This is a genomic window from Ruegeria sp. YTSA108 (genome assembly GCF_059610185.1).
On record NZ_JBXWND010000013.1, the window covers coordinates 1 to 56,214 of the forward strand.

The window sequence follows — 56,214 nt, forward strand, 5'->3', positions numbered from 1 at the left end:
GTCTCTCCAGTGTGTCACAAGCGCCTCAGCAGCGCCGGTGAAGGGGGTTCTAAGCATTACAAACATACACCGCAAGCGGAAAATTCCCGAAACTCTCGAAAATCTTCAAAACAATTATTTATTGAAATAAAACAAATGCTTACAAATAGAACCGCGCCCAAATACGGCGACCAACCGCCAAGATGCGTACGGAAAATTGTGTTTCGCACAGGCTTGCTGGCAGACTCAGGCCGAGTCGGGCGGAATCGCACCTCGGAATCGGCTCATCAGGGTCGAGATCGGTAGGCGCAAAGCAAGCAAAGCCAAAATCACGGACAAATAGATCAAGGGTTCGATCTGAAATCCTTTGGCCTGCATTACATAATGCACGCCCCCCAGAACTGCTGCCGGATAGACCAAACGCTGAAGCGCGCGCCAGCCCGGGCCAAGCTGCCGTACTGAAAAGTTGTTCGACGTCACGGCCAGTGGCAGCGTCAGAACAAATGCCGCCATACCCACAGTTATATAGGGGCGCTTCAGGATGTCCGCCCAGATCTGCCCGGGGGCCTGCACATCCAATACCAGCCAAACCAAAAGATGCAGACTGATATATATAAATGTCAAAACGCCCAGCGCCCGCCTGAACTTGATCAGGTTCACGCCGACAAACCTGCGCAGGGGCGATATAGCCAGAACAACAATCAAAAACTGCAATGCCAGTTTGCCGTACTTATGCTCAAGAGCCTCAATCGGGTCGGCACCCAAACCTCCGGTCAGCCCTTGATAGAACAGCCAGGGTGCCGGCAGGACCCCCAGCAAATAGACGGCCCAAACAGGGATCCGACGGAATATCTGGTTCAGCGCGCTCATACTCTCAATAATGCTTGGACAGATCCATGCCTTCGTAAAGCCCGGCGACCTCGTCCTCGTAGCCATTGAACATGAGCGTCGGGATGCGCTTGGCAAACAGCCCACCGCCGATTTGACGCTCCGAGGCCTGCGACCAGCGCGGGTGATCCACGTTGGGGTTCACGTTACTATAGAAACCATATTCGCGCGGACCGGCCATGTTCCAGCTTGTCGGCGGCTCAACATCTGACACCGTAATGCGCACGATCGACTTGATGGATTTGAACCCGTATTTCCACGGAACCACCAGACGCAACGGTGCGCCGTTCTGGTTCGGGATCGGCCGGCCATAAATACCAGTGGCCATCAGGGTCAGCGGGTGCATTGCTTCGTCCAGCCGCAGACCTTCACGGTACGGCCAGTCCAGAACCGGATACTGAACACCCGGCATTTCATCTGGACGATAAGCGGTTTCAAAGGCAACGTATTTGGCGCCTTCCTGAACACCGGCCATGTTCAGCAGGTCGGCCAGTTCAAACCCGTTCCAAGGGATCACCATCGACCATGCCTCGACACAGCGAAACCGGTATATCCGTTCTTCGACGGTCATTTCGGACAGGATGTCCTTGAAATTGTAATCGCCGGGCTTGTCCACCAGACCGTCAATCTTGATGCTCCACGGCTCAGTAACAAGAGTATAGGCGTATTTTGCAGGATCTTCTTTCCGAGTACCAAACTCGTAATAATTGTTATAACCGGTGATCTCTTCCCAGGTATTCGGCTCCAGCGCCTCTTGCGCGGCTGCCCCCTGCGCCAGCCCTGCCAATCCGACACCCGCAATCCCGGCCATCATCTGGCGCCGGTTCAGAAACGCCGCCCGGGGGGTGACGTCGACATGTGTCAATGTGTTGGTCCAGCGATGCGCCATCTAAGTCTCCGTCTTCATACATCCTCTGAGGTGAGGTAGTCCGCTGATAGCACAGAGCCAAGGAAACAGGCCTCACGATTGAGCGACCAGTTTGTAACGTATCAGGGGGGGGGTGAGGCTGTTGTCGCGGCACCACCTGTGGTCACCACCTTTACAACGCAGGCCTCAAAAATGCAGGCTGGGCCGCAGGTATTACCAACAAGGGAAAAGATGGACGACCCATCCAACGATTGAAATCCACCAGTGGGAGAAGAAGAATGTGTGACATCTGCGTTATGAATGCCGTCAAAGATCGAATGCTGTCGCGGCGGAGTTTCTTCAAAGCTGCGGCCGCCACGAGCGTTGCGGCTGCGACCACCGGAGCGATTGCACCAGCAGCGCTGGCCGCAGGTCATGGCGGGGTCGAGGACATGACCCATACGCTCAGCCCCGACTTTCCGACTTGGGGAGGCGAACCCGGCATTTCGGCCGAACAGGCGTTCAACTTCGCGGATCACGGCTTTAACCTGTTCAATCTGTCGATCAACGAACATACCGGCACGCATATAGATGCGCCCCTGCATTTCTCCGCAGATGGCATGTCGGTTGATGAGATCCCGGTGACCGATCTGGTCGCGCCGCTTTGTGTCGTCAATATCGCCGCCCGCGCGGCCGAAGACGCCGACACCCGCGTTACCCCGGACGATCTGAAGGCGTGGATTGCGGCCAACGGAGACATCCCCGACGGCGCTTGCGTAGCGATGCATTCCGGTTGGTCCGGCAAGACCGCCACGGACGGGTTCCGCAATTTCGACGGTGAGGCGCAGCACTATCCCGGGTTTCACGTCGAAGCGGCGCAGATGTTAATGGAAGACACCGGCGCGCGGTCGATTGCGGTGGATACCCTGTCGCTGGATCACGGCATGTCTGCTGATTTCGCCACCCACTATGCCTGGCTGCCCTCGGGCCGGTTTGGCATCGAATGCCTTGCGGGCCTGGATCGGGTTCCGGCCGCGGGGGCCACGCTGGTCATCGGCGCACCGAAACATGCTGGCGGCACCGGAGGTCCGGCACGGATATTCGCGTTGGTCTAAAGCCACGATGCACTAGTGATGCAGCATACCTTCAAAGCACGGACCGATGCCCAAACCCATTGCCGAAATCACGCATCGTTACGATACAGCCGCGCCCCGGTGGCGGGACAAGATGCGCGCGCTTGGGTACTATGATGGCTACCTAGAATTCCTGACCTCGGGATTGCCTGTCGCTGACGAAGCGACACATGTGGTCGATATTGGGGCTGGCACTGCGTCCTTCGCCGAGGCCTGGGTAGCGGTCCACGGAAAACCGGCCAGGTTAACCTTACTTGAACCCAGCGCGGGGATGATCAGGCAAGGCCAAAAGGCTCTGCGGGCGCGGGGGGTCGAACCAGAACTAGCCCAAGGGGTGCTAGGCAATGTCAATCTAGACCCGGTGGGCGTAGCTCTTGCGGCCCATGTGATTGAACATTGCGCAGATCCGTCCCAAGCCTTGCAAGACATTCACAGACTGCTGCGCCAGGGGGGTCGCCTGTTTTTGGTGGTATCAAAGCCACATTGGTGTAACGCCATCATCTGGTTGCAATGGCGACATAGAACGTTTCAGCGCGCGGAGATCTTAGAGCTGCTAGATGAAGCAGGTTTTGATTGCGAAACGGTCTATTCTTTCCCATCTGGCCCACCCTCTCGGACAAGCCGGGGGTTAGTCGCAAAAAAACGCGGGTAAATTCAAGAATGGACCCACCAGTCAAGCGGGTCCATTCAACAATCAGTTTAGGTTCAATGCACCACGGCATCATCCGGTCGTGGTCGCTCAGACGTGCCCAGCCGATCGCCTATGATCAGGCCCTCGGCCCCGGCGGTGACCGGAATAGACTCGCCATCCTTGATCTCACCCGCCAGCAGCGCCTCGGCCAGCGGGTTCTGCAAGGCGCGTTGGATCACGCGTTTCAGTGGGCGAGCACCGAAGACCGGGTCATAGCCCTCGTTGGCCAGCCATTCCTTAGCCCCGTCGTCCAGAACCAGCTCGATCTTCCGCGCGGCCAGGCGTTTTTGCAGGCGTGCCATTTGGATATCGACAATGCCATCCATATCACCCCGTTTCAGGCGGTCGAAGATGATCGTTTCGTCCAGACGGTTCAGGAATTCGGGCCGGAAATGCGCCCGGACCGCATCCATCACATCCCGCCGCGCTTGTGCACTGTCGGCACCGTCGGGCAACTGGCTGAGCGCCTGAGAGCCGAGGTTCGAGGTCAGGATGATCAGCGTCTGCTTGAAGTCCACGGTACGGCCCTGACCATCGGTCAGCACACCATCATCCAGTACCTGCAACAGCACGTTGAACACATCCGGATGCGCCTTTTCGACCTCATCGAACAGCACGACTTGATAGGGCCTGCGCCGCACGGCTTCGGTCAGCACACCGCCTTCGTCATAGCCGACATAGCCCGGAGGGGCGCCGATCAGACGGGCAACCGCGTGTTTCTCCATGAACTCGGACATGTCGATGCGCACCATCGCGTTGTCGTCGTCGAACAGGAAGTTCGCCACCGCCTTGGTCAGCTCGGTTTTTCCCACGCCGGTTGGTCCGAGGAACAGGAACGAACCCAGCGGACGGCCTTCGTCGTTCAAACCTGCACGAGCACGGCGCACGGCATTTGAGACAGCCGTGACCGCCGCATCCTGACCAATGACGCGGGAATGCAGATCGTCTTCCATCCGCAGCAGCTTTTCGCGCTCGCCCTCCAGCATTTTCGAGGTCGGGATACCGGTCCAGCGTTCGACCACCGAAGCGATCTGTTCCGGACGCACCGTTTCCTCGGCCATCATCTGGCTGCTTTCGGCGTTTTCGGCCTCGGTCAGCTTTTTCTCAAGCTCGGGGATGACGCCATAGGACAGCTCACCCGCCTTGGCGAGGTTGCCTTCGCGTTTGGCGATTTCCAGATCGGCCCGTGCCTTGTCGAGCTGTTCCTTCAGATCGCGCGCACCAGCCAGCTTGTCACGTTCGGCTTGCCACTGTGCAGTCATCTCGGCGGATTGCTCCTGCAGATCGGCCAGATCCTTTTGCAAGGTTTCCAGACGATCCTTCGATGCCGCATCATCTTCGAGCTTCAGCGCCTGCTCCTCGATCTGCATCTGCAGAATCTGACGATCCAGCTGATCGAGTTCTTCGGGCTTGCTGTCCACTTCCATCCGCAAGCGAGCCGACGCTTCATCGACAAGGTCGATAGCTTTATCGGGCAGGAAGCGATCAGTGATGTAGCGATGCGACAGGGTCGCTGCCGACACCAAAGCCGAGTCCGAGATACGCACACCATGGTGCAACTCGTACTTTTCCTTGATACCGCGCAGGATGCTGATCGTGTCCTCGACAGTCGGTTCCTGAACCACAACCGGCTGGAACCGGCGCGCCAAAGCCGCGTCTTTTTCCACGTATTTACGATACTCATCCAGCGTGGTGGCACCGATACAATGCAGCTCACCCCGGGCAAGCGCAGGCTTGATCAGGTTGGCAGCATCCATCGCGCCGTCGGATTTGCCCGCGCCAACCAGCGTGTGCATCTCATCAATGAACAAAATGATTTCACCGGCGGCTTCAGTCACTTCGGTCAAAACCGCCTTGAGGCGTTCTTCGAACTCACCACGGTATTTCGCACCTGCGATCAGCGCACCCATGTCGAGCGCGAGCAGCTTTTTATCCTTTAGCGATTCCGGCACATCCCCATTGATGATGCGCAGGGCCATACCTTCGGCAATCGCTGTTTTACCCACGCCGGGCTCGCCGATCAGAACGGGGTTGTTCTTGGTGCGGCGCGACAGAACCTGCATCGAGCGGCGGATTTCCTCATCCCGCCCGATAATCGGGTCGATCTTGCCCTCAGCCGCCGCTTCGGTCAGGTCACGCGCGTATTTCTTGAGCGCATCATAGCCCTCTTCTGCCGAGGCGGTGTCAGCGGTGCGCCCTTTGCGGATGTCATTGATGGCTTCGTTCAGTTTCTGCGCCGTCACCGCGCCATCTTCCAAAGCATCCTTGGCTTTGGATTTCACCATGCACAGCGCCATCAGAATACGTTCAACCGGCACGAAACTATCGCCTGCCTTGGTGGCGATCTTTTCAGCTTCATCCAGAACTTTGGCGGTCTGACCATCCAGATAAACCTGGCCCGCATCGCCGCTGACCTTGGGAATTTTGGCCATGGACGCATCCAGTGCGTTAACGACACGGCTGGGCGCTCCGCCTGCGCGGGTGATCAGATTGCTGGCCAGCCCCTGATCATCGTCCATCAAGGCTTTGAGTATATGTTCAGGGGTCAACCTCTGGTGCCCCTCGCGCATCGCAATCGTTTGCGCTGCCTGCACGAAACCTCGTGCCCGCTCGGTGAACTTGTTCAAGTCCATATTTTGCTCCTTCTCTAAGCGCCCGGTTTTGACGCGCCCGCCTGGCAGCGCGCGTCGGTCTGGGCCTCACATTCAATCTGGGAAATATCTTGCGCGGTTCAAGGGGTCTGCCAACAGAATCCAACCTACCGACGCGGCACAGAATAAACTGTATACCCCCCAGTTTTCGCCACAGAACGCGCACCGTACATATCGACAAGCGATTGCGCTGCATCGCTGCCCGTCGGGCAGGAAACCAGATCGGCGGCGTCATCCAGAAAATCCACGGTAAAGGCGGATTCCCCTGTAACCTGACAGTCATCATCCATCGAACGATAACCGCCAATCAGCCGGAGGTTGTCGTTTGTCGGAGACCTCAGGACTGTATCGGCAGCCTCTTTTTCCAGCGCCATGTCCTGACACCCGGCCAGCATCAGCCCCGCGCAGATTGCGATAGTGGGTTTCGTAAACTGTCTCATTCCGAATTCCGTCCCAGTTGCACAACGCGATAATAGCACAGTTGGAAACCTCTGCCGTGATCTGAATCACGCAAGGCGCGCATGGACAGAAGCGCACGAAACCGTTAGGACGCAGACGTTTGCCAAAAAGGAGCCCCCAATGTCCGATGACCGCCTGATTGTAGCCCTTGATGTCCCCAACGCCCTGGACGGTCTGGCCTTGGCCGAGAGGTTGGGGGACAGTGTCTCATTCTACAAGATCGGTCTGGGAATGCTGACAGGGGGCGGGCTAGCCCTGGCGAACGAGTTAAAGCAGGATCAGGGCAAGCGCATCTTTCTGGACATGAAACTGTTCGACATCGGTAATACGGTGGAAAATGCGGTGCGTGGTCTGGCACAGTTCGATTTGGATTTCCTGACCGTTCATGGTGACCCGCACGTGGTGCGGGCCGCCAAAGAGGGTGCGTCTGGCAAAGACCTCAAGATCCTGGCCGTAACCATCCTGACCTCGTTGAACCGGGATGATCTGGATGCCAGCCTGCTGAAGTCGGGCGATGTCCAGGACCTGGTTGTCGAACGCGCGGCCAAAGCGTTGGAGGCGGGTGCCGATGGCGTCATCGCCAGCCCGCAAGAGGCCGCGCTGATCCGTGCCCTGCCCCAAGCCGAAAACCGCTTGATCGTGACACCCGGTGTTCGGCCCGCCGGTGCCGCTCTGGGAGATCAGAAACGGGTCGCAACCCCGGCAAATGCCATCGGTGATGGTGCCGATCACATCGTCGTCGGGCGCCCAATCTATCAGGCGCAAGACCCTAAAGCCGCCGCAGAGGCGGTGCTTGCAGAGTTAAATTCCTTATCCCGACACTAGGGCAATCCGGCTAAATCAGGCTAAATTTTCGCAAGAACAACCCGCAAACAGTTGACCTCAGGTCACTTTTCACCCGATCCGCGCCAAATCGTCCCTGTGCCCCAAAACACACATGCAAAACACGAGTTTCCACTGTGTGAACTGGGTTCTATCGAAAAATTCGATTTTGAGAGAATCTAAGTAGGTGATACTCCCCGCGGACCATCTCTTCCTGAGGTCCGTCACCTCCCCCCGCCACTTTGCGGGGGGCCTTCTTTTGGCAGATCTGGTTCCTACCCTCACTGTGCGGGTTTTGCCCGTGGCATGCGAATGATATAGTCACCGAACCTTACGGACCGCATGGAAGACGGGAAAAGAAAATGCCCGGCCTCTGCCGAGATTGCTTGACAGAACTGACCAAGGAACGCCGCTGCCCGGTTTGCGGCAGCCCGCGCGTCAAAACGCATCCTGAATTGTTTGACCTGTCCATCGCACATATGGATTGCGATGCCTTCTACGCCTCTGTCGAAAAACGGGACAATCCGGAGCTGGCTGACAAACCCGTCATTATCGGGGGCGGCAAGCGCGGTGTTGTGTCTACGGCCTGTTATGTCGCCCGAATTCGCGGCGTCCGTTCGGCAATGCCGATGTTCAAGGCGTTGCAACTATGCCCCGACGCTGTCGTGATCAAACCGCGCATGTCGGTCTATGCCGAGGCTTCGCGCCAAATCAGGTCGATGATGGACGAGCTGACGCCGATTGTTGAACCGCTGTCCCTGGACGAAGCGTTCATGGACCTATCCGGCACGCAACGTCTGCACGGTGCGCCCCCCGCCGTCATGCTTGCACGATTGGTCAATCGGATGAAGGACGAGTTGGGGCTGACTGGGTCAATCGGGCTGTCACATAACAAGTTTCTGGCCAAGGTCGCATCCGATCTGGACAAGCCACGCGGTTTCTCGGTGATCGGCAAGGAAGAGACATCCGCGTTTCTGAACGACAAGCCAGTGCGCCTGATCTGGGGCATAGGCCCTGCGGCGCAGGAATCGCTGGACCGCGCAGGCATACGCCTGTTCTCGGACCTGTTGCGCTGGGACCAAGAGGATCTGACCGCGCGGTTTGGCTCCATGGGCTACCGGCTGTGGCATCTGGCCCGCGGTCAGGACAAGCGCCGGGTTTCGGCACATGAACCGATGAAGTCCATCAGCAACGAAACGACCTTTTTTGAGGATACGGCCAATGCCGACATTCTGGATGGGCACCTTTGGCGGATGGCGGAAAAAGTCTCGGATCGGGCCAAGGCCAAGGGGCTGGCCGGGCGGGTTGTGACGCTCAAACTGAAACGGGCCAATCACAAACTCATTACGCGACGCGTTTCTCTTCGCGATGCCACACAGATTGCCGATCGGATCTATCGCACAGCACGGGCGCTGTTCGATCAGGTTGGTGATCAGGGCCCCTATCGGCTGTTGGGGTGTGGCCTGTCGGATCTGTGCCCCGAGGATCAGGCGGATATTTCAGGGGATCTGCTGGATCCGGATGCCTCGCGCAGGTCGCAGGCCGAACGCGCCACGGATGAGATTCGCCGCCGTTTTGGGACGGATGCCATCGTCAAAGGACGTGCCCTGCGCTGAGGTTATTCGGCTGCGAGCTGCAGCGGCTCAGGTCCGATCCGCGCAATATCCATGATGATTTCGCCCAGGGTCTCTTTGAAGGCAGCGAAATTGTCATTCGGCTCGATCCTGCTTTCATCCATATACAGGGATCTGTCGATCTCGATCTGTACAGCATGCTGGTGGCGGCTGGGGCGTCCATAGGTCTGGGTCACATAGGCCCCGGCAAACGGCGTATTTCGGGCCACACTCAGACCCGCCGAGACGAAAGCGGCCTCTATCTGTTCGACGACCTCTGGCGCTGCAGAGGCACCGAACCGATCCCCCAGCACGATCTCGGGACGTCTGGAATTGACTGTTGACGCAAGGGCCACGGCTTCGTGCGGCATCGAATGACAGTCGATCAGAATCGCCTGCCCGAATTCCTGATGCGACTCTGCCAACAACGATTTGATCCGGGCATGATAGGGACGCCAACAGGTATCGATTCGCAGACGCGCCTCATCCATGGTCAGCTTACCGCGATAGATTTCTCGACCATTGGCGACCACACGCGGAATCACCCCCAGCCCGGACGCTACCCGCGGGTTATGGCCTTGGCGGCGCGCGCCCTGAATAAGGGCTGGATCCAGCTCTTCTGCGCTGCGGTTCAGATCGACATAGGCGCGTGGCATCATCGCCGAAATCAGTGGCGCACCATGGTCCGCCGCTGATGAAAACAACTGATCCACAAAAGCATCCTCGGAAGAACGAATCACATCTTGGCTGAGAATCGATCGCTTCATCAGCCCATTTGGATAGTTTCGACCGCTATGCGGAGAGGAAAAAACCACACAGGACGTGCGCTTGGCAGGCATATCCAGTAGGTAAGCAGCGTTTTGCATGGCGACTCCTTGTTCGCACCAAACATAGACCGGAAAATAGTTCTACCAAACCCCTTGAACCCTTTTGCGACTCCTTTTATAGACCCCGCTACCGGCGCGGGGTTCCGCGCCCCATTTCGTTATGGGGTTGGCCACGCGACGGTTTCATGGGCGGTTAGCTCAGCGGTAGAGCACTTCGTTGACATCGAAGGGGTCACAAGTTCGATCCTTGTACCGCCCACCATGAACTCACTGCTTCGGATTTCCGGGGCACCCGCAAACCCAGGCGCTGGCCACGTCCTTGATGAAGGCGCCGCAGATTGGAGACAGACCCATGAAGGTCAAGAACTCGCTCCGCTCGCTCAAGAACCGGCACCGTGATTGCCGGGTTGTGCGTCGCAAAGGCCGCGTCTACGTGATCAACAAGACGCAGCGTCGGTTCAAAGCTCGTCAGGGCTAAGAACTGCACATACTGAATTCAAAGAACCGCGCCTTCGGGTGCGGTTTTTTTTGTCCGGCATTTCAACCAGATGTAATGCGGACGGAACTGCAGGAATTCGCTCAGAAAGTTCGGTTCTGAGATTCAACGTTGTGATAGGACGATCTCGTGCTACGCTTTCCGTGATTTTATGACGGGAGGTCGGATTGGCCAACGATGATCTGGACAAGATATTCGGAACAACTCTGACCGACATGGTAGCCGATATAGGCCGCAGTGTGGCCCAGGCGGCCGAACAGCTTAGCGTTGATCAGCTGAAAGCGCTGAAGAACTACCCCCAGGAACTGCGCGATCTTGGCATCCCGCCGGTCTTTTATCACATGCAGGATGTCGATGTGGAACTGAAGGTCGTCATGGAGATGAGCAGTTCCACCGAAGAAGGCCAACGCAGCAGGATTGGCACCTTTATTTTTGGCCCGAAGCTGACTCAGACGGACACGCTCGATTCCAAAAGCGCGTCGACGATGCGAATGCGTTTCGCGCCCGGTCCCGTAGATGAGAGCAGATCTTTGGATGGCAATGATGGCAACTAAGAAAGTCAAAGCCCCCAAAAGAGCGCCCATAGATGTCCGCGTCACCGAGATGCCCGAGGCATTCACCACTCTGCTTCAGTCACTTGAAAACCGCATGACGGCAATGGAGGCGCGCGAAGTCGCGCTGCTCGAGACGATCAACGACCTGCAAGAACGGATCGACGATCTGGAAGAAGGCAGCGGCGGCATGTTGATGGGCGCGGGTAACCCGGTGATGAACCCGATGGCCGAGGGCCGCGCGGCAATGGGAGCGGACGATCCTGACACACAGGTCGTCAACGCGCAGGAATTCTCGCAAGCCCTGGGTGAACAGATCCTCGCCGGGTCTGATGGGAGCAGTGATTTCACCATCGACAACGTCAAAGTCGAAGCGGTTGTTGGGTTGGGTCAGGACGGCACCAAAGCCCAAATCGCGACGAATGCCCGAAAGCAGGCGATCAGCCAGAACGCATCCAAAGTCACTTTTTCCGTCAGGAGGCGGACCGCCACGCAAATTATTGAGAAAGACTGAATTAACAGAGGAGATTGGAAATGAGTATCGGGCAGGAACTGCTAAACGTCCCGTTTGCGGAAATGGTTCAAAAGCTTGCGCTTTCCGTTGCCGAGTCGCAGACCGAGTTGGATCGACATTCTACAGATGTCGCCAAATATATGGCCGATCAGAAGATCCAGCTTCCGGACCTGTCCAATCCCAATGGCCCCCCCAAAGAATTCAGTTTGGTTTCCATGGGCTTTCTACCCGCATTCTACGCGGTGCAAGAAGCCGAAATTGAGGTCAAAATGGCGATCTCAATGACTAAGCAAACCGAAAAAGCGGGCAGCGCTTCGGTCAAAGGTGGTTGGGGCCCTGTCGCAGCGCAGGTCAATGCCAGCTATTCCTCGCGCTATGCTTACAGCCAAGAAGGCGCAAGCAGGCTGACCATCAAACTGGCCCCGGCCGATCCTCCGGTCTTGCTGCAGAAATACATGGAAGCTGTCACACAGGTCATGCTGAAAAAAGAACCGGTGTTGACCGACGACCCAGACCCTGAGCCGGCCCCCGCACCTGTCCCGGACCCGTCTCCAACTGAACCTGAAAAAAGACAGAGAAAGCGCTAAGCAGCATCTCTCGATCTTTCAGTTTTTAAATCAACACGACTAGGCCAGCCATGACGGCGTAGCCAGGATGGGCTTTGCCGACCCTAAGGCCCCGCTGTGCTGCACCACTTGGTCGGAGCCAGCGACATGTTGGCAGTGATTTGACCAACTAATTTTGTCGGAATTTCTTGCATCCCACTGAGAATCGTTTAATTGACCATTTCAGTCGGGTTATTACCCGCGCCGATTTTCAATGTTGGGACACATGATGCTGAAATCCTCTACCTGCGTTGCCGCCGCCCTGACGGCCCTGATCGCGACCTCTGCCGCTGCCGAGGGCGAACTGAACCTTTATTCTTCGCGCCACTACGACACTGACGAACGCCTCTATTCCGATTTCGAAGAGGCCACCGGTATAACCATCAACCGCATCGAAGGCAAAGCGGACGAGTTGATTGCCCGGATGGAGGCCGAGGGCGCGAACTCACCCGCAGATATCTTGCTGACCGTTGATACCTCGCGTCTGGCGCGCGCCAAGAACGCAGGTATCCTGCAGCCGGTCGAAAGCGCGGTTCTGGAAGAACGTATTCCCACCAACCTGCAGGACGAAGACAACCAGTGGTACGGCTTTTCGCAGCGCGCGCGGATCATCTTCTTTGACAAGGCCGATGTGACCAACCCGCCCGCGTCTTATCTGGATCTGGCCAAGCCCGAATACAAAGGTCTGGTCTGCATCCGGTCGTCCAGCAACACCTATAACCAGACCCTGCTGGCCTCGATCATCACAAACCACGGCGCGGAAACCGCCAAGACCTGGGCCGAAGGCATGGTCGCGAACATGGCGCGTGAACCACAGGGCGGTGACACTGACCAGCTGCGCGGCATTGTTTCGGGTGAATGCGAGATCGCCGTTTCGAACTCCTACTACTTTGCCCGTGCAATGCGTAAAGACGTCAAAGGCCTGAGCGCTGAGATTGACATGATCGGCGTCCAGTTCCCAGCGCAAGAAGCAGAAGGCGCGCATATGAACCTGTCCGGTGCAGGCGTTGCCGCGAATGCTCCGAACAAGGACAACGCGATCAAGTTCCTGGAATACCTCGCCAGCGATCAGGCGCAGGTCTATTTCTCGAATGGCAATGACGAATTCCCGGCGGTCGAAGGCGTCGCCCTTGCGGATAACGTGGCAGCGCTGGGCGAGTTCAAAGCCGACGAGATCAACCTGTCCCAGGTCGCCAAAAACATCCCTGAGGCACAGAAGATCTTTAACGAGACCGGCTGGAAGTAATCTTTCATTCCATCGAGCAGAAGGGCGCAGTTTTCTGCGCCCTTTTTCTATTGTGAAGTTATGTTTTCTGGTCAATAATCTCATATACGGAAATGTTTCCCATATACGAGCTATGCCTGATACCCTATCCGACCGCCTTGCAAACCACCTGAATCATCTTCGCCAAACGCGGAGATGGTCGCTGGATCAGTTGGCGGAACACAGCGGTGTCAGCCGAGCCACCCTGTCGCGTATGGAAAAGGGGGATGTCAGCCCCACCGCGGAAACTCTGGGCCGGTTATGTGCCGCCTATGGGCTGCCGATGTCGCGTCTATTGATGATGGTCGAGGACAGTTTCGCCCCCCGCGTTCCCTTCGAAAATCAACCCGAATGGCGCGACCCCGAAACCGGCTTTACCCGCCGATCCGTCTCCCCTCCGGCCGCGGGCCTGAGCGGAGAGGTCATGGAAGGCCATCTGCCCCCAGGCGTTGTGATCACCTATGACACGCCGCCAAAACACGGGCAGGAGCATCACCTGATCATGCTGGACGGTGGCCTGACCCTGACCGTGGATGGAACCGCGCATCATCTGACGAGCGGGGATTGCCTGCGCTATCACCTGTCTGGCCCGACACGGTTCGAAACCCAAGCCGACCGAGGTGCTCGGTACCTGATGGTGCTGATATGATCTTACGACTGGCGGCCAATGATCTGAACCAAGCCCTAAACGATCTGACAGAGATACTGCACGCCTGCGTGCATGACGGGGCGAGTATCGGGTTCATTCAGCCATTTCCGTCGGGCGACGCGCAGCGCTATTGGCAGTCCCATGTCTGGCCAAACATCCAGACCGGCGCGGCCGAGATATTCGTCTATCGTAATGGCGAACGGATTGTCGGCACCGCACAGCTGGTGCCTGCCGCGATGCCCAACCAAGCGCATCGCGCCGACGTGTCCAAGCTGCTTGTTCATCCCCGCGCGCGACGGCGGGGCATTGGGCGGGCGCTTATGGCGACGGTTGAGGCGCGGGCACGCGAACTGGGGCGGTCCCTTTTGGTGCTGGACACGCGCAGCACGGACCCGTCGCTCCTCCTCTATCAAAGCCTTGGGTTTGAAATTGCCGGAGAAATTCCGAACTACTGCCGCAACCCGGAAAATGATCAGCTGGAACCAACTACTTTTATGTTCAAAACCCTGACCTGAGGGGCGCTCAGTCCACGGCGCTTACGGCTGTGTAAAGCCGCCGAAACCGTCCCAGCCGTTCAGATAACGCATGCATTTCTGCAGGCTCGAACCTGTCGGTGGTCGCCGGTTGCTCGGCCAGATCGGCAATGGTCAGAGCGCCGTCAGCACAGGCTGCCAGCCGGGCGGCACCATAGGCCGGGCCGGATTCCGCCCCCGCTGAACGCACGATGGGCTTTTCGGTCACAGCGGCGATCAGACCCAGCAGCAGGTCGGATTGGCTGCCCCCGCCTATGGCGGCAAGCTCGGGCAAATTGTCTATCGTGTCGCCGAAGCTCTGCGCCGCATCAGCGAAACAAAAGGCGATTGCCTCGACCACCGAACGGCAGATCTCGGCACGTGTGGTGGCATCCTCGAGGCCAAAGAATCCGGCACGGATATGCGGGTCCCCAAGGGGGCTGCGCTCACCTGTCAGATAGGGCAGGAAAATGGGCACGCGATCACCGCTGACGGTTTCAGCAAGCCCGACAACCTCGGCAGCCGAAAGCCCCAGCTGATCACCAATCCACGAAATGGGCCTTGCCCCGTTCAGCATCGCCGCCATTTGATACCAGCGGTCGGGCAATGTATGCGCAAACGCATGGACATAGCGTTCGGGGTTGGGCTTGTATTTACGATCCGCAACAAACAACTGACCGGATGTCCCCAACGAGATAAACCCACGTCCAGGTTCAGTTGCGCCCAATGACACCGCACCGGTTGCCGCATCCCCTCCCCCGGCCACGACAGGCACGCCGGAGTTCAATCCGGTCTCAGCTGCAGCCCGAACTGTTACCGTGCCAACGACATTGTGGCCGTCGAACATCTGCGGCAGCCAGTCAACAGCGACATCCGTGGCTTCCGCCATTCCGGTATGCCAGCGGCGTGAAGCCTGATCGAGCCACATTGTTCCTGCGGCATCGGAAGTATCGGTTGCCAGCTCTCCATGCAGACGCAGGCCGACATAATCCTTGGGCAGCAGGATATGGGAGAGTCGGGCATAATTGTGCGGTTCATGCCGTTTCAGCCAGGCAATCTTGGGCGCCGTAAAGCCGGGCAAGGGCAGGACGCCTACGATGTGACCAACCTGCGGCTGTGCCGCGCGAATGTCGTCGCATTCGCGGACCGCGCGGCTGTCATTCCACAGAATCGCCGGACGGATGGGGCATTGGTCGCGGTCCAACAGCACGGCCCCGTGCATCTGCCCCGACAATCCGACTGCTTTCACATCCGACAGGGAGATTTCGCCAGCAAGCAGGCCCAACGCATCGCGCGTCGCCTGCCACCAAATCTCCGGGTTCTGCTCGGACCAGCCGGGCTGTGGCGACGACGTCCCGATGCCGACTGACGAGGTCGCAAGAATTCGGCCGGCATCCGCGCAGACAAGTTTGACCGCTGACGTTCCGATGTCGATCCCAAGATACATTCACACCCCTTGCCTTGCATAATTCCGATATCACCGGCCAGGCTATTGATTTTTTTGCGCGCGCAAAGAATATGTAAAACTATGATAAGATCAAGGCGGACGAACAGACTGGCATGACGAAGATCAGGAACATGGAAGAGTTTGCGGCCCTCAGCGGCATCTCTCGGCCCACAGTATCGAAATATTTCCAGGACCCAGACAGTGTTCGGCCCACAACACGGCTCCGTATCGAAGAGGCGCTTGAGCGGTTCGACTATCGCCCCAACATCTATGCGGTGAACCAGAACCGGAAACTGACCAAGAATATCGGCATCGTGGTCCCCTATCTTGCCGATCCGTTTTTTGCCGAAATCGCACGCTATCTTGAACAAAGCTGTATTGCTGCGGGGTATCGCCCGTCCCTGTTTAGCTCGCATGGCGATCCCAAGCTGGAAAACGAAATTCTCGACGGCCTGAAATCCATGAAGCCCGCCGGAGTGCTGTTGGCACCTTTGGGGCGCACCTCGGATCGGACGGCGATCGAGAAATTCTGCGCCAATGTTCCAACAGTCCTGTTTGACAGCAATCTTGAAGGTTTGGGTGCAGCCTTTATTGGATCGGACAATTTCAGTTTTGTCTCGCAGACAGTCGAATACATGACCCGCACCGGCGAACCGCCTTCATTCTTCGAAATGCGCACCCCCGCCAACCCAAACGCCAACAAGCGACGGAAGGCCTATATCGAAGTGATGGAGCGCCTTGGGTTCGATCCTCATATCATCAAAGTCGACGGCAAGGGTTGGGCATTTGAGGAAATCGGTCACAGGGGGGCGCTGAAAGTTCTGTCAGATCGCGAGCTGAGGACGGACTCGGTCTTGTGCAGCAACGACCGTTTGGCCATCGGCTTTCTTGCTGCTTGCTATGAACAGGGGATTCGGGTCGGTCGCAAAGACGATTCTACGCTGCGCTTGGCCTCAAATGATGACCATCCCTTTGCAAAATTCACATGCCCATCCCTGACTACAGCAGCACATGATTATGACAACGTAGCCGGGCGCAGTGTGGAGACTTTGTTTGAACTCATTGAAAACGGGGGGAAATTTGACACTCGAACCGAGACTCTTTTCCCCGCAAGGTTGGTTTTAAGGGATTCCGCGTGACCTCATATTTTTAACGCGCGTAAAGTTTTTATTGACGGCGCGACAATTTTAAAACTACCTTCTCTGCACGACATCCAAGCTCAGGGAGGACAGGGATGTATCTCAAGAACGCACTTCGTGCGGCGACAGCAATGACTTTCGTCGCCACGGCAGCAGCCCAAGCGGATACCTTAACAATAGCGACCGTGAACAACGGCGACATGATCCGGATGCAGGGCTATACCGATAAATTCACCGAAGCGACCGGCATCGATGTCGAGTGGGTTACGTTGGAAGAGAACGTGCTGCGCCAGCGCGTGACAACGGATATCACCACCAAAGGTGGCCAATTCGACATCATGACCATCGGAATGTACGAGACGCCGATCTGGGGCGCGAACGGCTGGTTGGTTCCCCTAGACGGGCTGTCGGATGAATACGACGTAGGTGACATCCTGCCCGCCATGTCAGGCGGCCTTAGCCATGATGGAACGCTCTACGCGGCTCCGTTCTACGGCGAAAGCTCGATGATCATGTATCGCACTGACCTGATGGAAAAAGCGGGTATGGAAATGCCGGACGCTCCGACTTGGGAGTTCATCCGCGAAGCGGCTGCTGCGATGACCGATCGCGACGCTGATATCAACGGTATCTGCCTGCGCGGCAAGGCCGGTTGGGGCGAAGGCGGTGCTTTCATCACAGCGATGTCCAATTCCTTTGGTGCGCGCTGGTTTGATGAAGATTGGAAGCCGCAGTTCGATCAGCCTGAATGGGCTGACACGTTGAACTTCTACGTAGGTATGATGAACGAGTCCGGCCCCGCAGGTTACGCCACTAACGGATTTAACGAAAACCTGTCGTTGTTCCAGCAGGGCAAATGCGGCATGTGGATCGACGCAACGGTCGCGGCTTCTTTCGTGACCAACCCGACAGACTCGACAGTCGCGGATAGCGTCAGCTTTGCACTTGCACCCGACACGGGGCTTGGCAAGCGCTCGAATTGGTTGTGGGCGTGGGCTCTGGCAATTCCGGCTGGTACGGAACAGGCAGACTCGGCCAAACAGTTCATCGAGTGGGCAACATCCAAAGACTACATCGAACTCGTAGCCGAGAACGAAGGTTGGGCCAACGTGCCTCCGGGTGCACGTACGTCGCTGTACGAAAATCCGGACTATCAGGCGGTTCCGTTCGCCAAGATGACGTTGGACTCGATCCTGTCGGCTGATCCGAACAATCCGACTGTAAAGCCAGTGCCTTACGTTGGTATTCAGTTTGCAGCGATCCCGGAATTCGCAGGTATTGCCACGCAGGTGAGCCAGGAGTTCTCGGCAGTTTATGCCGGGCAGCAGACAGTAGAAGAAGCTCTTGCCAAAGCGCAAGCCTTCACTGCCGAAGAAATGGAAGCCGCAGGCTACTAAGGCCTCCTTCCCAGCGGGTGGACAGAGGTCTGTCCCCCGCTTCACCCTTCCACAACTCGCGTTTTTCTCGCAGGCTGAGCTATGCCTGAACAGAGAGGTTTTGCGTCATGGCTACTCAACATTCCCGATCAGTTGCACGCCTGATGATGGCACCTGCAGTGATCCTGCTTCTTGGCTGGATGCTCGTGCCTCTGACGATGACGCTCTATTTTTCCTTCAAGAAATACCTGCCCCTGCGCGGCGGTGATCTGGGATGGGTCGGCTTGGACAACTACGTCCGGTTCGTCTCCTCCAGTTCCTTCTGGCCCGCGGTTCAGGCCACGCTGATGATCGTCGGCGGCGTGCTTGCCATCACGGTTGTTCTGGGCATCCTTCTGGCAATGCTGCTGGATCAGCCGATGTGGGGCCAAGGCGTTGTCCGCATCCTAGTGATCGCACCGTTCTTTGTGATGCCGACCGTTTCCGCATTGGTCTGGAAAAACATGTTCATGGACCCGGTCAACGGGTTGCTAGCTCATCTGTGGCGCTTTTTCGGGGCTGAGCCAGTTTCCTGGCTATCCGAGGCGTCGATGACGTCAATCATCATGATCGTATCGTGGCAATGGCTGCCGTTTGCGACGCTGATCCTGCTGACCGCGATCCAGTCGCTGGACAGTGAACAGTTGGAGGCCGCGGAAATGGACGGCGCGCCGCCGCTCAAGCGCTTTTACCATATCATCCTGCCGCATCTAAGCCGCGCGATCACCATTGTGATCCTGATCCAGACGATTTTCCTGTTGTCGATCTTCGCCGAAATCTTCGTGACCACCGGCGGCGCCTTCGGCACCCGTACACTCACCTACCTGATCTTCCAGCGCGTGCTAGAGGGCCAGAACGTCGGCCTTGGATCAGCCGGAGGTGTCTATGCAATCATCCTTGCCAATATCGTTGCCATCTTCCTGATGCGCATCGTCGGCAAGAATCTGGACGCGTGAGGAGGTAACGATATGAGCCGCTCAGTTACACCCCGTCGCAAGTCGCTTAACACCGCCCTGGCATGGGCCGTTGGTCTGCTGATCTTTTTCCCGATCCTCTGGACCATCCTGACCAGCTTCAAAACCGAAGCACAGGCCATCGCCAGCCCGCCGCTGTTTCTGAACTTTGACTGGACGCTGGAAAACTATGCCATCGTTCAGGAACGCTCGGACTATATGCGGTTCCTGTGGAATTCGGTGATCATCGCGGGTGGTTCGACCATATTGGGCGTGATCATCGCGGTGCCCGCCGCCTGGGCGATGGCCTTTGTGCCATCAAAACGCACCAAGGACATCCTGCTGTGGATGCTGTCCACCAAGATGCTGCCTGCGGTCGGTGTTCTATACCCGATCTACCTGCTGTTCATCCGGCTTGGGCTTTTGGACAGTCGCGCAGGTCTGGTTGTGGTTCTGATGCTGATCAACCTGCCGATCATTGTATGGATGCTCTACACCTATTTCCGCGAAATCCCCGGCGAGATCCTGGAAGCCGCCCGCATGGACGGGGCAACGCTGAAGGAAGAAATCCTTTACGTGCTGACGCCGATGGCGGTGCCCGGTATCGCCTCGACCATCCTGTTGAACTTTATCCTCGCCTGGAACGAGGCGTTCTGGACCCTCAACCTGACCGCAGTTGACGCGGCACCGCTGACGGCCTTCATCGCCAGCTACTCCAGCCCCGAGGGCCTGTTCTTTGCCAAACTCAGCGCGGCATCGACCATGGCAATCGCACCAATCCTGATCCTTGGCTGGTTCAGCCAGAAACAACTTGTCCGCGGCCTGACCTTCGGCGCCGTGAAATAAGGAAAACTCCGCATGGGACGCATTCAACTCAAATCCGTGACCAAGAAATTTGGCGACGTTGAAGTCATTCCGCCGCTGGACCTGACCATTCAAGATGGCGAGTTCACTGTCTTCGTCGGCCCCTCGGGCTGTGGTAAATCCACCTTGTTGCGGCTGATTGCCGGGCTGGAGGATATCACCTCGGGCAATATCGACATTGACGGGGCGGACGCCACCGATGTCCCGCCCGCAAAGCGCGGTCTGGCCATGGTGTTCCAATCCTACGCGCTCTACCCGCATATGACGGTGCGCAAGAACATCGCCTTTCCGCTGCGTATGGCCAAACTGGATCAGGCCGAGATTGACCGCCGCGTCGAGGGCGCTGCCGATGTTCTGAACCTGACCGATTACCTGGATCGCCGACCGGGCCAACTGTCCGGCGGTCAACGCCAGCGCGTTGCCATTGGCCGCGCCATCGTACGTGAGCCTGCGGCGTTTCTGTTTGACGAGCCACTCTCGAACCTCGACGCCGCCTTGCGCGTTGGAATGCGGCTTGAAATCAGCGAGCTACACAAGCGTCTTGCAACCACGATGATCTATGTGACCCATGATCAGGTCGAGGCGATGACGATGGCCGACAAGATCGTCGTGCTGCAGGCCGGTGTGATCGAACAGGTGGGCAGCCCGCTCGAGCTGTATAAGACTCCGCGAAACCTGTTTGTCGCGGGCTTTATCGGCTCACCCAAAATGAACTTCATTGCGGGCGAAGAGGCCGCGAAACATGACGCCCATACGATCGGGGTCCGCCCCGAGCATCTGGAGGTATCCGACAGTTCCGGCACCTGGTCCGGGGTGGTTGGGGTTTCCGAACATCTGGGCTCGGACACGTTCTTCCACATTCACGGAACCGGCCTTGCGGACACGATCACCGTACGAGCGGGGGGTGAAGTTGGCTTCAACCACGGCGACCGTATCTATCTGACGCCACGCGCGGATGTGATCCATCGGTTTGACGCAAAGGGCCTGCGGATCGAATGACACGTCTGGTCGGTAAAACCGCCCTGATCACCGGGGCCGCGCGTGGCATCGGACTGGCCTTTGCCAAAGCCTATGTTGCCGAAGGGGCCCGTGTCGCGCTGGCCGACATTGACGGCGCGCGCGTGCAAGCCGCGGCCGCCGAAATCGGTGAGGCCGCTTTGGCTATCGAGATGGATGTGACCAACCAGCAGAGCATCGATGCCGCGGTGGCAAAGACGGCTTCACATTTCGGTCCCATCGACATTCTGATCAATAACGCTGCCATCTTTACCGCAGCACCCATCATCGAAATCGAGCGCACCGACTACAACCGAGTTTTCGACATCAATGTCTCAGGCGCCCTGTTCACGATGCAGGCCGTCGCGCGCCACATGATCGAACACGGGACCAAAGGCCGGATCATCAACATGGCATCGCAAGCCGGACGACGGGGCGAGCCTCTGGTCGCCGTCTATTGCGCAAGCAAAGCCGCTATCATTTCGCTTACCCAATCTGCAGGGCTGAACCTGATCCAACACGGCATCAACGTGAATGCCATCGCTCCGGGTGTTGTCGATGGCGAACACTGGGATGGTGTGGACGCCTTTTTTGCAAAGCATGAGGGTAAAGAGCCCGGGCAGAAGAAACGCGAAGTAGCCGCAGCGGTGCCGCTCGGACGGATGGGCCGTGCCGAGGACCTGACCGGAATGGCCGTGTTTCTGGCCTCAGACGAGGCGCAGTATATCGTCGCGCAAACCTATAATGTCGACGGCGGGAACTGGATGAGCTGATGGATCCTCTGGCAAACGCAAATCCCCCGGTGCGGCTGCGGCGCGACAGCCTTGCAGATATGCCTGCGACTGTCAGGACACCGAATTACCTGCCCACAGACCTGAAACCCGGCATCGTCCATATCGGGCTGGGCAATTTTCACCGCGCGCATCAGGCCTGGTATATCCACCAGTTGATGCAACAGGGCCAAGCACTGGACTGGGCGATCATCGGGGCCGGTGTCCGCAGCTATGATGCCGAAATGCGAGAGAGGTTGCTGGCGCAGGACTGTCTGACAACACTGATCGAGCTGGACCCAAAGGGAATATCCGCCGAAATTGTCGGAGCCATGATCGACTACCTGCCAATCGAAGAGGGCAATGCGACGCTGATCCGGCAGATGGCCGATCCGTCCATCCGGATTGTGTCGCTTACAGTGACCGAGGGCGGCTATTTTCTGGACGCCAATACCGGCGCGTTCAACGCCGATCACGAAGACATTCGATACGATGCCGCCCATCCAGACCAGCCGCGAACCGCGTTTGGCGCCATTGTTGCAGCTCTTCGACAGCGCAAGAAGGAGGGTTTGAAACCCTTTACCACGCTCAGCTGCGACAACCTTCAGGGCAACGGGGTGATCCTGCGAAACTGCATTGTTGGTTTGGCGCGTATGTCTGACCCGAATCTAGCCACATGGATCGACCGATATGGCGCATTTCCCAATTCGATGGTGGATTGCATTGTACCCGCTACGACAGAGCAGGTTGTTTCGCAATGCCACGGACTTGGAATCGATGACCGCGTCCCTGTCTCACATGAAAACTTTCGCCAATGGGTGATCGAGGACAATTTTTGCGCAGGGCGTCCGCCGCTCGAACAAGTCGGTGCCACACTGACCCACGATGTTCATAGCTATGAGACGATGAAACTGCGTATTTTGAACGGCGGTCATCAGCTGCTTGCGAATGTCGGAGAAATCCTGAACGTCCCGACGATTTCACGATGCATGCAGGACTCTGATATCCTGGCGTTTTTCGCTAAAGTTCAGGCCGAAGAAATCCTCCCGCATGTCGCTGCTGTCCCCGGCGCTAAACCAAGTGAATATCTTGATCTGGTCGAAAAGCGATTTGCAAACACCGCCATCCATGACACCACGCGCCGTGTCGCGTTTGACGGATCCTCACGGCATCCCGGGTTCTTGCTGCCTTCGCTGCGTGACGCAGTTGCCTCGGGCCCTGCCCCCAGCGGGCTGCCCCTGGCCGAGGCATTCTGGTGCCGGATGTGTGCAGGCAGGCGCGAGGATGGGTCTGAAATTGCGCCAAACGACCCCCATTGGGACGCTCTTCAGCACATCGCGCTGGCGTCCAGAGATGATCCGAAACTGTGGATCGAGCAGGATCAATATTACGGCGAGATTGGCCGTGATACCCGCTTTGGTCAGGCCTTTTCTTTTTGGCTGACCAAGATCTGGAGACATGGCAGCCGCGCTGCGATAGCAGACTACGTCGCGCAGACGTCCACGTCAGAGTAACCGGTCAAAACACATGGAGATCAGTCGCGGGCCAAGACCGCGCAGTTCCGTGACGTATTACGTGCAAACGCGGCGCAGGGGTTCTGACACTGCAAATTGGCGCGCACCCATAAAAATTTTAGGTGTTCTCATAACGCTGCATCGCCGCCATCGATTTTACTCACAAAAATTGAAGACTTTTGCGCACAAGTTTGCACGATTTGCCCATAACATTGCGCGGTTCGAGAAACGCGCTCAATTGATCGTAGTCACCACACATCTTCTTCAACTAGAACCGGGCGTTTCTCAATCAAGAGTAAATTCTTATTGGAAATATTCGACCCTGATCATAGGGAAGCAGTTCTTTCGAGGGCTTGTGATAGATCCTCGCTTCAAGAATGGATATCTCCGTAATTGCCAAGTGAGCGCGTCCAAACCGACGCGCTCACTTTGCTTGGTATTGCTTGTCACTACGGAGTTAAGAGCGATGTATCACTCTGCAGCAACAGCTTCCTCTTCCAGTGCCGGGTAGTCGGTGTACCCTTTTTCATTGCCGCCGTAGAGCGTGGTTGGATCGAGCTCATTCAGAGCGGCGCCTTTCTCCAACCGGTTGACAAGATCAGGATTGGAAATAAACGGCCGACCAAAGGCCACCAGATCGACGGCTCCGGTTTCAACCGCTTCAATCGCCATGTCTCGGTCATAAGCGTTGTTGCCCATTTTCGCGCCATCAAACAGATCATAGAGCATCTTCAGATCGCCACCTTCCGGAATATCGCGGGGGCCGCCGGTCTGTCCCTCCACAAGATGGAGATAGGCCAGCCCATAGCCATTCAGCAATTTGACCGCATGAGTGAATGTCGCCTGCGGGTCGCTGTCGGAGATGTTGTTGGCGTCCGAGAACGGGCTTAGGCGGACACCAACACGGTCGGCGCCCCACACGTCTACAACTGCGTCCATGACCTCTTTCAGAAACCGTGCTCTGTTCTCGACAGGACCGCCGTATTCGTCTTCGCGCTTGTTGGACTCGTCCCTCAGGAACTGATCGATAAGGTATCCGTTGGCTGCATGGACCTCGACACCGTCGAAACCGGCCTCCTTGGCGTTTTCTGCGGCCCTCCGGTAGTCGGCAACGATGCCAGCAATTTCTTCGACGGCCAGAGCCCGCGGCTCGGATGTTTCGACGAACTGCTCACCATCAAAGGTCTTGGCCTTAGCGCCGATCGCAGATGGCGCAACAGGGGCACCACCATCCGGCTGTAAGCTGGTATGCGAAATCCGGCCCACATGCCAAAGCTGGATCACGATCTTGCCACCCTCAGCATGGACGGCCTCAGTCACTTTTCTCCAGCCGTCGATCTGTGCTTCGGAATAAATGCCAGGTGTCCAGGCATAGCCTTTGCCTTGGGGCGAGATTTGCGAAGCTTCCGTGATGATCAATCCAGCACCCGCCCGTTGCACGTAGTACTTGGTCTGCAATTCATGGACGCTGTCATCTTCGGCTCTTGCCCGGTTGCGGGTCAGTGGCGCCATGACAACGCGGTTTTTCAGCTCGATTGCACCAGCTTTGATGCCGGAGAACAGTTTTTCATCAGCCATTGCTGCTTCCTTCTTTGGTAAACTTCGTTCAGATATTATTGGACCAATTAGTCCAATATTAGGATCACTGTCTCTTGATTGAGTTTGTGTTAGGTTTCATTTCCTTGTTGTAGCGGGAGGCCTTATGGCGAAATCACCAACCGGGCTTGTTTCAGGGTTTGCGAAATCTGCTCAGAGGGAATGCCCGCCTTGCGCAAGGCTAGCGTGCCAATTGCAAGGGAGGCAAAGGCGCGTGCCTTGTCGAGTACCTGTCCCGGATCCGAAGGCTCAAGCGCTCTTGCAATAATCTCGTCAATACTCTCCAAATGCTGTCGCCCGAGAGCCGCCACTTCATTGTCATGCGGGGCAAGTTCCGTTAGGCAATTGATCAGCATGCAGCCGTCACGACCGCCTTGCGGGTTCGCCAAAGCTTCCATTATCGCACCAACGGGATCATTTCCGCCCGCATCTGCAACGTCACGCAGATTTTTCAAACCACGCCTTGAATAGTGTCTGAGGGCTTTGTGAAACAAAGTCTGCTTGTTGACGAACGTTCCATAGAAGCTGGACCGGCTCAAACCCATGGCCTTGGTCAGATCATCCACAGATGCGGTCTCGTAGCCCTTGTGCCAAAAAACGCACAAGGCTTTTTCCAAAGCCTCAGCTTCGTCAAAGGCGCGAGGCCTACCCGGGCCTGCGGGTGATTTGATGTCGCCAACTGCGAGAGTTTCTTTGCTCATGAGCAAGATGTGGAATGGTTGGCCCAGAAATACAAGGTGGCGGTAGGGAATTTTTGGAATGGTCAGTCCGTATTGTGACCAGAGAAAGGAATTTAGGTCCGTGGAAATGCAAAACCTCCCCGGCGCGCTTTGTGTCACGCTAATCTTAGGATCAGGACTGTTAGTCTTCTTGCGGGAGTGTCAGACGAAGAGGATCGTGTTCGTAGAAAAGAGAGGCCACGCTCGGTACTCGTTTCCAACACTTGACAGAGTGACTGGCGGCTTTGTCCAATACTTAGATGTTGATCACTCACAAACCAGAGATTGGTTCGGTAGATCCATGGCCAATGCCCTCAAATTGTGAGGATTACTACCCCAATGAGTAACAAAGCCACGAATTCAGAACTGGTTTTATGAGCATCAGTACGGCGGGCCGTTGTAAGCAAACCAACAATAATTTCAGCGCGCTAGGTTAAAATAGCGAGGTTAGCTGAAGTTTAATTCGCCCAATGTGAACTTCTTAACTTTGGCTAGAACGACTTCTTGTCAGTATCGTTTCATGAGTTGTTAGTGAGTTCGGTGAGTAAGTAGATGTATTTGCATAGTTTCGAGGGACATTGTAGCGCAGTCAATGACATCCGGATGGATGATTTTGCGCTTGAGTATCCGTTGTTGGACGATGCCGGAGTGCACGCACAATGGCAAAATGGCTCCTGGCAAATCACGCGGATAGCCGATATCTGGACAAGAACCGGGAAGGTACTTTCTTTGCCTTACAAAGGGGCCAACGCCTATCCATCTTTCCAGTTTGCTGAGGATGGAACCCCGCTTCCTTTGATGGAAAAAGTGTTGAAAGCCCTGCCACGTGAAATGACGCCGTGGCAATGCGCGTTCTGGTTAACCTCACCCAAATTGGAACTCGGAGGGGAAAGCCCGGCAATTCGCATTCAGACCGGCGATGACTGCATAGTCGATATCGCAGGCGAAGCTGGTTGTCTGATGGCAGCTTAGTTTTAGCTTTTGGTCACTCATACGTCGTACAACATCTGGCAAATTCGTGACTCCCCTGCTTTTTCTGCCACCGGCAAGAAAAGCAAGATCAGGGCACTCAACGCAGCACTCTTTAGCGTACTTAACTGAGTGTCTGACGTCAGCGCCAATGGGACAGTTTAGGTTGATTTGATAAGAGAGGGTTTCTGGCTCATCGTAACCGCCAAGGAGTGGAGATGGGAAAGAAACCCGGAACCAAGCAGAGCCACGGCGAGAAGATTGTTAAAGACATCCGCCGCGCGACGCACAAACAGTATTCTGCCGAAGAGAAGATCAGGGTCGTTCTGGATGGCCTGAAGGGCGAGGACAGCATTGCAGAGCTATGTCGTCGCGAAGGCATTGCTCAGAGCCTGTATTTCAGCTGGTCCAAGGAGTTCCCGGAAGCCGGAAAGAAACGTTTGGCTGGCGACACGGCACGTGCTGCGACATCAACCGAAGGAAAGTGAGCTTTCCCCGCGTGAGTTGGCTGTTCGCTTCGACGGGCCGCGCTGCACCATTCCGATAGAAGGGTGAATGTCCGGTAAGGGCCGAAACACCAGTTCGGCAGATTGCCACGAACCGCAGAAAAGTCCGCATCTCGGAAACTGCAAAGACTAGTTTTGGATGTCCGCTTCGGGCTAGTAGCGGCTATCCGAAAATCTTCCCCGGTACTACGATTATGCTGCGAAACCAGCCAAGAATGAGACCCGAAGATATCGAACCTCAAACCAAAAAAGTTGTAGGTTAATGCGCCCAATGTTTTGGGCGAGTTGCAAAGCTATGGGCGCACCAACAAAAATTGTAGGGACGCGCATAACGCTGCGCTTCTGCTATTGATTTCAATCATTAAATTCAGATGTTCTTGCCCATAACTTTGCGTGGTATTTGCGCATAATTTTGCACGATTTACCCAAAAGTTTGCACACTCTCCCTATCTGTGTCCAACTACATCCTTCCGAAAGCCTCTTTGAGTTCTGCGACTTGTTCTACATCCAACATCCGGGTTGACATACCCTGCAGTGCCACGAGCAGCTTGGCTGTTTCTTCCAACTCTTCCGCTGCACAGACTGCTGAAAAGAGATCCTTTCCTGATACGACGGGACCGTGGTTGGCCAGCAGAACAGCACTATACTTGCCGCCCAGTTCGCGGATCAAATCACCGGATTTTGGATCACCCGGCTTAATGTATGGAACCAGTTTAACCGTGCCTACGCGCATGACCACGTATGGTGTAAGCGGCGGAATACAGTCATTGGGATCGGTGTCTTCCAGACACGACAGCGCGGTCGCCCAGGTCGAGTGCAAATGAACCACGGCGCCCACTTCAGGTCGCGTCTCATAGAAGGCTTGGTGCAGAAAGATCTCCTTGGTCGGCTTGTCACCGGACAGGTGGTTGCCATCCAAATCAATCTTGGCAATTCGCTCGGGGTCAACATTGCCCAAAGTCGAATTCGTTGGCGTCATGAGAATCCCGTCCGGTAAACGCGCAGAGACATTGCCCGCGGTGCCAACGGAAAAGCCACGCACAAACAGCGAGGCGCACAGCTCGGACATCTGCCGTCGCAGTGCCTGTTCTTCAGAACTCATTTGCCTGCCTCCATCATTCTCAGTGCCTTCGAGAAGAAATCTGGAGCGCCAAAGTTGCCGGATTTCAAAGCCATTGCAATGGGTTCAGTTTTTCCAACGCTCAGGACAGGTACGCCCGGGTCAATCTCTGGCCCGATTGACATAGCCGGTGACCCCAGTGCCTCAGAGACAGCCTGGGCGACAGCTCCCGACGTCTCACCTCCAGCTACAACCAACCGCTTGTAGCCCTTTTGGACAAGTTCTCGCGCGGTATCTTCAAAGAGATTGTCCAGCTTTTCCGTTACGGCTTCCTGACCAAACTGACCTTGGATCGCACGCACATCATCCGGGCTCCCCGATGAATACGCGAGCGGCGCCTGACCCGAATGCTCTTCAAAGAAATCCAGAAGCGTTTGCGTGGTCACATCCCCGAACATAACACCCGAAACATCAATTGCGAAAGTCGGATGGGACTTCGCGTGAATTTCAATCTGCCTGCGGGTCGCACCTGAACAAGAACCCGCAAGGATCGCGGCAGGCCCTGCGATACCAGTGAACACAGTGCCAGCACTTTTGGATGAAGTCTCTCTCAGGAAGTTTCTTGGTAGTCCCAGTGCTATACCCGATCCCCCAGTAATGAGCTTGGCATCCTTTAGAGCTTCTCCCCAGGCCAACAAATCTTCATCCGAAATCGCATCGCCAATTACAAATCGTTCGCCGGCCTTCTGCAAAGCATCAGCAATCGCCTCTGATCCTTGCTCCACGGCGTCAATTGACACCAACCCGACCGCTTCTTGGGTCTGATACTGCAACCATCGCCTGATGTTAGCATCCGTCATCGGAGTAAGAGGGTGATTTTCCATCCCCGACTTGTGCAACAGCTTACCTTGCACAAATAGGTGACCGTGATAGACGGTGCGCCCGGTTGTCGGAAAGGCCGGGCAGAAAACCACCTTTTGCGCGTCCAGCTCGTCGGCAAGCGCTTTCGCAACTGGGCCGATATTTCCTTCCGTCGTGGAATCGAAGGTCGAACAATACTTGAAGATGAACTGCTGGCATCCTTGATCCGCGAGCCACCGCAAAGCACTCAGACTGTCTGCAATGGCTTCTTCAACCGGTGCAGTGCGGCTTTTGAGTGAGATCACACCCGCTTCGATCTCTTCGTCGACCGGGATATTAGGAACACCCGGAAACTGCGCGGTTCGTATCCCACCTTCTGGCTCCATGCCCTTCGCCAAGGTGTTCGCAATATCACTCGCACCAGTAAAATCATCCGCTATGACACCTATTTTCATAGTTCGATGTCCCTCGTCGGCCCTGGGTCTAGCCTATAGATATGCGGCGCTGCACCGACTGGAAAAACCTCACGCACAAGTGGATCATGGCCGGGCACGATAAGTCGAGGATGCGAGGCCAACCTCTCGAGTGTCTCGAAACCATCCATCATGTCCTGTAGGTCGACGACAATGGGAAAGGCTTTGCGCGCCATGAAATTCTCATAGTAATGCGAGGCATCAGAGGCGAGCACCATCCACCCGGCTTCCGTCCTTACGCGAACGCATTGCAACCCTCGCGAATGCCCACCAATGCAGTGCACCGTGACCCCATCTATAATCTCGGCTTCTCCATCGTAGAACACGACGTTCCCTGAATAGAGACGCTTTACGACCTCGCAAATATGGCTAGCCGTGAAAGGTGCGCGCAGATGGTCGTGGCACATGCAGGGGCCTGTGGCGAAGGCCATCTCCGCCGATTGCATATGCAACTTCGCGTTCGGGAACATATGCAGCCCCCCCGCGTGATCATAATGAAGATGGGTCACGATAACCTCGGTTACCGCTTCCGGTGAAATGCCTAGGGGCCGCAGAGCCTCGCGAGGATCCATCGCAATGGGACGACCACGGGCGGCGGCCTCATCGGAGTCGTAGCCAGTATCGACCAGAATGACTTTGTTGCCGCGTTTGAGCACCCAAACGAAGTAATCCATCGCATGAGGCGCGCTGTGATTATCATCGATGATGAAACTATCTGCTCGCGTCCGCGCATGTCGATCCGCGTATTTCACGGCGTGGATTTCCCAATCGTTCATCGGATGACCTCGGAGTACTGGTGAACTACCTTGGTAGCGATCATATCAGCCACTGCCGTATCGAAGGCCTGAAAATGCGCGCTTTCCAGGTGGGCGGAGAACGCAGCGCTGTCATCATAAACCTCATAGAGAAAAACTGTATCGGGATTGCCGCCGAGGCAAACGTCAAACTGCTGGCATCCGGCTTCTTCACACAAAGAGGTCGAAGCGTTTTCGACCATCAGCGGCAAAAAGGTGTCTCTCGTACCGGGCTTGAGAGTGAAGGTGACAGTAACCACAAACATCAGACGGAAAGTCCTTTCAGACGTGAGAAAGCGCGCTTCGCAACGGGCAGTTGGCTGAGGATCAGGCCAATGTTGAGCACCAGCAGAATGGCCGCACCCGGGCGTGAAAAGAAGACCGAAAGATCCCCGTCCGACAAGAACAGCGACCGGCGGAAGGTTTCGTCAAACAGGCTGCCCAGAATAACCCCGATAACCAATGGCGCGATTGGGTATTTCATCAGGTTCATGAAATAGGCAACGGCGCCGACGCCAAGCATCAGGTAAAGATCATTGATGCCACCACCGACGCTGAAAGACCCAATTGTTGTTAGAACCATCACAACCGGCAAGAAGATAGTCTGCGGGATGGCGAGTATTCTGATGAAAACCCGAGCAGTGAACAGGCCCATCAGGAACATTGTCAGGGAGGCCAACACAAGTATTGCAACCACGCGCAGAATGATCTCGGGGTCTATCGTCGGACCTGGGATCACGTTGTTGATCTTGAAAGCCCCCATCAAAGCCGCGGCGGGTGGTGAACCGGGAATGCCCAACACCAAAAGCGGGATTAGTGCGCCCCCAATGCAGGCGTTGTTTGCCGTTTCAGAGCACAGCAGACCTTCCAATGACCCTTTTCCAAACTTATCGCCCTCAGCAGATACGGTCTTACCGACACCGTAGCTGACCCAACCGGCGACATCTTCGCCGACGCCGGGAAGTGCTCCTACCCCTGTCCCGATCACCCCTGACCGGCCAATGGTGGGCAGGTAGCGTCGGATGGAGCGTAGATTCGGAAGGATGCGACCTTTCAGGGCCAGAGCTTTCCCGGCCTCAACGTGCCTTAAACCGTCGATGATTTGGGGAATGGCAAATGCCCCCATCAAAACCGGCACGACCTGAAACCCGCTCATCAAGTAAGACCAGCCGAAGGTATAGCGCGGTTCAGACAACAGAGGGTCAAGCCCCACCATGGACATCGCAAGGCCGATCAGACCGGCGATCCATCCCTTGATCACCAGGTCTTCGCTCATCAAAGTGCCAGAAAGCAGAATGCCGAACAGGGCCAGCAGTGCTTTCTCCGGGCTTGCGATGTTTTTTGAAACCAAAAGCAACGCCCAGACAAAGATCAAAAGCGTGATGGTCCCGATAACTGTACCAATGAAACTGGCCGTTGTGGTCAGCCCTAGTGCTTCGCCCCCTCGACCCGCTTTAGCCAGAGGGTATCCATCCATGGCCGTCGCCGCACTGGCCGCCGTGCCCGGAATGTTCAGCAGGATTGACGGATAAGAGCCGCCGTAAATCGCGCCGACATAGGCCCCGAGCAAAGCGATCAGCGAATAGTCCAATGGGATCTTGTTGCCGAAGAAACCCGTCAGGATCGTCACTGCCAGCGTTGCGGTCAGGCCGGGCAATGCGCCAAACGTTATACCCAGGAACACGGATGCAATCAAATACAGATAGGTCAGCGGGTCTACTGCCAGGCCCACGAATGTGGTCCCAAATCCAGCCAGTTGCGAAAGGATAAAGTCCATCCGGTCAATCTTTCCATAGCGGACGAAGCGTCACGTAGTAGTGGTACTCGATTTGCTTGAAGATCAGCCCGCCGCGCGCGGGCACGTTCTGTCGGAAAACAAAGGCCATCGCACAAACGAGGATGAGCGGGGCAAGTATTGCCACCAACGGAACGAACCGCAAAACGTGTTCGGAAGCCGCCTTGCTCAACACCAAAAGTGTAAGCGAGACCCATAGAGCCAGTGTAAACCAATCGTCACTGAGTGCGTTCCAGTCCGCCTGCGCGGGGAAAACAGCAAACGCAAATAGCCCGGCAGAGACAACCGCGCTACAGGCCACCAAAGCACGCCGCGCATGACCCCCGTAGTAGCCGTAAGTCGAAGCTGTAATCAGCAACCCAGAACACAGAATGAAGTCCACTCTGGGAACCAGTCCGACGACATATGCAAGAAGGATCAGGCCTATTGTTGAAGCTCGATAGGCTTCCGACTTATCCCATCCGATGCCCAAAGCACTAAGCGCGTTTTGGGCACCACCTGAGCGGATTGAAATAGCAAGCAAAACGAAGGACAAGCCAAGCAATCCACCGAAGATGAACAGCGGTACAATTGCAGCCGAGTTGTACCAATCCGATCCACTTACACCTGCGCGGTTTTCGCCCCAAAGTGGAATGTCCGATGTCTTCCAAAGAAAAAAGACGGACACTGTTATAAGAACAATTGCTGCCCAAAAGTCGCGCGACCGCATGACCAGTGTTTCGTCAGGTTTGTCCATTGCCTGCCTCCTGAGGGAAAGGGCGCGATCATGCGCGCCCCTTCAAAATTGATCGGATTAGGGCTGCTCGATACCCAGCGAGGCCGGGTCCACTGTGGCAGCGCCAAGGTCTTGCAAGGTATAGGCAAAAGTAGCCTCGAGGTTCGCAAACAGTTCTTGAGCTTCTTCACCGTGTTGACCACCGACATCATAATTGTTTGCAGAGGCCCATTCGGCGACGGTGTCGGAGGCAATAGCTTGCTCGAAGGCATCACCAAGCGCGGCCTTTACATCGTCCCCGGCTGAGCTGTGAACTGCAAACCCGATGGCCTGTTTGAGCGGCAAATACTGATCGAGACCGTCATAGATGCCGAAGGCAGAAGGCACTGTTGCCCCTGCAATCTGCGCATCTTCGGGCGTCAACATCGCGAGCGGTTTAAGTTGACCGCCTTCAATCAACGGAGCCTGTTCAGCCAGTGACGTCACAACCAACGCGACTTCGCCCGCTATCGCAGCTTCCTGACCGGGCGCTGAGCCTTTGTATGGAACAAACTTGAATTCTGCACCGGCCCCTTTTTCGATGGCCAGAAGATTCAAGTGGTGGATCGAACCTGCGCCGGAAGCCGCCGCAGGAATAGTGCCAGGAGCTGCTTTCGCAGCGTCGACCAGTTCTTCCAGAGTATTGTAAGGGCTGTCCGCCGGGACCGAGATCAGATCAGGTGATCCACCAACAATGAACGGATACCAAAAATCAAATTTCTTATCCCAACCACCCTGCACAGCAGCGGTGACGTTCGACTCTGACAAACCGACCAATGTATAACCATCGTCTGGTTGGTTCATCACGTAAACCATACCGTTGGAGCCTGCGACACCACCTGTTTGATTGATCACATTGATCGAGACCGGAAGGTGTTTTTCCATCTCGGCCATGATCATTCGGTTGATCGTGTCCGTGCCACCACCGGCCCCCCAGACCACAGCTGTGGTGATATCACGATAGGGATAATCCTGCGCAATAGCTGCCCCTGTAATCCCGGTCGCCACCACGGCTGCGGCCGCCAACCGCCCTAGCTTTAGTTTCATTTCCAAGTCCTCCCAAAACTACTTCGCGTTTATTATTGCATTTATTTGCGTATACATTAAAGAATGCATTGTCAACGTACTGTAGTGGAAGCTGCTATCGCGCTATGAATGCGAAACGGGAAGGAAATGGGCAAAGATGAAAAAGATGTACGATGTTGCAGTGTTCCACGGGGACGGGATCGGCCCGGAAATTATGGCCCCTACGCTTGAAATCCTGCGCCAGCTTTCGGGCAACAATCCCAGCTACGAGCTGGCGTTTACAGACGCACCAGCAGGCGCAGGCCACTACACCAAAACTGGAGAATCGTTTCCGGCTGGATCACTCGAAACTGCACGTAATGCTGACGCAATTCTGCTGTCTGCAATGGGCTTGCCGGATGTTCGATATCCTGACGGAACCGAGATTTCACCTCAGATTGATCTGCGAAAGCAACTGGGACTTTTCGCTGGTGTACGACCAGTAAAGGTAAGCAGCGGACAAATGACCCCCTTGACGCTGCCCCCCGGAAAAGAGATCGACTTTGTCTTGATACGCGAAAGCACAGAAGGACTGTTCTTCACCCAAGGCGCTGGCGAAGTAACGGAACACGAAGCACGTGAAACTCTGCTGATCACTCGTGAGGTGTCCGAAAAACTGTTCCGTTTCGCGTTTGAACTCGCCAAGAACCGCAAGGCATCCGGTCGCGGCCAAGGACGGGTTACATGTGTCGACAAAGCCAATGTTTTCAGGGCCTTTGCATTCTTCAGATCTATCTTTGACATGGAGGCCGCACGCCATCCCGATTTGAAAGCTGACCATGCCTATGTTGATGCCACCGCTCTATGGATGGTTCAAAAGCCTTGGGAATTTGACGTTTTGGTCACTGAGAACATGTTCGGAGACATCCTCTCAGACCTTGGTGCGGGTCTCATGGGTGGTCTAGGACTGGCGCCATCAGCGGATATCGGGTTGAATCACGCTGTATTCCAACCCTGCCATGGTTCCGCCCCGGACATTGCGGGACAGGGTATTGCAAACCCTTTTGCGATGATCCTGTCCGCAGCAATGATGCTTGAATGGTTGGGGTTCACCCATGATCATCCAGACCTGTCCAGCGACGGCGAACGATTGCGTGAAGCCGTGGAAAAGGTGACGGCGAACGGACAGAACCTGACCCGTGACCTAGGTGGAACGGCCGGAACGAAGGGTGCCGCCGCATCGGTATTGGAAGCAATGCGGGCATGAATACTCAACAAGCCATCAGTGTCGCGTGTGTGGGTGCGGGGTATTTCAGCAGGTTCCACTACGAAAGCTGGTCCCGAATGCCCGGTGCGGTTCCGATTGCATCCTGCAACCGTGATATCAACAAGGCGAAAGAAACAGGACTGGCCGCTTACGATGATCTGTCAAGAATGTTGGAGGCGGAAAAACCAGATCTCGTGGACATCATCCTTCCGCCTGTGGCGCAGGCCGAGGCAATCCGCTCGGCATTGCGGTTTGGTATCAAGTGGCTGATCTGCCAAAAGCCATTTTGCTTATCTCTGGATGAAGCTGAGAAGATTGTTTCAGAGGCTGAGGCGGTAGGTGCAACTATTGTCGTGCATGAGAATTTTCGCTTTCAGCCCTGGTATCGTGCGATCAAGGTGGCGATGACCGAGGGTCGAATTGGTACACCTCTCCAAGCTACTTTCCGGCTTCGGCCCGGCGACGGACAGGGACCACGAGCCTACCTAGACCGGCAGCCGTACTTTCAGGAAATGCCGCGTTTCCTGGTTCATGAAACAGCGGTTCACTGGGTAGACACGTTCCGGTTTCTATTCGATGCGCCAAGCGCCGTTTATGCGGACTTGCGCCAAATTAACCCCGTTATCGCGGGCGAGGATGCAGGTTTCATCCTGTTTGACCACCCCAACGGTTTGAATGCTCTGTTCGATGGCAACAGATGCCTTGACCACAGCGCCAAAAACCTGCGTCAGACCATGGGCGAAGCGCTCATCGAAGGAACGGAAGGATCACTGGTTCTTAATGGCGATGGTTCAGTAGAACTCCGCGGTTTTGGAAAACAGGAGCGACAGCAGATTCTACCTCCAAGCGATCATGATGGATTTGGAGGAGACTGCGTCCACGCCTTGCAAAGTCACGTCATTTCGGGCCTTCTACGGGGCACGCCGCTGGAAAACACGGCCCGAGAATATTTGGATGTGATCCGCATTGAAGAGAATATCTATCTCTCAGCTGCGGAAGGACGAAAAATCAACCTGGAGACCCCGTGAAGGATCAGGACGCAAAAACTCTTTCTAATACGCAACGCGCTGTCAGGGATTTGCGACAGATGATCCTGTCCGGCGAACTTGCGGCCGGAACTGATCATCTGGAATCGGAACTCGCCGAAACCCTTGGCATGTCCCGCACCCCGATACGGGAAGCTGCGCTGATGTTGGAAAGTAAAGGGTTGCTTGAAATGCGGCCCCGAAAGGGCGTTCGGATACTGCCTGTTTCATCAGATGATATGCGCGAAATCTACGACATCCTAACGGAACTCGAGAGTCTCGCAGCACAGCGCGCTGCCGAAGCGGGCTACTGCGAAGATGAACTGGCGGTACTTGCCGGATCAATTGCAAAGATGGACCAAGCCATCGAAGCCGAAGACCTTGAAGCCTGGGCCGAGGCCGACGAGTTGTTTCACCAGGAGCTCGTTCGGTTAGGCGGCAACAAACGAGTCGAAGCGATTGTCGCCATGATGAGCGACCAGGTACGTCGCGCGCGCGCAACGACGTTGTTCATCAGGCCCCTGCCCGTTAAATCTAATGAAGATCACCGGGTTGTTTTTCAAGCGATCAGTGAAGGTCGTCCAGATGCCGCCCGTGAACGTCATCGAGAACACAGGCTGCAAGCACAGGCTATGCTTTGCGGGATACTCGAAAAGCATCGGCTCAATAGCCTCTGATCTTCTCGTATCCGGTCGTTAATCACCTAAAATAACTGCCTATTTTCGGCATTAAAGGCGCTCCGAATACTTGTCTTCAACGGCAGTCCGCAGGTGCGTCCGGCTGCAGCCCTAAGGTATATGCTGATCTTGTGGCGTATTGCACGCGCGACACCTGGGCAATGGTCGCAATTCATCAGGAATTGCTGGCGATGTGAGCTGTGGCGCGTATCCGCAGGAATTTGAAGCCTAATTTATTTGATCACGCGGGCTTTATCAGTGTTTCCAGATATTCTCGAGTATCGGCGTCCCACGAACTAGGATCTTCTCCATGGGCGACTACCGCGTGCAGTTCCATGAGTTTCCATACTTCGTCCTTAGTCGCTGCAACCACTTTGCCTGGGCAGGCCTCCATGCCCTCGCAATCCTTGCAGGCATATGAGTATGCAGTGTTCATCGCTTTCTCCTCCGTGCGCTCGGAAAGTTGGTTAGAACTCAAGAAACGTCGGCAGACCGTCGTCGAGTTTTATCCATGGCTGCTGATGTGACACGAAGACGTGGGCCTTGGGTTTCGCAATCGATGGGTCGTCCAACGTTACAGCAGAAAACCAAGCGTCAGCGCTCCAGTCTTGGCCCTCAACTTCATTTAGGGCGGCATAGGTCAACGTCGTTCCACAGTCCCGACAAAACCCGCGACGAATACCCGGAGTTTTCTCCATGTGTTGGATTTCGCCTTTGATAACGGCGAAGTCTTCGGCGGCTACCTTAGCCCAAGTTGCAAAGGCGCCACCAAGGGCCATTTGGCATGAACGACAATGGCAATGTCCCGACCAGACAGGTGGTGTCGCGATCTGGTATCGAACAGCACCACAGTAACATCCACCTTGAAGTTTTTCCATCGTATCAAAATCTCCTGGCATGCGGCTAGGTTGACATGGGCACTAAAGTATCCGCTCCAATATTTTATAATAGAAGCGCAGATTACACTGTGAATAATGTCAAGAATGCCGATATCATGCGACTCAAATAGTCTGACTAAACAATAGAAAATCTACAGTATGGATTGGTTGCACCTTCCCCCGATGAACGCTTTGCGCGCTTTCTCAGCAGTTGCGGAAGCAGGGAGTTACACAGTGGCGGCTGAACGCTTGAACGTGACCCAAGCGGCTGTCAGCCAGCAGGTGAAATCGTTGGAAAGACATTTGGGTGTAGCTCTCGTTGCCAGACGTGGGCGCAGCATTGAATTGACAGAGCCAGGCATCATTCTTTCACGTGAACTGGGTATCGGCTTTGAAATTATCGGAAGGGGTGTCGAACGACTGGCGGAACATGCAGCACACCGTCCCGTTCAAGTGACCATGTCACCAGCATTCGCGGTGGAGTGGCTATTGCCGAGAATGGCAGAGTTTCAACAACAACATCCAGAGATCACTTTGATGCTGAACCCAACTTCTGAACTGGTTCAGATTAAGCCAGGTGGTATCGATGTCGCCATTCGGTATCACGATAGACGCATGCCAAGAAAAGAAGAGGATACTGTCCTTGTATCCGACATGGTCGTGATCGGAGCACCTTCACTGGTGGAAGGCCAAGATCTGCGTGACCCGGCCTCATTAACGAAGCTGCCCTGGTTGCAGGAACTAGGCACCAACGAGGCGGCCGACTGGCTCACCTATCATGGGGTCGTACCTCCCGAGCCATTGACCATAAATCACATGCCTGGGAACCTGATCATGACTGCGGTTCGCCGGGGTGACGGTATCACGTATTCTGCCCGAGCTTTTTTCGAGGACGATCTGTCATCTGGTCGGATGATTGAGTTGTTCTCTGAGCCACTCTTCGGCGTCTATTACATCCAGACTCAAGCAGAATTTCAGCGTCCCGAGGCTAAGGTGTTCGTCAACTGGCTTATATCTCAGTCGCAAGTCGTATCGAGACACAACTCTGGAAGCTGAGACGTATCTAATTCCCCCCCCTGCTCTGTTTGCTCAAGACCGTTGGTTTCGCCGTTTCTTAAGGCTGCTCTGTGGAGGAGCCGGCAGCGATCAGAGCCGCCATCCCTCCATCGATGAACTGCACGTTTTGAAAACCCATAGCAGCCAATACATTTGCCGCTGCCGCGCCTCGGTAGCTTGGAGTTCCGCCACAAGTGGTGAAAATTCGCCTTCCACGATCCTGTAACTCTTGAGATCTGTATTCACTTTCAAGGACTGCCATCCAAGCGACGGCTCGACCTGGAGCCGGAATGGCTCTGGGGCTGATACCTGTGGCCGCCGTTTCAGCGCTATCCCTCACGTCCACCACAAGTGCGTTGGGGTCTTCGATCAGTACTGCCAGCGCGTCAGTTGCTGAAATCGGATTTGCTTTGGATATTTCCTGAGCTTCCATTTGTGCGAATGTTAAGACCATGTTGCCCCCCGACTGCAAATCTTACGCTATGCTACCATGCGGCTGATTTACCGCAAAACGGCATCCAAGCGATGCTTGGCAGTCTTCTGGTCGCCCAGACGGTTGCCATCAACGAAGTTAAACAAGTCCCGATCAACGGCAGAAGCGGGCCTCGCAAATGCCCCAGCCATTGCTGTTGATCCGAGATTACTCGGCGGCCAAAGCCTTCTGCCTGCAATAACACGACGCCTTTATCGGCACCTCGGCGCGGGCAGCGGCCTTGTCCAGTTGTAGCTTAATATGGGCGGCTTCGACCGTTTCACCGCGCCGGGTGAGACATTCGTGCAAACCATGCAGGCTCCAGACGTTGCCCGGATGCTGACAGGCCCGGCTAAGCGTTGCATCCAGGCCAAGGTCTGCACGGTAAACAGATTCGGCTTCCTCCATCTGGCCTTGTTCAAGAAGAAGAGCACCCAGCGCATGACGGGTGGGTTGCATCCAGCCCCAGGGCTCGTCGTATGGTAAGTTGTCGTCGATCTCGACTGACTTTCGCAGGTGGTCAAAGGCCGTTTCGTGCTCTCCTGTGTGATAGGCCAACTCACCCAGCATCATTTGCTCAGCGACCTTCAGAATGTCCCTGCATGTGTTGTTGAACAGCATTCGGGTCTCAGGAACTCTGGCCAGAGCATCATAGAACTTGGCTTTTTCACTCTCGGCTTCGGCGACCCTGTGTAGGTTGGCCAAGGCAACCGTCCTTGCATACCGCATCATGGCAATGGTCACGCTGTAAAGCTCTTCATCCTCTGGCAGATCCTGATTGAGAGTATCCTGCCAGCGACCAAACCTGATCAGCACATGTTGCTTCATTGGAATGAAGCCTTCAAACCAGTCCGCCATCGGCTGAAGAGTGTCTGACGGCAAGGTGTCGATCAGCTCATCGGCAGCTTCGATTGCTGCCGATGGTTGCCCCAAGAACATCGCACCGTATATTTTAAAGTGATAGTTGTGGCACCGATAGACGGAATAGAAATTGTCAGGGCCTTCGCGCTTCAGATACTTGCGATCTGCCAATATGGCTTTGTGATTGCGCAGTACCACGTTCATATAGTCTCCGCACAACACGTCGATATGGGTCGGCATGTGCAACAAATGCCCGGCCTCGGGCACCAGCGTGCTGAGCACATCGCCCTGACGCAGTGCCCGTTCGGGGTGGGGCGACATTTCCATAAGGTGAATGTACATGTGCAATAGTCCTGCGTGCTCCCATGCTCCGGAAAGTGTATCGAACGCATTTTCGAGCACGGATATTGCCTCGAGCGTATCGGCCCCTTCGGCGGGCTTTCCGGTCGGCAAATCCCAAAGTTGCCAGGGTGTCCGGTTCATGAGCGACTCGGCCAGAATCGCAGACACGTCCAGGTCCTGATCGAATTCGGTGTGAACCTTTCGCATCGCATCAGCGAAGGCGTCATTCCACGGGCTGAAATCCTCAATATCCGACGAGGATGGATAACGCGCTGGAATGGCATCGATTAGCGCGCGTTCAACAGGCGTCAGCCGGTCCTTTAACGAGGCAGCAGCCTCGATTGACGCTTTCGCCAAGGCGATACAGTCAGGCTTCTCGTCTTCTTCGAATGTTTCCCAGGGCTTGTTGTAGTTCGGCCCAATACAATATGCGATGCCCCAGTGCGCCATTGCGCAATTTGGATCCGCAGCCACGGCATTCTGAAAGCATACAATCGCTTCTTCGTGGTTGTACGCGTAAGTCCAAGCCAAACCACGATCAAACCAAAGCTGGGCTTCGTCCGACGAGGTTGTGATCTTTCGGCTGTAGCGACCGAGATCATAGTATTCCATCACAATAACCCCCTAATTAAAGGGAGGAGTTTACCACAATGGGCTGTTTCTCGATACTGGCGACATCAAAGCCGACCTAAGGCATAGACCCGACTTATATGAGCCCCATTTGATCGAAGCACTCTTCTTGGCAACTGATCAACTTGTCGGCCGCGTGAGTGACGGGCGGTCCAATCCCTCCACAGTAGCCCGCCGACAAGACCACAATCACCGCTTGCACACCTAAGACGGGCATTTGAGAAAGCTGATGTCAGCAGTCAGATTGTTCTTTTCCGCCAACTAACACTTTTGGGACCTAGTAGCGTCGTGCCACAGCTTACGTTCAAAGTGGCGTTGAAAACCTGTAATTTGCGCTCATTGCGGGCGTCAAAAATACGGGGGACCCTATTCTTCTAGCGTGGCAACTGCATGGTCGTGAGAGGTATGCGGTCGATGCATGTTGAGAATGCGTTGAGCTTCATTCGATTGTCCCGAAATTGCCAGCGCATGCGCCAATGAAAACTCAATAATGTCGCGTTGCGCCCGGCTACCACCAAGGCGTTCGTGCTCAGACATGACACTTACGAATTTCTCAATCGCTTCATCCGCATTTCCATCCGCCAACGCACGGAATGCGCCTGCGACAGAAACAACGGTGGGGCCTGCGGGTCCGTTTGCGCCGTCAATGGTTGATTCCAGACGCTCTCTGTTTCCAGCCATCGCATGCGCAAGAGCAGCGTGAACATCCGCAAAAGCCAAGCCAGGTGAAGGAAAGAACTCAACAGCATAGTCGCTGAGTTGTTGCCAACGCTCCTGGGGAATTTGCTCGCCAGCCAAAAAGGCGCGGTGAACAATTGCCACACTATCAGTCAGAACGTTCAGTGGTGGCGCAGGAGGTCGGTCGGGGGAAACATAATCATCGAACAGCTTCCACATACCCGCCACATCGCCGCTCTCAAGCGCCCACAGAGCGACGTGCCAACTGAGATGGCAGTGCAGATACGCTGTGGAGGGATAGTCTTGCCAAAACTCGCGCAGATAAGCGTAGCCAGCGTCCGTCTCACCGTTCTCATAGTAGAGATGGGCCCTGACATGTGCAGTGTGTGCGCTGTCTGGCTTCAACTCAAGTGCGCACTCGATGTTTTCCGCGGCCGGGCCAATCTGTCCGGCCTCCATCTGGGCAAATGCATGCTGACAGAGAAACCACCAGTCGTCGCCATAGTGTGGCTTTAACATGGTCGTGTACGCAAGCTGCTCCGCCTCGCGTCCAGCCTGACCTGAAAACCCTATTAAGCCAAATACGCTGGTACAGGTCTGAGCAAGCAAAATATCTCGTGGATGGTCAGCGACGTGATCCCGGATGCGCCTGTAAGCCTGCGGTGCACGCCCCTCAATGAGGTCGCTGATAATGTCGATCTGGGCGGCTTCGCGCGAGCTGACGCCATGCGACAGTTCCTTTGCGACGGCTATTTCACGCTTTGCATCTTGTCCACGCCCGACGGTAACAAGGTATCGCGCAAGCCCAACATGGGGCATGGCAAAACTATCATCTGCCTGCATTGCAGAACGGTAAGCTTCTTCAACATCATCAAAAGCACCCAGAAAACGGTCGATGCCTTCAACGTAGGCGTCTCGCGCAGCTTGTGATGTGGTCGTTAGCGGGCTTCCGTACCGATCTTCAAGCATCCAAACCTTCCACTATCTGTACCAAACCTGTCCGTCAGTGAGCTATATGAGCATGCCTAGCCATAAACGAGTCAAAGGAAATCGACGTTGCGAGGCGCCCTGATTTCAGCATCCGTTTCTTTCAGAAGTCTCATGAAATCATCGAAATGCCATTCAAACCATAGTTGCTTCATCAAATCCCAATTTCCTAAAATTGGACTCCGAAAGCAATTTTGGGGATTATTCCATACGGCCCGGCCCGCGTCCGGTTAGAGGAGAACGTAGGTATGACAACCCAAACTCGCCCGCTCATTGATACGGCTTGGTTGGCAGATAACCTGACTGACCCGAAACTACGCATCATTGATGTTCGCTGGAAGTTTAGGGAGGAAAACGGCAAAGGCTTGGCCTATGACGATAGGAGCGAGTTCCAAGCCGAGCACATTCCCGGCGCCGTGTATGTAGGCATGTCGACGGAGCTTGCAGACAGCAATCAGAACGTTCCCGATATGATGCTCGGGCCAGAGGATTTTGGGAAAAAGATGCGCGAGTTGGGTGTTTCCAACGACAGTCATGTCTTGGTCTACGATGATTCCGGGCTTCCGTTGGCTTCAGCGCGTCTTTGGTGGGCACTTTCGCACTATGGCCATAAAAACGCGCAGGTCTTGGACGGCGGCTTGCAGCAATGGAAACTCGAAGGTCGACCCACTGAAACTGGCGATCCATCCGTTGAGCCTGGCGACTTCGCTCCCAAGGTGCAGAGCAATTGGATTGCCAGCAAAACTGACGTTCTGGACGCGATAGGAATGCCTGAGGTCAGAGTTGTGGACTTTCTGCCAAACGACCTCTTCCGAGGCGACGGTGTTCACACATGGGGAGGTCGCTCGGGACATATCCCCGGTGCAGTTAACATACCGGCGATATCGAACATCGATCCGGATTTGGCACACACACCCATTGCTGAGCGGGCAGCGAAACTAAAGGAACGAGGCTCATTCAGGTTGGCGGATCGCCTCCGCCTCCTTCAGCACTATCAGGACAAGGGAATTCAAACCGACGACGAGGTTATCGCGTATTGCGGTCGCGGTATTGCCGCCTCTTGCGGTCTCCTTGCGCTTCGCCACATGGGGTTCGACAAGTCGCGCCTCTATGATGGTTCCTGGGCTGAATGGAGCGCCGATGAGAGCCTGCCGGTTGAAACCTCGTGAGACTACGATTTTGGGTCACTTTGGGTGATCCAATTATTGACGCGTTGCTAGGAGGATATTTTTGATGACGGACAATTTCCGGCTGACCAAAGAAGCTGCGCAGAAGTACAACAACCATAGTGTGCCTGCGATGTTCGGCCCATTGGCTGAAGCAACAATGCAGAAGGTTCAGCTTCGAAGCGGCACTTGTGTTATCGACATTGCATGCGGCACCGGGGCTTTGACGCGAGAGATTGCAAGGAAACTGACGGGCGAAGGCCGGGTTGTTGGCGTAGATCTGAACGAAACCATGATTGAGGTCGCGCAGTCCAATCAGCTGGATTGTCGTCATGTGCTCGAGTGGTATGCAGCAGATGTAACCGAGTTACCTTTCGGAGACGCTACGTTTGACTATGCCTTCATACAACAGGGGCTTCAGTTCTTCCCCGACAAATCCGCCGCGTTGAAAGAAGTTCATAGGATCTTGCGCAATGACGGTCAGCTGTTTTTGACATGTTGGCGCGCTGTGTCGCCCTTCAATGGAGCACTTGCAAAAGCTCTCGAACAGCATGTTGGAACAGATGCCGCAATCAAGGCCAGAGCGCCTTTTTCGTTTCGAGATGGGGACCTCATTTCGAACTTGTTGGTCGATGCAGGCTTCAAGATAGCTCGTCACGAGCCATTGGTACTAGAGCGAAGATTTATTGACCTTCGTGCGCAAATCATGGCGCTGCCAATCGAAACTGATCTTAGGGATGCAGGTGATGACGTCACCAACAAGGTCGTGGAAGAGGTTGCAGACGTTTTGTCTAGATATGACAATGAAGGCGTATTGCACGTACCGCAAGAAGCGCACCTTTTTGTCGCCGCGGCATAGGTCAACGACCACTGGCTCAGTTCTCAATTACGATCTTTGCCATAGTCGAATGACAATGCGGCATTAGTGGCTGCCGAGCGTGGCTCCGCGTTGACGGTTGAGTGTACATCAAACTATACTTTTGCCATGGCCAGCGGAAAATACATCGACGATTTGTCGGTTGGCGAAACTTTCGAAACCGGTGGCGTTACGCTGACCGAGGGAGCGATTGTTGACTTCGCACTGGTTCATGACCCGCAGCCCTTCCACGTTAACAAAGTGGCTGCCGCAGAGTCGATTTTCGGCGGCCTCATCGCCAGTGGATTTCAAACAATAGCGCTTACTTTCAGGTTGTTCCGCGACACTGGTGTACTTACCGGCACCAATCTGGGTGGACATGGTATGGACGAGGTACGGTGGCTGGCTCCGGTGTATTCCGGTGACACGATCAGCGTGCGCGTCACGGTTGAGGCAATTACACCATCACGTTCGAAGCCAGACCGGGGAACGGTCAAATTCCGATACCAGACATTTAACCAGAACGATGTTGAAGTTCTTAACCTGGTCATGCACCACGTGATGGCATGTCGGAGTTAAGGCGGTTTACAGCGACTTGGGCGCGGCGATCAATTCGACCTCCCTTTGTCATCTTCAAAAGTATCCTTGGGCTCGCCACATAAGGCTTCTATTCACAATTGCGGTCGTGGCGTACATGCAAACTAGCTTGTTCGCGTGTTCTCAATCCTTTTTTGCCTAAATAACTACTTGTAGATTGCCGCATAGCGAGGTGCGAAGAACTTAACGAAGGCTCTAACCTCTGGCCGACGATAGGCTTCCGGCGAAATGAGCATTAGGTGCGGCACCGCAAGTTCGGGGATTTCGTCGAAACATCGGATAAAAGACATGTCTGTTTCCACCAGCTTGACATTGCTGATCCCAAGGCCTTGCCCTGACCTGATCGCCGCATGCATTAGCTCCAGTTCAGTGAAAGACATGACGATCTGGTCCGGCTCCACGTGATTGGTCAACCATTCGTGGAATACATTTGGTACATCGTCCCGCTGAAAGGTAACAAACTGATGCCCGGCCAGATCATTCGTTGACCCCGGTAAGCCAAATTTGTCCGCGTAATTTCTGCTGCCGAACAAAGACCAGCGGGCCGTGCTGATCTTACGACAGATCAGGTCAGGATCAGGTTCAGTTCTTGCAAGGCGCAAAGCAATGTCGGCCTCGCCCGCCATCAGGTCCAGCGCCCGAACGCTGGACAAAAACTCGAATGCGACATCCTGATTGTCGGCGGAAAACTCGTTTACGATTTCAATCATGCGTGCAGAGAAGTTTGCTGAGTAAGCGGTGATACGGATGGGTTGTGTCGACGTCAATTCTTTCGCGCAATCGGCAAATTCAAGGACTGAAGTCTCGATTGCTTCGGCGAGGGGAACGAGGCGAAGGGCTTCTGGGGTCGGTTTGAACCCGTGCGTACCGCGCTCAAAAAGCGTCAAGCCTGTTTCTCTTTCGAGAACATCAATGCGTCGGGCAACCGTTGGTTGGGAGACCTTTAGCTTTCTAGAGGCCGCAAGCGTCGACCCTTCTCTGAAGACAGAGAGGAACACACGAATATCCGACCAATTTCGGAACCCGTTCTTCATTTTTGTAGAACAGCACAATTTTGTGCCGGATACCAGAAAAACGGGAGAACAGTTACTGTTGTTGCGACAGCGCAATTAACTCGGAAAGGACCATGAGATGGCTTCCCATACAATGTCACCCAGCCTCTGGGCCGTATTTGGTGGACTGTTCGGTTGGACCAAAAGAGCCTTCCCCGAAACCCGGAAGCTGCGGCCTACAGCCAACGATCTTCACGCGGAACGCGACTATATTAATGACGTGATCTGGAGTAATCCCGATGCGTTTTCGAGTGAGCTTGACGTGCAGAACATGATGAACCTGTATCCAGGAAAGTTCTGACAACACTTGGTGACAATCGGCCGAATAAGGCGATTAGATCGCACCAAAATGCAGCTGCAAGCTGGAAGTGACAGCCACACACCTGTGTTGTCGCCATAGAGTAAGTAGCAACACGAGACCTTCTGTCATCACACCTATCGCTGCGGTCGTTCGAACGTCTGATCAATGCCTGCACGTCTGGCACTTCCTTGGGGCATCACCGACGACAATTAAGTATGGACAAAAGATTTGCAGCACCAATTGGGGCGACTGTGACACCAATGGGGGTCTCTTCAACCGCGACTTTCAGGAAGCCTGCGGAAGAACCTAGGCCGAGTTACTTGGCTCGATCACCCTTTTCTACGCGCCACGACGACAAATTGGGTCATCGAAAAGAAGAAGCGTCCAACTTTTGCAAGGCTGAACTGTTCGTCAAACCACGATTGCGCAACTGCGGGATCAACATAGTCATTTGCGACAGCGTATTGCTTCATGAGGTGCATCATCATGATTGCGAGGCCATCAGGCTTTAGCTGGTGATCTGTCATAGTGAACGACAAGACATCTTCCACATGGTCGCCGCGAGCCTTTATCAGTGCGGGCAGTCTTTCCGGGAGGGAACCACTCACAAAGTGCTGGTTCCAGGAAGTCAGCATCTTTTGCATTCTGTCGGGCTCATCGCTGAACCAAATCAAGCTACCAAAGTGCAGATCACTGATGACAAGCCGCCCGCCGGGTTTGACGCACCGCAGCGTGTCAGCCAACGCACCGTCTACGTCTTCGATGTACTCAAAGACTTGTACCGAGACCGCTTTGTCAGCACTCTCATCCTCAATGGGCAAGCTATTTGCAGCACCAGCACGAAACTCCACGTTTGCGTAGTCGCTGCATCGTTCTTTAGCGGCCGCTGTCATGTCAGTGCTTGGGTCGATCCCGATGACACAGCCATCCGAGCCAACTGCGCGAGCCAACTCTGCTGTCAACAGCCCGTTGCCACATCCGATGTCCAAAATAGTTTCACCGGGAGAAGGGCACAGCGCATCAAATGACACCTGTCGTCGCCGCGTCAATTCGGCTCCCTGATAGGCGGTTTCTAGTAATTTCGTTGTTTCAGCGTCAAACTTAAGCAACTCTCCACCCTTACAAAGCCCACCAGTCCCCGAAACTCTAGTCCGAAATGGCCCACAACATGGGGGTTAGACAGCTTCTTGGCAAGTTCGAGGTTCAGTAGGATGCGGCCTGTGGCAGGTTTACAGCTCCCCACCGGGTTTTCATCTTTTGAGAATCCTAGTTTCCGTGGGTACAACGCCCAAGCGTGCTGCCCATCCGTCGATGTTATCAGACACAAACTGCTTCAGGTGCGCACGGTAGAATTTAGCCATAGCATTGGACCTAGTTGCCAAATCAGACCCAAGTCGTGCAGTCATCCGAAGCCGACCGTTGACTGCCAAAGGGTCACCTCAGGGTTCGATAGGTACAGTGCCCAACTGGCCGCGGTGATTTGTTGCCGCGATCAGTGGGCCTATTGGAGATTTCAAATCAGAGGATGCCGCAGCCGCCACGCATTCGCTATCGCCTAAAAGTTGAGTTCGCACTCAAGAAACTAAAAATTTCAATTCTTGATTGCATCGCCAATAGAACTTTGGGCAATTTAGTCAGAGCTTTGGGTCAAAACAGGAATTTGGGCGATCCTACACAAAAATTGTAGGGACGCGCATAACGCTGCATTCTTATCATTGATTTTATTCAGAAAATCTGGGTGTCTTCGCCCATAATTTTGCACAGCATTTGCGCATAGGTTTGCACGATTTTCCCATAAGATTGCACGGTTCACTATACGCGCTCAATTGTCGATTGTCGTACAGTGGCTTGATCAACTTGAACGCACCATAACTCAGCCAAAAGTGCGTTATTCTTGGAACAATTCAACCCAAAACCGAACAAAACAACTCAATTGCGAGGCTATGGTAGATTCCTTTCAATTTAGCTCGGCTCGGTTGGTTTAGATAAAAACTATTTAACATCGGCAATTCGACGCATGGGAACAGACGGCAGCAAGCTGTTTAAATTCTAGGGATGCGTCTCATTAAGGCTGCATAGGGTGATTAGCCATCGACCATCTGGTTGTCGCTCAAGCACATTCAGCGAAACGCCTTCACCTGTCGTGCCTTCGCTAAATTCTGCAAGACACCAGCCGAGTTCGCCGTCTCGACCTGCACTAGAGACATTGATTTTTTTGTCTTCTCCACCTTCCGCGACCCACTCTGCATGTGTGTCTTCAATAGCTTGCCTTCCAATGGAAGGTGGGCCGAAGGGAGAGTACATCTCTGCTTGCGCTGCAAACACGGAAGCGCATCCATTGGCGTCCCCTTGTCGGTAGCAGGCGACATAGTGGTCGAACACCTCCTGGCACTGTTGTTTGAAGGACATACAAACACTCCTAATTTCGCTGTCCTAGCATCAGGTTCTGCAATTCTACTGTCAAATCAACCTCGATCAGATTGTTTGCGTCGCTTCTACCTAGGACAAACCCGTCTTTGGTTTTGCGCCTGGGAACTGACATTTAAGCAAGATGCAGCATTTGACTCTTTGGGCTCAAGTAGACAATCGCTGTACAAGGCATAAATGACTGCTATGCGGACAAAGCGGACGATGTCCGCACACAAGATTTGCATCAATAACATGGCCAATTGACTTCAGAAGACAGGTTTTAGCCTGTCTAACATCCAGCGCATGTCAGGTGGCAAGACCGGTGGTTTTGTCGTCATCATTGGGGCTTGTGATAGCTGCCGGGCCGCTTGCAAGCATGCCTGGGCTTGTTCATGAAGTTGCATCTCAGTCAGCGCCATCGCGCGGAGTTTTAGGTGGCCAGCTTCATTTGGGCGCATGTCATAGGCGGCAGAGGCATCCTCAACACTGCCTTCGAAATTTCCGCCACAATACCTTGCAATGCCACGCATGAACAGCCGATATGGTTGCAGTGGATCCTGCTCGCCACGCTCTACGAGACGCGAAAATGCAGCATCAGCGCCCGCAAATTCAGACCTACGAAGCAAAATCTGACCTTCAAGTTCATGGTTTTCCAAATACGCGGGATTAAGTTGCCGTCCTCGTTTAAGATCAGCGAGCGCTCCTGAAATATCGTCTTGCACTGCAAGCCGGAAATTCGCTCGGACCCAAATGACATAGTCGCTCTTGGGCTCTTGCATCACCGCGGTGTTTAGGACTTCCTCACATCTTTTCTTAATTTCGGCAGACATAATCTTGTAGCGTGCACCGTGGAGCATGAGTTGTGCTTCCACGCGCATGCAAAGCGACATCCCGTCCAGCGGATTGAGCGAGATGGCACGTTCTATAAGTGAAAGTGCCTCTTCCCAGCTTTCTATCGTAACCTTGTAAAATTCATTGGCGGCACGTGCACGGAGCTCAGATACACTCAAGTCGTCAACTGGGAGCCCAGCAAGTCTATCCCCATCGAACGCATTGGTTTGGAGACGTAAATCCCCCTCTGCCTGCTCCAGGACAGTGTCGCAGAAATCGAATACATCTTCAGTCTGAGCTTCGTATGTCTGTGACCATACAGGCCTCGCGTTGGCACGTGAGACCAACGTAATGGTGAACCTTCCGCGCCTCCCAGCGATCCGAACGCGCCCGCGCAAATCATAGGTCGCGGCTTCTACAGACTTGGCAGATGCATCGAAAACGGAAACGCCCTTTCTTCGCGATACTCTTACGATAAGTTGATCACGGAGGTCACCAGCGAGCGCTTTGGTCTCTGGATCAACCGGCGCGTAATCAAAGGACTGGAATGCAATTGATGGTACATCACCCGACTTGCCTGTTGAACCGGGCGCAAGTCGCCATTGATATAGCCGGACCGGCTGCGAGATATTTTTCAGGCTGAATGTGCCAGCGTCGCTAAGCACTGCTGATTGTTCGGTTGACAGCTGACGGTAAAAGTCTTCCGACACCATCACGCCACCGGGCGGTGCTTCAGTTTGAATGCGTTGAGTGATGTTCACACCAGTGCCGTAAAAATCATCATCGTCTTCGACTATTTCTCCCAGATGGCAACCGATCCTTAGCTTTATGGTCGGGTGGTCATAAAGATTGCTTTGCACCTGAATGGCGCTGTCCAAAGCTGCACCGATTGAGGCAAAGGCAACGATCCAGCCGTCACCCATGCGTTTTAGGACCTCGCCACCGAAGTCGGCGAGCACTGGCTCCAATTGGTCGCGCTTGAGCTCTCGTACTGCTTCGATTGCGGCATCCTGATTGGCGTTCATCATAGATGAGTAACCGACCATATCGACGACCATTAGAGTTGTAATTCGCGAACGCACCGGAGCCCTCCGGCCACCAAACATAGTGAAACGCCTCGAACCAACAAGCAGTTTGCTTCTGATCGCAGTCGGACACGCATTTGGACAGTGGTTTTGCGAAGCCGTAACCACGTAAAAGTTTGGGCTCACAACAGACATTCGAAAGTTCACAATGAGGAACGAACGGCGGCCCTGCGGACAAAGCGGTCCTTTCAGCGCTGTTGGACAAAAACAATTGCTCAGTGTCACCTCTGCAGTGCAAAATCTTTACGAATTCGCACTGGCGATAGGGTGGTCAGGCAACCCTGCTTTGCGCAAATTGTTAAAAAGGGCGTTTAACTTTTCTGTGTCGCGTAGCAATTCCTGTGACTTCACATATTCCAGACTGAGAGTGGGGTCGTCGGCCAACGCTTCGGCCACGATTTCACGTGCGCGCTCAACGTCGCCTCGAGCTACTCGGCTTGCTGCTCTGTAGAGCCGGGATCGACGAGTCTGGAAATTGAGGCTCCTGGCCTCTTCGTTGGATTCTGTGAAGCGCCCCAATGCGTATAGTGCCGCCACCTGCTCCTCGACAATCCAAACCGGCAAAAACGGGTCAAGTGTCGCCGCGTGCTCCAGTAACTCCAGGGCCCGCTCTGGCTGCCCATCGAAAGTGTAGAAAGCGGCGCAGCGCCCAAGAATGTAGGCATCGTTCGGAGCAAGTTGCATCGCTCGCTCGTGGTGGCGACGACTGGCGTCATAGTCATTGTTCAGCTTAATCTGTAAAGTACCCAGAATGCGGTGCAGTTCGGGATCCGAAGAATCCAGTTGCATCGCGCGGTTGAGTTTTTCTTCTGCAGATGCCAGATCGAAATCTGCCATACCGCTCCAGGAACACACGTCCATTGCAATGGGGCGCGCAAAGTTGGGATCGGCTTCCTGCGACTTTCGAAACCATTCTCGTGCTTCGCGGTAGAACGAGTCTGCCACAGTGCCCATACGGTGTTGTTCCAGACCCCGCAGATAATATTCATAAGCGGTCATATTCTCGGGCCGTTTCATACGGACCGCGCTAATCGCTTCGTGATCAATCCGGCCTGATACCGTGGCCGCCACGCGCGCAACTATCTCCTCCATCGCGTCGATTACTTCGTCGAAAGGCCGCTGAATGCGATCTGACCAGACAAGCCCTCCGTCGCTGGTTCTAGTTAGGGTCACGCTCAGACTCACACGTGAGCCCATCTTACGAACCTTTCCAGCCAATACGTACCGCACACCAAGCGTATCCCCGATTAGTTTGGGATCATCTGTTTGCAACGCCACGGAAGCTGTTCGAGAACTCACAAAAAGTGAACGGATGAGGCTCAGATCGTGGATCAATTCCTCCGTTAATCCTTCGGCGAGAAAATCTTGATCCTCGTCTGCTCCAGTTCTCGTCAGGAATGGCAAAACGGCGATTGAATTCGGCTTGATGGCGGATTTTGGTGCTTCAACGGTCGGAGCAAGTTGGAAAACATGGCGATCCGAAGAGGCACCGACGCGCATGATGCGCATGGCTTCGTCCAGCCCTTTGAGCCGATGTTCCCCCCGGTCTTCAAATGCACAGGGCGACACTCTACGGACATGGTCGAATAAGGCTTCCGATACGTCGATTTCACCGGGTTCGGCCAATTGCTGCAATCGAGCGGCGATGTTGACACCATCACCTCGCAAATCTTCCCCTACCCGAACGACATCTGCCAAATGCAAGCCAAAGCGCATAGACTGCGGTGTAAGACCTGGTGCTGTTGCAAGCTCTGAACGAGCTTCTATCGCGGCTTTGAGGCCATTGACGGGGCTTTCAAATTCAGCAAGCAAGGCATCGCCAGCTGTATTGAAAACTCTTCCGTGATGCTTGCTCACACAACGTGTAACGAGGTCTAGTCCGCTCAGAACTTGGGAGAGGGCGCTTTCCTCGTTTCGTTCCATTGCGCTAGTCGAGCCGACATAATCGCCAACCATGATCGTTGCCAATTTTCGGTCCAACGTTATGCTCCTCTCCTGGGCAACACCGAGGGTAGTGCAAACGCGTTGTTTCTCCAAGAAGAGTCGGTTCGAGCCTCATGAAAAGTGTCGACTTTGGGCTCTAACCGGACATCTGCTGTATCTGTGACACAGCCCCGGTAGCCTGATTGAGAACGCGAGGATCAAATCCATCTGACAACCGATAATCGAGCGCCTTTAGCTGTGATCTTTCAGTAAGCGTTGCTTTTGCCGTGACCAGTCGCGCTTGGCCTGGGTTTCGCGCTTGTCGTGGTTTTTCTTACCCTTGGCGATGCCGATCTTAATCTTGGCCAGGCCCTTGTGGTTGAAATACAGGACCAGCGGCACAAGCGTCATGCCTTTGCGTTGGGTCGCGTTCCACAGATTTGACAGCTCTTTGCGCGACACCAACAACTTACGGCGACGACGTTCTTCGTGTTTGAAGACCTTGGCCTGTTCGTAAGGGGCGACATAGCTGTTGACCAACCACAGCTCTCCGTCATCAACCGTGGCATAGCTTTCGGCGATGTTCGACCCGCCTGCCCGCAGGGATTTGACCTCGGACCCGTGCAGAATGATGCCGCACTCGATATCCTCTTCGATCGCGTAATCGAAGCGGGCGCGCCGGTTTTCGGCGATGACTTTGTAATTCGGGTCTGTCTTCTGCTTGGCCATGACGGGTTGATTTATGCCCCTTGGGCGGACCTTGCAAGCAGGTGCATCAGGATTTGGCCGAGATAATCAGATCGGGGCCGAAAATCGTGTCGGCGTGGTTGTGCAGATAGATTTTCAGCCAAGGCGTAAACCGGTCAGGATGGCGCTGCACCTCGGCCAGCAGATCGTGGTAGTCGATCCAGCGGATATCCATCACTTCCTCGGGGTTCGGCTCGATCTTCAGTGGTCCTCGAACATGGGCCAGGAATACGTCTACCACCTCATGCTCGATCAGCGAATTGCCGACATCGGCGTGATATTCCAAACGGTGACGATATTCGGGGTACAACCCGGTGATCCCCAGTTCCTCTTGCAGGCGACGCACTGCACAGACCGAGGGCATCTCACCCCAGTCAGGATGGGTGCAGCAGGTATTCGCCCAAAGACCCGGCGTGTGGTATTTGCCCATCGCCCGGCGCTGCAGCAAAATCTCGGTGCCGCGCACAACAAAGACCGACACCGCTTTGTGCCGCAGACCCTTTTCATGGGCTTCAAGCTTTTCAACGGGGGTCAATTCACCATCAACCCAGGCCGGGATCATGATTCCCATTTGTCGTCTCCTGCTGCCGATCCGCCTGGGCGATCGGGAATTCCGGAATAGCTTTGGCCTGATAGGCTTGGCTGTGGTGCAAAGCGGGCAATGCACCACGCGATTCCAAACTGGCGTCTATTGATCCGGTTATCAACCGCACGAAAGGCCGCAGGGGCTGCGGCCTTTTCTGGTCTTACCGATTGCGTGGTTTCCCAGGTTATTCGCCCGAAACACTGACGATATAGGCGTAAACGTCCTCAGCGCCCTTTTTCAGCTTGAAGGTCATTTTGGACTTGGCCGAGGTCTGATCCAGATAGGATTGCAGGAAGGCTTTGGGGTCCTGGGCATATTCGACAAAAGTTGCCTCGTCCCAGACCAAGCCGTTTTCACCGGCTTCGACAATGCTGTCACCGTATTTGAACCCTTCGACCGTCCCAGCAGTACGGCCTGCAACCCCATAGAGGTTCGGGCCGGTTTTTCCGCCCTTTACGATCACCTCGCCATCGGGATCAGCAATCAGATGGCAGGATTTGCATTTGTTGAAGGCTTTCTTGCCAGCTTCGGTGTCACCTTCAGCATAGACTGGAAGGGCCAGTAGGCCGGCAATTGCGGTCGCGAGGATACGATTCATAACTTTTGCTCCGATACGAATTGGCTGCACAGAAAGGACCTCTGGCGCGGCAGAGAGTCAACGCGCAGATTGCCGCGCGATGGCACTGTGTCACAGCCGGGATCGGGTCGTCCTTAACTTAAGTCATGTACGTCTGCCCAACAGGGCAGAAGATCGCCTGCACTGGGTGTCGCCAGATAAATCGCACGGGCGATCGCCCGCGACAGGCAAACCGAGGCTGCATGCGCGATCATAGGCAGCACGCTTGGGTCAACAGCTTGACCGGAGGTGCTGATGCCGAAAACCAGATCACCATCTTGTGAAGTATGCGCAGGCACAATCGCGCGAGCGATGCCATCATGAGCTGTCACCGCCAGGCGGTGGCACTGTGTCTTGGTTAACGCTGCATCAGTTGCGACAATTGCAATGGCCGTGTTGGCCCGGTCCGGGTCAACCTGCCCCATAGCTAGAGCTTTGCGGCTTTGCTGAATCTGTGCTTGACCCGATGAGAGGTCTGGCCCCAGGCCGCCAAATTCGTTGCCGATCTCGAATGGCGCCGCCCAAAAGTGGCGATCCCCAGGTGTCGTGACGCTGCCGACCGGATTGGCTGCCACAAGCGCGCCTACAGTGATGCCGTCGTCCAGAACCAACGATGCAGAACCCAGGCCACCTTTTTGCATAGCCGCCAATGCGCCGGTTCCTGCCCCGACTGAACCGAGCGCAAAACGTTCTGCGGCAGCGTGGTAGGCTGCCTTTCCGAGAGCGCGGTATGGATTCTCGGACCAAGTTTTATCGCCGCCATTGAGTAAATCGAACAGAATTGCTCCCGGCACGATGGGCACAATCGCATTCCCGACAGCAAAGCCGCGCCCGTCGGCCCGCAAACCATCCGTAACCCCTGAGCAGGCGTCCAACCCGAAAGCCGAGCCACCAGACAGCACGATCGCATCAACGCGGTCCACCGATTTGTCGGGGGCCAGCAGGTCGGTTTCCCGCGTTCCGGGTGCGCCGCCCATGACGTGAACCGAGGCCATGAAGGGGGATTCTGCTGTCAGGACCGTGGCACCGGATTTCAGTGCA

At 55.1% G+C, this 56,214-nt stretch carries 56 protein-coding genes, 1 tRNA gene and 1 pseudogene (1 of these 58 only partly in view); 29 read left to right on the plus strand and 29 right to left on the minus strand.

Features of this window, described 5'->3' with window-relative positions; all coding sequences use genetic code 11:
• Positions 1 to 225: 225 nt before the first annotated feature.
• On the minus strand, positions 226 to 849 hold the full coding sequence (gene msrQ / locus AC2FHW_RS16375) for a protein-methionine-sulfoxide reductase heme-binding subunit MsrQ (RefSeq protein WP_271951856.1): 624 nt from the start codon (positions 847 to 849) through the stop codon (positions 226 to 228).
• A 4-nt stretch (positions 850 to 853) separates the two neighbouring features.
• On the minus strand, positions 854 to 1,756 hold the full coding sequence (msrP, locus tag AC2FHW_RS16380) for a protein-methionine-sulfoxide reductase catalytic subunit MsrP (RefSeq protein WP_271951859.1): 903 nt from the start codon (positions 1,754 to 1,756) through the stop codon (positions 854 to 856).
• A gap of 257 nt (positions 1,757 to 2,013) precedes the next feature.
• Here msrP and AC2FHW_RS16385 point away from each other — a divergent pair, with 257 nt between their 5' ends.
• Positions 2,014 to 2,829, plus strand: a complete 816-nt coding sequence (locus tag AC2FHW_RS16385; protein WP_271951861.1) for a cyclase family protein — start codon at positions 2,014 to 2,016, stop codon at positions 2,827 to 2,829.
• Between the two features lie 46 nt (positions 2,830 to 2,875).
• Entirely contained in the window at positions 2,876 to 3,499 is a 624-nt protein-coding gene (locus tag AC2FHW_RS16390) for a class I SAM-dependent methyltransferase (protein WP_271951863.1), read from the plus strand.
• Between the two features lie 53 nt (positions 3,500 to 3,552).
• Here AC2FHW_RS16390 and clpB read toward each other — a convergent pair whose 3' ends face one another.
• The gene (gene clpB, locus AC2FHW_RS16395; protein WP_142639513.1) at positions 3,553 to 6,171 is read right to left on the minus strand and encodes an ATP-dependent chaperone ClpB; all 2,619 of its coding nucleotides are present in this window, start codon (positions 6,169 to 6,171) and stop codon (positions 3,553 to 3,555) included.
• Between the two features lie 125 nt (positions 6,172 to 6,296).
• Positions 6,297 to 6,629, minus strand: coding sequence for a hypothetical protein (locus AC2FHW_RS16400; protein WP_142639515.1), 333 nt, complete (start codon positions 6,627 to 6,629; stop codon positions 6,297 to 6,299).
• Between the two features lie 139 nt (positions 6,630 to 6,768).
• Between AC2FHW_RS16400 and pyrF the strand changes: the two genes are divergently transcribed.
• Both pyrF and AC2FHW_RS16410 read left to right on the plus strand, forming a co-directional pair.
• Positions 6,769 to 7,473 (plus strand): orotidine-5'-phosphate decarboxylase, encoded by a 705-nt coding sequence (pyrF, locus tag AC2FHW_RS16405; RefSeq protein ID WP_281973698.1) that lies wholly within the window; start codon positions 6,769 to 6,771, stop codon positions 7,471 to 7,473.
• A gap of 359 nt (positions 7,474 to 7,832) precedes the next feature.
• Entirely contained in the window at positions 7,833 to 9,086 is a 1,254-nt protein-coding gene (locus AC2FHW_RS16410) for a DNA polymerase IV (RefSeq protein WP_281973697.1), read from the plus strand.
• 2 nt (positions 9,087 to 9,088) lie between these two features.
• Here the strand turns inward: AC2FHW_RS16410 and AC2FHW_RS16415 are convergent, their stop codons facing one another.
• Positions 9,089 to 9,949: an N-formylglutamate amidohydrolase gene (locus AC2FHW_RS16415; protein ID WP_142639521.1), complete on the minus strand. Its 861-nt coding sequence runs from the start codon at positions 9,947 to 9,949 to the stop codon at positions 9,089 to 9,091.
• A gap of 148 nt (positions 9,950 to 10,097) precedes the next feature.
• Between AC2FHW_RS16415 and AC2FHW_RS16420 the strand changes: the two genes are divergently transcribed.
• The 8 genes from AC2FHW_RS16420 (at position 10,098) to AC2FHW_RS16455 (ending at position 14,504) form a co-directional block, all read left to right on the plus strand.
• Positions 10,098 to 10,172, plus strand: a tRNA-Val gene (locus AC2FHW_RS16420).
• Positions 10,173 to 10,262: 90 nt separating this feature from the next.
• Positions 10,263 to 10,388: a type B 50S ribosomal protein L36 gene (gene ykgO, locus AC2FHW_RS16425; RefSeq protein WP_008562923.1), complete on the plus strand. Its 126-nt coding sequence runs from the start codon at positions 10,263 to 10,265 to the stop codon at positions 10,386 to 10,388.
• A 185-nt stretch (positions 10,389 to 10,573) separates the two neighbouring features.
• A complete protein-coding gene (locus AC2FHW_RS16430) occupies positions 10,574 to 10,960 on the plus strand; it encodes a hypothetical protein (RefSeq protein WP_142639523.1) in 387 nt (128 codons plus the stop codon).
• Positions 10,950 to 11,471 carry a hypothetical protein gene (locus tag AC2FHW_RS16435; RefSeq protein WP_142639525.1) on the plus strand — a complete coding sequence of 174 codons (522 nt, stop codon included), beginning with the start codon at positions 10,950 to 10,952 and terminating at the stop codon, positions 11,469 to 11,471. The genes AC2FHW_RS16430 and AC2FHW_RS16435 overlap by 11 nt, the downstream gene beginning before the upstream one ends.
• Positions 11,472 to 11,491: 20 nt before the next feature.
• Positions 11,492 to 12,058 carry a hypothetical protein gene (locus AC2FHW_RS16440; RefSeq protein WP_282022427.1) on the plus strand — a complete coding sequence of 189 codons (567 nt, stop codon included), beginning with the start codon at positions 11,492 to 11,494 and terminating at the stop codon, positions 12,056 to 12,058.
• Between the two features lie 247 nt (positions 12,059 to 12,305).
• On the plus strand, positions 12,306 to 13,322 hold the full coding sequence (locus tag AC2FHW_RS16445; protein WP_496822247.1) for an extracellular solute-binding protein: 1,017 nt from the start codon (positions 12,306 to 12,308) through the stop codon (positions 13,320 to 13,322).
• Between the two features lie 112 nt (positions 13,323 to 13,434).
• Positions 13,435 to 13,989, plus strand: a complete 555-nt coding sequence (locus AC2FHW_RS16450; RefSeq protein WP_496822248.1) for a helix-turn-helix domain-containing protein — start codon at positions 13,435 to 13,437, stop codon at positions 13,987 to 13,989.
• A complete protein-coding gene (locus tag AC2FHW_RS16455; RefSeq protein WP_496822250.1) occupies positions 13,986 to 14,504 on the plus strand; it encodes a GNAT family N-acetyltransferase in 519 nt (172 codons plus the stop codon). Before AC2FHW_RS16450 ends, AC2FHW_RS16455 begins: the two co-directional genes overlap by 4 nt.
• Before the next feature lie 7 nt (positions 14,505 to 14,511).
• Here the strand turns inward: AC2FHW_RS16455 and xylB are convergent, their stop codons facing one another.
• On the minus strand, positions 14,512 to 15,948 hold the full coding sequence (gene xylB, locus AC2FHW_RS16460; RefSeq protein WP_496822252.1) for a xylulokinase: 1,437 nt from the start codon (positions 15,946 to 15,948) through the stop codon (positions 14,512 to 14,514).
• Positions 15,949 to 16,061: 113 nt separating this feature from the next.
• Between xylB and AC2FHW_RS16465 the strand changes: the two genes are divergently transcribed.
• The 7 genes from AC2FHW_RS16465 (at position 16,062) to AC2FHW_RS16495 (ending at position 23,599) form a co-directional block, all read left to right on the plus strand.
• Entirely contained in the window at positions 16,062 to 17,087 is a 1,026-nt protein-coding gene (locus AC2FHW_RS16465) for a LacI family DNA-binding transcriptional regulator (protein WP_142639537.1), read from the plus strand.
• Positions 17,088 to 17,182: 95 nt separating this feature from the next.
• A complete protein-coding gene (locus AC2FHW_RS16470; RefSeq protein WP_142639538.1) occupies positions 17,183 to 18,484 on the plus strand; it encodes an ABC transporter substrate-binding protein in 1,302 nt (433 codons plus the stop codon).
• Between the two features lie 107 nt (positions 18,485 to 18,591).
• Entirely contained in the window at positions 18,592 to 19,458 is an 867-nt protein-coding gene (locus AC2FHW_RS16475; RefSeq protein WP_142639539.1) for a carbohydrate ABC transporter permease, read from the plus strand.
• Between the two features lie 12 nt (positions 19,459 to 19,470).
• Entirely contained in the window at positions 19,471 to 20,301 is an 831-nt protein-coding gene (locus AC2FHW_RS16480; protein WP_142639541.1) for a carbohydrate ABC transporter permease, read from the plus strand.
• Between the two features lie 12 nt (positions 20,302 to 20,313).
• A complete protein-coding gene (locus tag AC2FHW_RS16485) occupies positions 20,314 to 21,318 on the plus strand; it encodes an ABC transporter ATP-binding protein (protein ID WP_496822254.1) in 1,005 nt (334 codons plus the stop codon).
• Positions 21,315 to 22,088 carry an L-iditol 2-dehydrogenase gene (locus AC2FHW_RS16490; RefSeq protein ID WP_282027850.1) on the plus strand — a complete coding sequence of 258 codons (774 nt, stop codon included), beginning with the start codon at positions 21,315 to 21,317 and terminating at the stop codon, positions 22,086 to 22,088. Before AC2FHW_RS16485 ends, AC2FHW_RS16490 begins: the two co-directional genes overlap by 4 nt.
• Positions 22,088 to 23,599 (plus strand): mannitol dehydrogenase family protein, encoded by a 1,512-nt coding sequence (locus tag AC2FHW_RS16495; RefSeq protein ID WP_496822256.1) that lies wholly within the window; start codon positions 22,088 to 22,090, stop codon positions 23,597 to 23,599. The genes AC2FHW_RS16490 and AC2FHW_RS16495 overlap by 1 nt, the downstream gene beginning before the upstream one ends.
• Before the next feature lie 471 nt (positions 23,600 to 24,070).
• Here the strand turns inward: AC2FHW_RS16495 and AC2FHW_RS16500 are convergent, their stop codons facing one another.
• Positions 24,071 to 25,177, minus strand: a complete 1,107-nt coding sequence (locus tag AC2FHW_RS16500) for an alkene reductase (protein ID WP_281995996.1) — start codon at positions 25,175 to 25,177, stop codon at positions 24,071 to 24,073.
• Between the two features lie 122 nt (positions 25,178 to 25,299).
• The gene (locus AC2FHW_RS16505) at positions 25,300 to 26,034 is read right to left on the minus strand and encodes a TetR/AcrR family transcriptional regulator (RefSeq protein WP_496822257.1); all 735 of its coding nucleotides are present in this window, start codon (positions 26,032 to 26,034) and stop codon (positions 25,300 to 25,302) included.
• Between the two features lie 483 nt (positions 26,035 to 26,517).
• Here AC2FHW_RS16505 and AC2FHW_RS16510 point away from each other — a divergent pair, with 483 nt between their 5' ends.
• Together AC2FHW_RS16510 and AC2FHW_RS16515 are read left to right on the plus strand one after the other, a co-directional pair.
• On the plus strand, positions 26,518 to 26,886 hold the full coding sequence (locus AC2FHW_RS16510) for a hypothetical protein (protein ID WP_142639554.1): 369 nt from the start codon (positions 26,518 to 26,520) through the stop codon (positions 26,884 to 26,886).
• A gap of 215 nt (positions 26,887 to 27,101) precedes the next feature.
• A pseudogene (locus tag AC2FHW_RS16515) lies at positions 27,102 to 27,368 on the plus strand (transposase); the annotation flags it as partial.
• A gap of 481 nt (positions 27,369 to 27,849) precedes the next feature.
• Here the strand turns inward: AC2FHW_RS16515 and otnC are convergent.
• The 7 genes from otnC to AC2FHW_RS16550 are packed head-to-tail and all read right to left on the minus strand — an operon-like array spanning position 27,850 to position 34,173.
• The gene (otnC, locus tag AC2FHW_RS16520) at positions 27,850 to 28,491 is read right to left on the minus strand and encodes a 3-oxo-tetronate 4-phosphate decarboxylase (protein WP_271951897.1); all 642 of its coding nucleotides are present in this window, start codon (positions 28,489 to 28,491) and stop codon (positions 27,850 to 27,852) included.
• Complete coding sequence (otnK, locus tag AC2FHW_RS16525; RefSeq protein ID WP_496822259.1) at positions 28,488 to 29,765, minus strand: 3-oxo-tetronate kinase; 1,278 nt, start codon at positions 29,763 to 29,765, stop codon at positions 28,488 to 28,490. The genes otnC and otnK overlap by 4 nt, the downstream gene beginning before the upstream one ends.
• The gene (locus AC2FHW_RS16530) at positions 29,762 to 30,559 is read right to left on the minus strand and encodes an N-acyl homoserine lactonase family protein (protein WP_271951901.1); all 798 of its coding nucleotides are present in this window, start codon (positions 30,557 to 30,559) and stop codon (positions 29,762 to 29,764) included. Before AC2FHW_RS16530 ends, otnK begins: the two co-directional genes overlap by 4 nt.
• Entirely contained in the window at positions 30,556 to 30,843 is a 288-nt protein-coding gene (locus AC2FHW_RS16535; RefSeq protein WP_142639562.1) for a putative quinol monooxygenase, read from the minus strand. The genes AC2FHW_RS16530 and AC2FHW_RS16535 overlap by 4 nt, the downstream gene beginning before the upstream one ends.
• A complete protein-coding gene (locus tag AC2FHW_RS16540; RefSeq protein WP_271951903.1) occupies positions 30,843 to 32,354 on the minus strand; it encodes a tripartite tricarboxylate transporter permease in 1,512 nt (503 codons plus the stop codon). Before AC2FHW_RS16540 ends, AC2FHW_RS16535 begins: the two co-directional genes overlap by 1 nt.
• A 4-nt stretch (positions 32,355 to 32,358) precedes the next feature.
• Positions 32,359 to 33,108, minus strand: a complete 750-nt coding sequence (locus AC2FHW_RS16545; protein ID WP_496679665.1) for a hypothetical protein — start codon at positions 33,106 to 33,108, stop codon at positions 32,359 to 32,361.
• 57 nt (positions 33,109 to 33,165) lie between these two features.
• Complete coding sequence (locus AC2FHW_RS16550; RefSeq protein ID WP_271951906.1) at positions 33,166 to 34,173, minus strand: Bug family tripartite tricarboxylate transporter substrate binding protein; 1,008 nt, start codon at positions 34,171 to 34,173, stop codon at positions 33,166 to 33,168.
• 136 nt (positions 34,174 to 34,309) lie between these two features.
• Between AC2FHW_RS16550 and AC2FHW_RS16555 the strand changes: the two genes are divergently transcribed.
• Genes AC2FHW_RS16555 through AC2FHW_RS16565 form a run of 3 tightly spaced genes read left to right on the plus strand, consistent with a single transcriptional unit; the run spans position 34,310 to position 37,100 of the window.
• Positions 34,310 to 35,398, plus strand: coding sequence for an isocitrate/isopropylmalate dehydrogenase family protein (locus AC2FHW_RS16555; protein WP_496679667.1), 1,089 nt, complete (start codon positions 34,310 to 34,312; stop codon positions 35,396 to 35,398).
• The gene (locus AC2FHW_RS16560) at positions 35,395 to 36,426 is read left to right on the plus strand and encodes a Gfo/Idh/MocA family protein (protein WP_142639572.1); all 1,032 of its coding nucleotides are present in this window, start codon (positions 35,395 to 35,397) and stop codon (positions 36,424 to 36,426) included. The genes AC2FHW_RS16555 and AC2FHW_RS16560 overlap by 4 nt, the downstream gene beginning before the upstream one ends.
• Complete coding sequence (locus tag AC2FHW_RS16565) at positions 36,423 to 37,100, plus strand: GntR family transcriptional regulator (RefSeq protein WP_142639574.1); 678 nt, start codon at positions 36,423 to 36,425, stop codon at positions 37,098 to 37,100. Before AC2FHW_RS16560 ends, AC2FHW_RS16565 begins: the two co-directional genes overlap by 4 nt.
• Before the next feature lie 241 nt (positions 37,101 to 37,341).
• Here AC2FHW_RS16565 and AC2FHW_RS16570 read toward each other — a convergent pair whose 3' ends face one another.
• Positions 37,342 to 37,536 (minus strand): DUF1059 domain-containing protein, encoded by a 195-nt coding sequence (locus AC2FHW_RS16570; protein ID WP_282170805.1) that lies wholly within the window; start codon positions 37,534 to 37,536, stop codon positions 37,342 to 37,344.
• 31 nt (positions 37,537 to 37,567) lie between these two features.
• Positions 37,568 to 37,999 (minus strand): GFA family protein, encoded by a 432-nt coding sequence (locus AC2FHW_RS16575; RefSeq protein WP_142639577.1) that lies wholly within the window; start codon positions 37,997 to 37,999, stop codon positions 37,568 to 37,570.
• A gap of 162 nt (positions 38,000 to 38,161) precedes the next feature.
• On the opposite strand from AC2FHW_RS16575, the gene AC2FHW_RS16580 reads away from it, so the two are divergent.
• Positions 38,162 to 39,034 (plus strand): LysR family transcriptional regulator, encoded by an 873-nt coding sequence (locus AC2FHW_RS16580; RefSeq protein ID WP_185956738.1) that lies wholly within the window; start codon positions 38,162 to 38,164, stop codon positions 39,032 to 39,034.
• Between the two features lie 58 nt (positions 39,035 to 39,092).
• On the opposite strand, the gene AC2FHW_RS16585 is transcribed toward AC2FHW_RS16580, so the two are convergent.
• The 3 genes from AC2FHW_RS16585 to AC2FHW_RS16595 form a co-directional block, all read right to left on the minus strand.
• Positions 39,093 to 39,488 carry a rhodanese-like domain-containing protein gene (locus AC2FHW_RS16585; RefSeq protein WP_271951916.1) on the minus strand — a complete coding sequence of 132 codons (396 nt, stop codon included), beginning with the start codon at positions 39,486 to 39,488 and terminating at the stop codon, positions 39,093 to 39,095.
• Positions 39,489 to 39,674: 186 nt separating this feature from the next.
• On the minus strand, positions 39,675 to 41,321 hold the full coding sequence (locus AC2FHW_RS16590) for a hypothetical protein (RefSeq protein WP_496822261.1): 1,647 nt from the start codon (positions 41,319 to 41,321) through the stop codon (positions 39,675 to 39,677).
• Between the two features lie 384 nt (positions 41,322 to 41,705).
• Positions 41,706 to 42,986, minus strand: a complete 1,281-nt coding sequence (locus AC2FHW_RS16595; RefSeq protein WP_271951920.1) for a tetratricopeptide repeat protein — start codon at positions 42,984 to 42,986, stop codon at positions 41,706 to 41,708.
• A 266-nt stretch (positions 42,987 to 43,252) separates the two neighbouring features.
• Between AC2FHW_RS16595 and AC2FHW_RS16600 the strand changes: the two genes are divergently transcribed.
• The 3 genes from AC2FHW_RS16600 to AC2FHW_RS16610 all read left to right on the plus strand — a co-directional run bounded on the left by AC2FHW_RS16600 (position 43,253) and on the right by AC2FHW_RS16610 (position 45,605).
• Positions 43,253 to 44,173: a sulfurtransferase gene (locus AC2FHW_RS16600; RefSeq protein ID WP_142639587.1), complete on the plus strand. Its 921-nt coding sequence runs from the start codon at positions 43,253 to 43,255 to the stop codon at positions 44,171 to 44,173.
• A gap of 64 nt (positions 44,174 to 44,237) precedes the next feature.
• On the plus strand, positions 44,238 to 45,029 hold the full coding sequence (locus AC2FHW_RS16605) for a class I SAM-dependent methyltransferase (RefSeq protein WP_142639589.1): 792 nt from the start codon (positions 44,238 to 44,240) through the stop codon (positions 45,027 to 45,029).
• 66 nt (positions 45,030 to 45,095) lie between these two features.
• On the plus strand, positions 45,096 to 45,605 hold the full coding sequence (locus AC2FHW_RS16610; protein WP_496822263.1) for a MaoC family dehydratase: 510 nt from the start codon (positions 45,096 to 45,098) through the stop codon (positions 45,603 to 45,605).
• 164 nt (positions 45,606 to 45,769) lie between these two features.
• Here the strand turns inward: AC2FHW_RS16610 and AC2FHW_RS16615 are convergent, their stop codons facing one another.
• On the minus strand, positions 45,770 to 46,732 hold the full coding sequence (locus tag AC2FHW_RS16615) for a LysR family transcriptional regulator (RefSeq protein WP_142639591.1): 963 nt from the start codon (positions 46,730 to 46,732) through the stop codon (positions 45,770 to 45,772).
• 22 nt (positions 46,733 to 46,754) lie between these two features.
• Between AC2FHW_RS16615 and AC2FHW_RS16620 the strand changes: the two genes are divergently transcribed.
• Positions 46,755 to 46,976, plus strand: coding sequence for a hypothetical protein (locus AC2FHW_RS16620; protein ID WP_271951927.1), 222 nt, complete (start codon positions 46,755 to 46,757; stop codon positions 46,974 to 46,976).
• A 329-nt stretch (positions 46,977 to 47,305) separates the two neighbouring features.
• On the opposite strand, the gene AC2FHW_RS16625 is transcribed toward AC2FHW_RS16620, so the two are convergent.
• The 8 genes from AC2FHW_RS16625 to AC2FHW_RS16660 form a co-directional block, all read right to left on the minus strand.
• Positions 47,306 to 48,085, minus strand: coding sequence for a methyltransferase domain-containing protein (locus AC2FHW_RS16625; protein WP_271951929.1), 780 nt, complete (start codon positions 48,083 to 48,085; stop codon positions 47,306 to 47,308).
• A gap of 940 nt (positions 48,086 to 49,025) precedes the next feature.
• Positions 49,026 to 49,385, minus strand: coding sequence for a YybH family protein (locus AC2FHW_RS16630; protein WP_271951931.1), 360 nt, complete (start codon positions 49,383 to 49,385; stop codon positions 49,026 to 49,028).
• 266 nt (positions 49,386 to 49,651) lie between these two features.
• Complete coding sequence (locus tag AC2FHW_RS16635) at positions 49,652 to 51,244, minus strand: adenylate/guanylate cyclase domain-containing protein (RefSeq protein WP_496779980.1); 1,593 nt, start codon at positions 51,242 to 51,244, stop codon at positions 49,652 to 49,654.
• 300 nt (positions 51,245 to 51,544) lie between these two features.
• The gene (locus tag AC2FHW_RS16640; RefSeq protein ID WP_496822265.1) at positions 51,545 to 53,269 is read right to left on the minus strand and encodes a hypothetical protein; all 1,725 of its coding nucleotides are present in this window, start codon (positions 53,267 to 53,269) and stop codon (positions 51,545 to 51,547) included.
• A gap of 207 nt (positions 53,270 to 53,476) precedes the next feature.
• On the minus strand, positions 53,477 to 53,953 hold the full coding sequence (smpB, locus tag AC2FHW_RS16645; protein ID WP_271951849.1) for an SsrA-binding protein SmpB: 477 nt from the start codon (positions 53,951 to 53,953) through the stop codon (positions 53,477 to 53,479).
• Positions 53,954 to 53,999: 46 nt separating this feature from the next.
• Complete coding sequence (idi, locus tag AC2FHW_RS16650; RefSeq protein WP_271951847.1) at positions 54,000 to 54,542, minus strand: isopentenyl-diphosphate Delta-isomerase; 543 nt, start codon at positions 54,540 to 54,542, stop codon at positions 54,000 to 54,002.
• A gap of 199 nt (positions 54,543 to 54,741) precedes the next feature.
• Complete coding sequence (locus AC2FHW_RS16655) at positions 54,742 to 55,155, minus strand: c-type cytochrome (protein ID WP_142638581.1); 414 nt, start codon at positions 55,153 to 55,155, stop codon at positions 54,742 to 54,744.
• Between the two features lie 113 nt (positions 55,156 to 55,268).
• Positions 55,269 to 56,214, minus strand: the 3' portion of a protein-coding gene (locus AC2FHW_RS16660; RefSeq protein WP_271951844.1) for a P1 family peptidase. 68 nt of this gene lie beyond the right edge of the window; only the last 946 of its 1,014 coding nucleotides appear in the window; the start codon falls outside the window, past its right edge — the gene reads right to left on this strand; it ends in the stop codon at positions 55,269 to 55,271.

Bases quoted from the DNA above. Each gene is read 5' to 3' on its own strand.
- AC2FHW_RS16655 (WP_142638581.1), bottom strand. From the start codon at position 55,155: ATGAATCGTATCCTCGCGACCGCAATTGCCGGCCTACTGGCCCTTCCA.
- AC2FHW_RS16550 (WP_271951906.1), bottom strand. From the start codon at position 34,173: ATGAAACTAAAGCTAGGGCGGTTGGCGGCCGCAGCCGTGGTGGCGACC.
- AC2FHW_RS16570 (WP_282170805.1), bottom strand. From the start codon at position 37,536: ATGAACACTGCATACTCATATGCCTGCAAGGATTGCGAGGGCATGGAG.
- xylB (WP_496822252.1), bottom strand. From the start codon at position 15,948: ATGTATCTTGGGATCGACATCGGAACGTCAGCGGTCAAACTTGTCTGC.
- AC2FHW_RS16600 (WP_142639587.1), top strand. From the start codon at position 43,253: ATGACAACCCAAACTCGCCCGCTCATTGATACGGCTTGGTTGGCAGAT.
- AC2FHW_RS16485 (WP_496822254.1), top strand. From the start codon at position 20,314: ATGGGACGCATTCAACTCAAATCCGTGACCAAGAAATTTGGCGACGTT.
- AC2FHW_RS16605 (WP_142639589.1), top strand. From the start codon at position 44,238: ATGACGGACAATTTCCGGCTGACCAAAGAAGCTGCGCAGAAGTACAAC.
- AC2FHW_RS16385 (WP_271951861.1), top strand. From the start codon at position 2,014: ATGTGTGACATCTGCGTTATGAATGCCGTCAAAGATCGAATGCTGTCG.
- AC2FHW_RS16475 (WP_142639539.1), top strand. From the start codon at position 18,592: ATGGCTACTCAACATTCCCGATCAGTTGCACGCCTGATGATGGCACCT.
- pyrF (WP_281973698.1), top strand. From the start codon at position 6,769: ATGTCCGATGACCGCCTGATTGTAGCCCTTGATGTCCCCAACGCCCTG.
- AC2FHW_RS16500 (WP_281995996.1), bottom strand. From the start codon at position 25,177: ATGGCTGATGAAAAACTGTTCTCCGGCATCAAAGCTGGTGCAATCGAG.
- AC2FHW_RS16450 (WP_496822248.1), top strand. From the start codon at position 13,435: ATGCCTGATACCCTATCCGACCGCCTTGCAAACCACCTGAATCATCTT.
- AC2FHW_RS16400 (WP_142639515.1), bottom strand. From the start codon at position 6,629: ATGAGACAGTTTACGAAACCCACTATCGCAATCTGCGCGGGGCTGATG.
- AC2FHW_RS16415 (WP_142639521.1), bottom strand. From the start codon at position 9,949: ATGCAAAACGCTGCTTACCTACTGGATATGCCTGCCAAGCGCACGTCC.
- AC2FHW_RS16510 (WP_142639554.1), top strand. From the start codon at position 26,518: ATGGATGATTTTGCGCTTGAGTATCCGTTGTTGGACGATGCCGGAGTG.
- msrP (WP_271951859.1), bottom strand. From the start codon at position 1,756: ATGGCGCATCGCTGGACCAACACATTGACACATGTCGACGTCACCCCC.
- msrQ (WP_271951856.1), bottom strand. From the start codon at position 849: ATGAGCGCGCTGAACCAGATATTCCGTCGGATCCCTGTTTGGGCCGTC.
- AC2FHW_RS16470 (WP_142639538.1), top strand. From the start codon at position 17,183: ATGTATCTCAAGAACGCACTTCGTGCGGCGACAGCAATGACTTTCGTC.
- AC2FHW_RS16440 (WP_282022427.1), top strand. From the start codon at position 11,492: ATGAGTATCGGGCAGGAACTGCTAAACGTCCCGTTTGCGGAAATGGTT.
- smpB (WP_271951849.1), bottom strand. From the start codon at position 53,953: ATGGCCAAGCAGAAGACAGACCCGAATTACAAAGTCATCGCCGAAAAC.
- AC2FHW_RS16585 (WP_271951916.1), bottom strand. From the start codon at position 39,488: ATGGTCTTAACATTCGCACAAATGGAAGCTCAGGAAATATCCAAAGCA.
- AC2FHW_RS16630 (WP_271951931.1), bottom strand. From the start codon at position 49,385: ATGTCCTTCAAACAACAGTGCCAGGAGGTGTTCGACCACTATGTCGCC.
- AC2FHW_RS16410 (WP_281973697.1), top strand. From the start codon at position 7,833: ATGCCCGGCCTCTGCCGAGATTGCTTGACAGAACTGACCAAGGAACGC.
- AC2FHW_RS16635 (WP_496779980.1), bottom strand. From the start codon at position 51,244: ATGATGAACGCCAATCAGGATGCCGCAATCGAAGCAGTACGAGAGCTC.
- AC2FHW_RS16580 (WP_185956738.1), top strand. From the start codon at position 38,162: ATGAACGCTTTGCGCGCTTTCTCAGCAGTTGCGGAAGCAGGGAGTTAC.
- AC2FHW_RS16545 (WP_496679665.1), bottom strand. From the start codon at position 33,108: ATGGACAAACCTGACGAAACACTGGTCATGCGGTCGCGCGACTTTTGG.
- AC2FHW_RS16455 (WP_496822250.1), top strand. From the start codon at position 13,986: ATGATCTTACGACTGGCGGCCAATGATCTGAACCAAGCCCTAAACGAT.
- idi (WP_271951847.1), bottom strand. From the start codon at position 54,542: ATGGGAATCATGATCCCGGCCTGGGTTGATGGTGAATTGACCCCCGTT.
- AC2FHW_RS16530 (WP_271951901.1), bottom strand. From the start codon at position 30,559: ATGAACGATTGGGAAATCCACGCCGTGAAATACGCGGATCGACATGCG.
- AC2FHW_RS16620 (WP_271951927.1), top strand. From the start codon at position 46,755: ATGGCTTCCCATACAATGTCACCCAGCCTCTGGGCCGTATTTGGTGGA.
- AC2FHW_RS16390 (WP_271951863.1), top strand. From the start codon at position 2,876: ATGCCCAAACCCATTGCCGAAATCACGCATCGTTACGATACAGCCGCG.
- clpB (WP_142639513.1), bottom strand. From the start codon at position 6,171: ATGGACTTGAACAAGTTCACCGAGCGGGCACGAGGTTTCGTGCAGGCA.
- AC2FHW_RS16465 (WP_142639537.1), top strand. From the start codon at position 16,062: ATGACGAAGATCAGGAACATGGAAGAGTTTGCGGCCCTCAGCGGCATC.
- otnC (WP_271951897.1), bottom strand. From the start codon at position 28,491: ATGAGTTCTGAAGAACAGGCACTGCGACGGCAGATGTCCGAGCTGTGC.
- AC2FHW_RS16540 (WP_271951903.1), bottom strand. From the start codon at position 32,354: ATGGACTTTATCCTTTCGCAACTGGCTGGATTTGGGACCACATTCGTG.
- AC2FHW_RS16480 (WP_142639541.1), top strand. From the start codon at position 19,471: ATGAGCCGCTCAGTTACACCCCGTCGCAAGTCGCTTAACACCGCCCTG.
- AC2FHW_RS16535 (WP_142639562.1), bottom strand. From the start codon at position 30,843: ATGTTTGTGGTTACTGTCACCTTCACTCTCAAGCCCGGTACGAGAGAC.
- AC2FHW_RS16560 (WP_142639572.1), top strand. From the start codon at position 35,395: ATGAATACTCAACAAGCCATCAGTGTCGCGTGTGTGGGTGCGGGGTAT.
- ykgO (WP_008562923.1), top strand. From the start codon at position 10,263: ATGAAGGTCAAGAACTCGCTCCGCTCGCTCAAGAACCGGCACCGTGAT.
- AC2FHW_RS16435 (WP_142639525.1), top strand. From the start codon at position 10,950: ATGGCAACTAAGAAAGTCAAAGCCCCCAAAAGAGCGCCCATAGATGTC.
- AC2FHW_RS16490 (WP_282027850.1), top strand. From the start codon at position 21,315: ATGACACGTCTGGTCGGTAAAACCGCCCTGATCACCGGGGCCGCGCGT.
- AC2FHW_RS16555 (WP_496679667.1), top strand. From the start codon at position 34,310: ATGAAAAAGATGTACGATGTTGCAGTGTTCCACGGGGACGGGATCGGC.
- AC2FHW_RS16595 (WP_271951920.1), bottom strand. From the start codon at position 42,986: ATGCTTGAAGATCGGTACGGAAGCCCGCTAACGACCACATCACAAGCT.
- otnK (WP_496822259.1), bottom strand. From the start codon at position 29,765: ATGAAAATAGGTGTCATAGCGGATGATTTTACTGGTGCGAGTGATATT.
- AC2FHW_RS16445 (WP_496822247.1), top strand. From the start codon at position 12,306: ATGCTGAAATCCTCTACCTGCGTTGCCGCCGCCCTGACGGCCCTGATC.
- AC2FHW_RS16495 (WP_496822256.1), top strand. From the start codon at position 22,088: ATGGATCCTCTGGCAAACGCAAATCCCCCGGTGCGGCTGCGGCGCGAC.
- AC2FHW_RS16590 (WP_496822261.1), bottom strand. From the start codon at position 41,321: ATGGAATACTATGATCTCGGTCGCTACAGCCGAAAGATCACAACCTCG.
- AC2FHW_RS16575 (WP_142639577.1), bottom strand. From the start codon at position 37,999: ATGCCAGGAGATTTTGATACGATGGAAAAACTTCAAGGTGGATGTTAC.